We start from the raw sequence: 49066 nt of genomic DNA, 5'->3' as shown, positions 1-49066 counted from the left end.
GAGGTGCGAGTGCCATCACCGAACCGTCGTCACCGCCGAGCAGCTCGCGGGTTCCTGTTGGCCCTTTCACGCTGCGGCCTTCAAAAATCAGCAGCGAAAACAGCTCCAGGTACTGCATGATCGGTTGTGTCCATCCAGGCGATGCTGGACTCGCACGGATTGCGGGTCCGCTGCACGCAATGTGGTCAGCCGGCGATTTTGCGGGTGTCTCCCCGAGCGGGCGCGAGAGCGGGGGTGTTCGTGTTCGATCACACCGTTGACGGTCGCCGCACGTTTCATGGCGGACGTATCGTGATGCCAGAAATTCGGTTGGTCGCCAAACCACCACGCAAGCCTCGCAAAGCCAAATAGCCCCCGAGGGTTGCGACAGGTTACGATCCTCTCGCCACTGTTGTCTTGAACGTTGGCGGAATAGACGACTTCGGTTTCCGACCGCTATGATTCAGTCTTTCCTTACGAACCGCATCGTTTCCAGCAGCCGTAGAACAGCCAAACTCGATGACAGACTCCAAAGACGCGTCGATCACACTGCCCAGCCCTTCGACGGCGATGGATATTTTGGTGGGCACGATTGAGCAAATTAAATTCGCACGCGACTACACGCTGCAGCTGCTCGACAGCACGCCACTGGAACACTGGTTCACAATCCCTGATGGACTGCCGACAAACATCGCTTGGCAAGTCGGACACCTTACGGTCAGCCAATACGGGTTGTTGATGTTTCGCATCCGTGGTCGCCAACCGAGCGATCTGGATTTGATTCCTGGCAAGTTCCGTAAAGCCTACGGGCGCAGCTCCGTCCCTAGCCCGGATGGTTCAGCACAACCTACACCGGACGAATTGCTCGAACGTTTTGACCGTGTGTTCGTCGATGCACTTGGTGAACTCGACTCGGTCGATTCGGACACGCTGCTCGAACCGGTCGACATGCCCTATGCCGGTTATCCAATCAAGCTGGGCGCGATCATGTTCTGCCCGCTTCACGAACACATCCACGCCGGTCAAATCGGTTTGCTCCGGCGAGCCCTAGGTCTAGAACCGGTTCGCTAGGTAGCACTTAGCAGCCCTATTGGGTTGGCGGCGTGACCGTTCGATAGTACGAGCCCGGTGCGATTTCCAATCGGTTTGGGTCCGACAGGCCCAGCGGTACGTTGGCGAGGACTTCATCAAAAGAACGAATTGCCAAGTCCGCCCAAAGGTACAAACCATTGACGTTTAGCGAACCCGTGATCGCCAATGTCTCGCGATTGCTGGTCGCCAGAACATAGGCGTTGTTGGTGCTATAAAACACACCGCGAAAGACGGTGGAGTAGCGATCGGACAGCGTCGAATTCTGATAGCCTGCCCCATAAGGTGTCGATGACGGATTAAAGTTTGTCCCGCAAACGGCTTCATCCAACAATGGGCCGACGGCATCGAATAGTACCGGCGAATCGGTAATCAAGGCCGCGTTTTGTGATTCCCAACATATTGCGTCAGTGATCCGAATCCGCTGCGAGTTGGTGATCACGAGCGTGCCCTGTATCCGCGACGCTGCGATGGTCAACTGTGTTCCTTGGGCATCGATGTGATAGATACCTTGCTCATTGACGGGGCCATAAGGATTATCCTGTGCAGAGAGCAGCGCATGATTGATCGCACGCTCGCTATCGCGATACGGCAACATCGCCAACGGAATTTCTGTCGCTTGGGACGCAAACCAACGAACGACGTCGTGCGTCCCATCGTCTAACGCGTCTGAGTTGATAGTGCCTCGCACGGAAAGCCCGATGTCTCCGCCACAGCTTAGCCGCGGCGTCACGACCATCGCATCGCTACTTCCGATGCAATCATCGCCGACTTGGATGTCACGCTCACAGGACAGCACAGCCGAATCGATTTGCAGATCGTTCTGTATTGTGACGCCGAACTTCAAAAACCTTGCTGGCGATTGAGCCGAACGCAACCGAACACGCACCGCCGCACTTGCGTTACCCAGTTGCCCGATGCCCGTTAATAGCACTTCGTCGAACGGGTCATCAAGAAAATCGCCGTCGGGATCTTCAACGACGAATCCCGTTCGCGAATCAGCACGGCCTGAAAACACTTCCGCCGAAATCCAACCGTTAAACTGGCCCCCCAACGCGGATTCTCGCCAATACGAATCTTGCGATAGCTGCTCGACGGCACGCTGCAACTCGGATTCGGCCAAACGGAGTGCGGCTTGTCGATCGGCATCGCCGGCCAATGACTTCCAACGAGATGTACTTAGCGAAACTGCGGTCGCGATCATCCCTGCAACAACCAGTGAAGTGAACATCACTGCTATATACAGGTAACCACGTCGTGGCATCCGGGCGATGCGGCGGCGGGTTTTCCATCGATGTTGTTGAAACGATGCGTGTTCTGGTTTTGTCATGAATACTGGGTTTGTCATGAATCAAAACGCTGTTGGCCGATTGCGATGCGGCGCCACCACGTCGACTGAACTGGCATCGGGAAATTGCAATCGCAATCGCTGAAACCGCAATCGACTTTGACTCGAATCGATTGCTTGACCATCACGTGAAAGCAGACATCGATAGCGAGACAGATCTTCTGCGGTTCTTCGTACCGTGACTTCGACCAATCGCAATGGATCATCTGCGTCTCCGGTTACGAACGGCAAACTGTCGACAAGCATTGCGGGGGAAACCGTGATCGAAACCGTCCAACTGTCGTAGCGTTCCATCGCTCGACCATCGCGAAACGTCGGCGGCGATTGCGACCAGTAGTGATAGTCATCCACGTCGTCCATCGCGCGACCGACGTTTTCACCCGATTCGATTCCAAATCGCGCATCCCCGTCGGGGTCTTCGAAAGGCAGCATGCTGAGTTCGTCCAGGTAATACCCAGCCAAACGCTGTGACATTGGATCGAGCAAACGATCGTTTTGCCACGCGATCAAATTCGCCGACGAAGACATCGATACGATTAAAAGCGTTGAGACTAAGACAAGTGAAACGATCACTTCCAGCATCGATACGCCACGCCTTTGACATCGATCGATCGGTGAAACGAACTGCCTTTCCATCACCAGTTTGCCCCATTGACTTCGATCCCCAGCGAAACCCAGTCGGTCGAGTCGCCCAAGGGAACACGAAACGGCCATGGGGTTTCGTCCAAGGGTCCCGTTCGAAAGGTCGCCGCCAAAGTGCATGCGCCGTAGGTCCACGGCGAACCGGTCTCGATCACCGCTTCCGTAAATCCCGGCAATTGCGTCGTCCCACGATAAAACTGATAGCCTTGGACTGCGAAGAGATTTAAGTTCAAGGTCTCTTCGCTTATCGTGCCGGTGTTTTCGATCACCGCAGGCATCGACGCAGAATTCGAGATGTTTGCTTCGCCGTAATCGGCTCCCGCCCAACCGAACGGCCACCCAACGCGTGCGTCCTCGATTGCAATCATCACGGCGGCGACATCACCATAGGGCAGATACCCAACGGTCAGCCTTGATGGAGTGGTCGACTCCATCCGGCGAGAGTCAACGGAAAGGCCGATTGACGTCCCGGCGGTGTAATGGCTGCGCACCCAAACGGTCGAGTAAGGATAAACATCGAAGGTGTTTTTGAATCCGCAAACGAGCAACAGCAAATCGCCTTCTTGTGCGCCAGCGGGAACATCAATCGTCAATGCCGAAGCGATCGATCCGTCACTCTGTGCACTTGAAACGTCGCGGATTCTAGGTCGAGTGCGAACCGATTGGCTTTCAACGGCAGGCGTGCTATCGACATAGTTTGCGGCCGACACGATCCCCGCTGCTAGACGCTGCGTTCGTCCACCAACATTTCGGTACACACCCTCGGTGTTCCCCTGGTACTCAATCAAACGCGACACACCCTGACCATCAAGTGTCTGCAGTCGCGCGCCGGCGGGACCGGTAACCGAAAACTCGTTTGCATATCGCAAGTCCGATTGCAAACGCGCAGTAAGCAATCGCACCTGATGGTCATGACTGTTTTCTCCTGCCGCATCAACGACCTTGCTCGCGATCACGATGCTGGAAGCTAACGTCAACATCAACACTGTCGCCGCAGTCATCGCGCTGAGCAGTTCAATCAGAGTGAACGCGTTTGGCCGACGCCGCATCTCAATCCCCCCCGGTTTCACCGACCGGTGAATCGATGGCGGGGACGATGGTCACGTCGCTGCGTGACGAATTGATGACCACGTGATAGGTGATCTCGCCAATCGCAATTCGGATCGTGCCGTTGTCGAGCGGCTGACCTCCCGCCCATGGCATGCCTTCGAAATCGAACATCATCGTTGTCTGGTTGTCGAAGGAGGCGGTCATCTCGATCGACGAATCAAACCGCGTCGTCACGCATAGCTCAATCGGGACTCCGGGAGTTGCCGGATGATCCACGTCGTAACATTCCAGCGTGTTGCTGTCGGTATCAATCGAAAGCGAAATCGCCCGGCCGTCACATTGTGCGGCGTTGCGAATGTAGCGAACCAAATCTGCCACTTCTAAAGCGGCATTACGTAAGCTGCGTTGCTGCATCGAAGATGCCAGTCGTGGAGTCCCGATTGCGGCTAGCAGACCAACAATCAAGACCACGACGGTCAGTTCAAGGAAGCTGATTCCTCGTCGATGGCGCGACATGGCGAATGAGAGAAGAGAAGGAGGGAGAACCGTGACGGTTTTCCCTAACCCTAGGTCAATCTACCCCAGGGCCTTCCAAGCCATTTATCCCGTTTGACAATTTACTTGCCCGGACACCCACAACCCTGCCGGTGCAATCGGACCAATCGATACGATGCACCCTGGCTGGTCTAGCTGGACGGGGTTGGCTAGCTGGCGACCCGACTGCCGTCCCACCACGCGTCATTGCGATCCCAAACTTCGTCGGGGATGTTTTCTTCGTCGCTATTTTCGTTCCACTGTGGTTCGGAACCTGATTTGAACTCACCATTGATCCGAGCCGCGGCACGCTCGTCAGAACTGATTTGGCCGTCGGCTGGCTCTCGTTGGAACCAGGCCCATCCGATCGAGGATCGTTGTTCTTGTTGGGGGAGTTCGTCATCATCGAAGTCGTCTTCAAATGACTCTTCGTCAAGCTCGATCACAATCGGCTTTGGACGCTTTGGCTTCTCTGGCGGACGCTTTTCCACAACAGGCTTCGGTGCTGGCGGCGGCTCAGGTTTGGCCTCCACCTTTGGTTCGATCACCGGCTCCGGTTTAACGACAGGCACGGGAACGGGTTCAGGCTCAACGACTGCAACAGGTTCCGGTTCTGGCTCAGGCTCTGGTTCTTCTTCAACCAACTCGTCGGCTGGCTCATACTCGGCAACCTCTTCGTACTCCTCGGTCTCGTCTTCCATCTCGTACTCTTCGTACTCGTCTTCTTCGAGCACTTCGGGTTCCAAGATGGTCGCTCGTCCAGGTTGACCTTGAGCTGGCAACTGACGAACTTCGACGCCGATCGAATGGAAGATATCCACGATATGCGCGTGGCAGGTAAACATCATCACTTGGTGACCGAGGTCGGCAAAAGTCTGGAGCGTTTCGGCGGCATGCAATGCGCGGTCGCCATCGAAATTCACCAAGACGTCATCCAAGATCAGCGGCAGCATCACACCGCGACGTGCGTAAGCAGCAGCGAGCGATAGTCGCAGTGCGATGAACACCGCTTCCCGCGTCCCACGGCTGAGCACTTCTAGCGGCAACGCGTTGCCTTCCTTGGTGTCGATTTTCAGTTGATTCGTTCCCAGTGGGGTCCAAATCCGTGTGTACTTTCCACCGGTCAATTGAGCCAAGAACGAGGATGCTTCGCGAAGGGTTTCCGGCTGGCGTTCACGTTCGAACTTGCCGCAAACCTCTTCGACCAGGCAACTGGCGGTGGCCAGCGTTTGCCATTGGCGGGCGATCGTTTCGATTTTGCGGTGCACACAACCGAGTTCCAGTTGCACGACCGTCAATCGACTGTCGTCCGCCAAGTGCTTCATGTCCGCCGCCGACTCGCCGACTTGCGTTTGCAAGGTCGCGATTCGCTGCTGCGTTTCGGTGATCCGTGCGGACAACGCGTCCCAACGTTTTTCCAAATCGGTTGCGGTCGCACCGGCGATCTCGCGTGCGATGTCGTCGTACTGCAACGTGTTGCCGATCATCGAGCGGATCTGCTTATCGAGTGCTTGATGCTCTTCACGCAGTTCAACCAAACTCGCTTTACTGTCGACCATTGAATAGAACTGCTCAGCAGTTGCGACACCACACTTGGCCCACAAGGCGCGACGCTGTTGTTCGCCACGCTGAATCGCACGACCGTAAGCCGCATGCTGACGCTTGAGCTGCGAATCTTGTTCCTTCAATTCGCGACGGCGTTTAATCCAGTGCTGCTGGCGTGAAAGCTCTTCTTGCAGGTGGTTGAGCTGATCCAGCGGACCGGTTCGTGTCGGACGCTTGGCGACGGGAGCTGACGCGTGCTTGGACGCTGGCATGTCGTCGTCTTCGTCACGCTCGGCGGCTTCTGCTTTTTGGGCTTCGTCGCTGATTTCGAGCGATTCCAGATAGAGCTGCTCGATCCGTTTGGCCAAGGCTTGGCGTTCGTTTTCACGCTCATCACGTTCGCCTTGCAATTCTTCTAGGCGACGCAAGCTGCCCTGCAAGGTCTCGTAGCCTTCGCTCAGTTTACGTACGCTGCGTGGTGACATCGATTCGGCCAAGCCAAGCTTGCGAAGCGTTGCCGACCACTCGCGGCGTGCCGCTTTCAGTTGTTCGGCGGCTTTAACCGCTTTCGCACGGGAGGTTTCATACGACTGCTGTGCGGCCGCGTGCGCATGGTACGTCGGCACCATGTGCTCCAATTCCGCGATCAACGATTCGGCATGGCGAACTCGCAAGTCGATCGGGTGATTGCTGCTGGGCAGTTCGCTGTTGACCTCATCTTCTTCCGCTTCGAGTTCGCGGATTTGGCGGCGAAGGGTCTCGATTTGGCGATCGCATTCCTCGCGATCCATTGCCGTTGACCGTTGGCCGTTTTGTTTGCTTAAGAAATACAACGCCAACGACATCAGGCCGAAGAACAGCCACAGCATGCCAGCCGTAGGGGTTGGCTCGCCGGTCAAAAACCAAGTCACACCCAGAAGGTGCGAGAACGCAACGATCAAACAGCTTCCGCCGACGACGAAGGGCAAGCCCATCAACAACAAACGGTCGATCGGCAGGACTTCGGCAGTCGACAAATCGACGGACTCGTTTTCCAGCGAACGGTAGTGCCGCTTCAGTTTGTCGATGTGTTCGTCAAGTTGCTTGGCGCGGCGCAGCGTTGCCAGTTGAGCGTTTTCTTCACGGATCGCTTGCTGCAAATCGCTGGACCGGGTGCGGTCGAGCACCTCGGACATTTCTTCAGCCAAGTGCTCAGCGCGTTTTTTGTATTCGGCGCCTTCGGTGCGCGACTGTTTGAGCACAAATAGGTGCTCTTTGACACGCTTCGCCGGACCGGACAAGGCACTTAAGTTTTGACGCGACATGTCGGGCATTTGCGTCGAGTCGCCTTGCAACAGCGCGTCGCGATCCTCTTCGCTGATCCCAAGCTTTTCGGCGTCGGAATAGAGCTGCTGGCGAGCCTTGCTGATCTGGGAGTCGACTTTCTCGATTTGCTGTTCGAGGGCTTCGACCCAAGTCGCTTGCTCGGCGGCGGCTTCGATGCGGCCTTGCAATTCCAGCATGCGTGGGCTGACCGGCAATTGCGTGGCTTTGTCGCGCAAGCCACGCCGTTTGCTTTTCACCTCGTCCAGCTTGGCGCGTTTGTCTTCGATCATCGCGTCGATCTGGACCAGTTGGCCGGGTGCTTCATCGGGAAGCATCGTTTCGGCTTCGGTCTCGCGAATCTGCTTTTCCAGCTCGGCGCGTTCGTTCCACTTGTCCAACACGCTGACTGCGGTTTCGACGTGCTTGGTTTCGCGTTCCATGGTCCCAAGACGCGATTGCAGGTCACCGATTTCCTGCTGCTGTGACTGACGCAGGCTGGCCAGCTCGCTGTAGCGTCGGCTGTTGCCGGTCAACTTGGTGACTTCGTCGCGGAGCTGCTCACGTTTGCGCAGCAGCGACTCGAGCTTGTCAGAGTCCGCTTTGACTTTCTCGTTGCTTTCGCCGATCAGCTTCTTTCGGCCCAGACGCAGCGAGCGGATGACGTCGACCAGCGAAACACGATCCAGACCGCTGGACAGTTTGTACAACTCGTCCGCGGCAGCGGTGTCGTCGAGCGTGTTAAGTTCTTGCAGCTCGCGCATGCCGATCGCGAAGACGTTCGTAAAGATCGCCTCGTCGATTTGTCCGAGCAGCATTGTCAGGCGGTGTTGGCCTTGGACCAAACCGTCTTGTCCGGCCACCGAAAGCTGCCCCATGGCGCCTTCGTCGGTCAGCTTTGCGTGGCGACGGATGTGATAGCCGCCTCCGGGACCGGTCACACGGATGGCTCCGCCGGGGGTCCCGCCGTGAATCGGTGGCAAATATTTTTCGCGACGCTCGGGAGTGAACCCATACAGCATCGATCGCAAAAACTGCATCACGGTTGTCTTGCCGGCCTCGTTGGGGCCATAGAACAAGGTCATCCCGTCTTGCAGCGAATCGACGCTCAGCCCGGTCCATACTCCGAAACCGTCGATATGCAGGTCTTTGACTTTCATGATTGGTTCACCCAGTCTGGCTTGCCGCCGCGTAGCAGTTCGACGCCCAGCAGCGTTGCTTGGTCCAGCGTTTCTTGTTTGGTGTTTGCCGGCATCTCAGCCAACAGATTGGTGGTGGAGGTTGGCAATCCCGGATGCTCTTCGGTCATTGGCAACAGGTTGATTGCCGCCGCTTCGCCTTTGCGGTGGTCGGCGACGATGCGCAAATAGTCGCCCAAGATCGTGTCTTCGTCATACCAACTTTTGGGGTACTTTTGCGGTGGCCGAATTCGCAAGCTTGCCGACCAAGCGGCAGGTGCTCCGTGGCCATATTCGCGCTGAACCCAGTCGAGCAACGATTCGCTGTTGCCGACGCGTCCCATCAGGTCCGTGTTATCGATCCCGATGTCCCATCCGATGATCAGGTGCCGTCCGCCGGCGTCGTGCTGCAATCGCACGATCCGTTCACCGATCAGATTTTCGATCGTGCCGACGTTGGCGACATCGGCCGAATCCAGTTTGACGTTTTCGTAGCGGAACAGGTCACACGGCATGTCGCTGACACGAACGTTCTGGTCGGCGTCGACATCAATGACCGAGTAACCGTGAGGGCCGGCCTCTTTCAGACTGCGTCCCTGTGGCGTTCCGGCGAACACGGCAACAATGCCATCGCTGTCGGCCAGTTCCAGTCGGTTGTGACGTCCGCCTAAGCACCAAAAATCGAACCTCGATTCGGCAAGTGTTTCTGTCGTTGCGTCACCGTGGCCAACGCCGATAGTGAATTCCTCACTGCTCTCGGTTTGAAATCCGGGGACGTGAAGCGATGATCGCCCGTCGCTGCTGCGTCCAACTAGACGACAGATGGGACGTCCTCCACGCACCACATTGACGGCAGTCACGCGGTCGCGTGGAAACATCGTCACGTTCGGCGGGAACGCACACGCTTCTGGCCAGTTCTGTGGATCGTCCGCTGTGCCTGCGGCCCAGTAAACCGCTTTCTTGGCTTGATTGAGCTTTTCGAATTGGGCCAACAACCGATTGATGCCATAGGGCCCCGCGGCACTGGGGTTGATCAGGTCACCGGTCAGCAACAGGAAGTCGATGTTGTTTGACAACGCCGCTTCGAAAACGGCGTCCATCGCTTGGTGGGGCGCCAACGCCATTTGTTCTTTCAATGGCGGGGGCAGTTCATCCATGTCCCCCAGCGGCTTTTCCAAATGAAAGTCGCTGGCGTGGATGAATCGAAAAGATTCGCCCGGCATCGGTTCCCTCCGTTAGTGCTCGCCGACCCTGACGCGATGATTCGTTTAAATCGCGATTGACAGTGTCGTTGGCGTGTTGGCATGACTGCAAGCGATGTCCCGTGGGCCCATCTTAGTCCCACATCCTTGGCCTTCGCTTGTCCGTTTCCCGGCGGCCTGTCGACCGCGCGGTTCTGCGAGTTTAACGAAAAGTTGAAAAAAGCACCAAGCCATTTTTTCTGCGGTTGCTAGCAACTGGTTTTGTGGCTGGGCACCTCGGTCCGATCGTGAGCCCGACTTGTTGAATTGGCGCGTCGTTGAATCGCAAAGTCAACGCGGATTGTGGTTTGCCAGCCACACTCTCGATCCTGTGAAACACGTCGGGAAACCCTGATCAAACGTTCGTGCTCGCTAGCTTGGTCTTGCCCGCGATGTCATCAATGTCTTATGAACACCAGTCAAATTCGACTGGGAAAGGTGATGGAGCTGCGAAACTATCTGACGTGTTTTTGGCCGGGACTAAGCGAACTGTGGTGGCGAGGCCGATTGTCGGCCTTACCAGCGGCAGTGGCGTTTGGTGTTGGGCTGAATGCGTACTTGGTTTTGAACTATCTGTTTCCCACGTGGTTGGATCCGGTGTTGGTCCGATCCGCATTTTGGGTTGGCTTAATCGTTTGGATTTACTGGACGATTAAGAGCATCCGTGAGCTTCCGGGGATGATCGCCCCGCGTGAGGCCTCGCAGGCACCCGATCATTTCCCGCAGGCCCAAGCGGCGTACCTGCAGCGAGATTGGGAACAGGCCGAAACGCTGCTACTGGAAGTCTTGCGAGTGGAACCACGCGACCCTCCCGCGTTGCTGCTGTTGTCGAGTGTCTATCGTGAACTGGATCGCCCGGAACACTCTCTTGCCCTGCTTGGCGAAATCTCGCGACTGGAGGTCGGCGACCGTTGGCACATCGAGCTCGAAGCGGAACAAACGCGTACCGAACGTCTGATCGAGGAACACGATTTGCCAGATGAGGATGAGTCGAACGAGGATGCTGCCGAAATGACAGCGGCATGACAGTCAGGTTTACCCTACACTTCCTCAGCACACGACTTGTTTCGCGAAGGACGCGACGAGGAGCTGGCGAGAGGGTTTACGGACGTTCGACGACGGATGGTGTGGCGAATTTGGGGCAACAGATTTTTGCAACGATTTTTTTCACCCGTGTTTTCCGGGCGAATTTCTTAATCGTCCGATCATCTTTGCGTCGGACTCCTATCCCCGAGAATTTATAAAACCGATAGAATCGAAAGTAGCTGAGCGTTTGCCGGTCGAACACCCGCGGTCCATGGCCGTTCGGGAGGTCAACGGCAACGAAATTCGCTTCCAATGGCGTACGGTTTGCTCAGAAGGGATTGTCGAGGATATTCGTCGAAAGATTCGCCAACATGACAGCGGCAGCTGGAAGCTTGGTTAACTGATAACTTCGATCGACTGAACTGATCTTCTTTGATCGAACGACTGGATCAATTGCCCCACCGATGTGCTGCAATCGCAAGCACGACGTTGGGCACACTTAGGGTAACGAGACAAACATATGTACGAACGATTTACCGATCGCGCCCGTAAGGTCATGCAATTGGCCAACCAGGAGGCGCAACGATTCAACCACGAATACATCGGCACTGAGCACATCCTGCTTGGTCTGGTCAAAGAGGGCAGTGGCGTTGCGGCCAACGTTCTGAAGAATCTTGACGTCGATCTGCGAAAGATCCGACTGGAAGTCGAAAAGCTGGTCCAAAGCGGTCCCGAGATGGTGACCGTCGGCAAGCTTCCACAAACGCCACGTGCGAAGAAGGTGATCGAGTACTCGATGGAAGAGGCTCGCAACCTGAATCACAGCTACGTCGGTACCGAGCACATCCTGCTCGGACTGCTGCGTGAACAAGAAGGCGTCGCCGCACAAGTCCTGATGAACCTGGGACTGAAACTGGAAGACGTCCGCGAAGAAGTTCTGAACTTGCTCGGCCATGGCCTCGAAGGCGCAGAAGTCGGCGAGCGTGGCGGACGTTCCAGCGAAGAAGGCGGCAGCAGCGCATCCACCAAAAGCGGCAAGAGCAAGACGCCTGCACTGGACAGCTTCGGACGTGACTTGACCGAACTGGCTCGCAAAGGCGAACTTGACCCGGTCATCGGTCGCTCGCGTGAAATCGAACGCGCGATCCAAATTCTCTGCCGACGTACCAAAAACAACCCCGTGCTGCTTGGTGAAGCCGGCGTGGGGAAAACCGCGATCGTCGAAGGCTTTGCACAAAAGGTCATCGAAGGCGAAGTGCCTGAGATCCTGGCTGACAAACGCATCGTCGTCCTTGACCTCGCGATGATGGTCGCTGGTACCAAGTACCGCGGTCAGTTCGAAGAACGCATCAAAGCCGTGATGACCGAAGTTCGTCGCGTCAAAAACACGATCCTGTTCATCGACGAACTCCACACCCTGGTCGGTGCCGGTGGTGCTGAAGGCGCCATCGACGCTGCAAACGTCTTGAAGCCAGCTTTGGCTCGGGGCGAGATCCAGTGCATCGGTGCGACGACCCTGGACGAGTACCGCAAGTACATCGAAAAAGACAACGCACTGGCGCGTCGTTTCCAAGAGATCATCGTCGAACCGACCGCTAAAGAGGAAACCATCGAAATCCTCAAGGGCCTTCGCGAACGCTACGAAGAGCACCACCGCGTCCAAATCACCGACGACGCGGTCGTGTCGGCAGTCGAGATGAGCGAGCGGTACATCACCGCCCGCTGCTTGCCTGACAAGGCGATCGACGTTATTGACGAAGCAGGTGCTCGGGTCCGCCTCCGCACGATGACTCGTCCACCAGATTTGAAAGAGATCGACGAAGAAGTCGAAAAGCTGAACAAGGAAAAAGAAGACGCGGTCGCTAACCAAGACTTCGAAAAAGCAGCCAACCTGCGTGATCAAGCGGAAAAGCTTCGCAAGAAGAAAGACCAGATCACCCAAGATTGGCGTGAAAAGAGTCAGCAGACCGACGGCGTCGTCGACGAAGAAGTCATTGCGGAAGTCGTCAGCAAGATGACCGGCATTCCGTTGACCCGACTGTCGACCGAAGACAGCTTGCGTCTGATGAAGATGGAAGAGGAACTGCACAAGCGCGTCGTCAGCCAAGACCTCGCCGTCTCGGCCGTCGCCAAAGCAGTTCGCCGTAGCCGCAGCGGTCTGAAAGACCCACGGCGCCCAACCGGCTCGTTCATCTTCGCCGGTCCGACCGGTGTCGGTAAAACGTTGCTGGCCAAAGCACTCGCCGAATACATGTTCGGTGACAGCGATGCCCTCGTTCATATCGACATGAGCGAGTACATGGAAAAACACAACGTCAGCCGATTGATCGGTGCACCTCCCGGTTTCGTCGGTTACGAAGAGGGCGGCCAGCTGACCGAAAAGATCCGCCGTCGTCCTTACGCGGTCGTGCTGTTCGACGAAATCGAAAAAGCACACCCCGACGTGTTCAACATGTTGCTGCAAGTGATGGAAGAAGGACGTTTGACCGACTCGTTCGGACGTAACGTCGACTTCCGCAACACGATTTTGATCATGACCACCAACGCCGGTGCGGAAGCGATCAAGAACGAAGGCGGCTTCGGATTCCAAAAGGCTGACAGCGATGCCAGCTACGAATCGATGAAGAAACGCGTGATGGAACAGATCGAACGTGTCTTCCGTCCTGAGTTCCTCAACCGTCTCGACGACACGATCATCTTCCGTCACCTGACCCGCAACGACTTGAAAATGGTCATCGACTTCGAACTGTCGAAAGTCCGCGAGCGTTTGCTGGATCGTGGCTTGGCTCTGGAACTCGAAGACGCAGCGAAGGAATTCCTGATGCGTCAAGGGACCAACCTGGACTACGGTGCCCGTCCGCTTCGCCGCGCGATCGAACAACGCGTCGAAGATCCGCTCAGCGAAGAACTGCTGCGTGGAACCTTCGAGGGCAAAGACACCATCGTTGTGAAAGGCATCTTGGAAAACTCCGATGGCAACGCCGTCAAGCACGAAGACGTCACGATCACCGACGATGGCAAGATGATCGATCCGGACGGAAAACGCGTCAAAGCTGTTCGCCTGGAATTCCATGGTGACAGCCGCGGCAACGTCGGACCAAAAGAAGAAACCGTTAGCGCCGGCGTCAGCGAAGGCGACAAGCCCGAAGGCGAATCGCAAGGCTAACCGAGCCTGAAGCCAACCGGCGCTCACCGAACGCCGATCCCTAAACGACGAAAGGGCTAGCTGTCACCAGCTAGCCCTTTTTCGTTTCCTACGACCACTCAATCACAATCACATCAGATTTGGTGGGGACTCGTGTCGTTACCTACTGCATTAAATACGCGTACAGCCCGACCAATGTTTTCGCATCGCGGATCTTGCCTTGCTGGATCAAGCCATGGATTTCGCTTTTGGGTACCACGCGATTGACGATCGCTTCGGTCGCTTCTCGATGAGCTTCTCCGGCCACCAGACCAGTCGCTCGGTACAGCAACATCAACTCGTCGCTGATTCCTGGTGCCGAATAGAACTCGAGCATCAGTTCAAGGTTGCCAGCGGTGTACCCGGTTTCTTCGATCAACTCACGCCCCGCTGTTACGATTCCCTCTTCACCGGCTTCGCGAGTTCCGGCCGGCAATTCGAGCAGGGTTTCACCCACCGTCGCGCGGGTGTTGTCGATCATCACAACGCTGCCATCATCAAGAATCGGCAGCAAAACCACGGCTCCGGGGTGCCGTACGACTTCACGCGGGTACAACTTTCCGTCGTCGCCCTGTAGCATCAGACGTTCGACGTTGAACCGGGCACCTTTCAAAAGTGTCGTGTCGTCTGAATCAGCGGATTGGTTCATTGATAGTTCGCTCGGGTTCAATTCTTCATCGCTCTCAATTTCACACGAACACAGTCGCGTTACGTTTAAAGCATGTTCGGATTCCTGAATTGCAACAAGCCCGCCGGATTCTCGTCACGCGATTTGGTGAACGTGATCCAGAGGCGACTGCGTGGCAAGAAAGTCAAACTCGGACACTGTGGCACATTGGATCCGCTGGCCGATGGAGTCTTGGTCGTTGCCGTTGGGCCAGCATCGCGACTGGTCCCCTTCGTCCACGAAACGAGCAAGCAGTACCACGGCAGCTTTCGCTTGGCAGCCGAATCACCCACCGGCGACGTCGAATTCGAACCGACCCTTTTCGAAGACCATCCGATTCCCAGCTTGGAACAGATCGAAAGTGCTTGCCGAGAATTCACCGGCTCGATCGAGCAAATCCCTCCCGCGTACTCAGCGATCAAAATTGATGGGCGACGTGCCTATGACCTCGCCCGTGAAGGCCAACAAGTCGAAGTGCCACCGAGGACGGTGACAATCCATTCGCTCTCGGTGATCCGGTACGCTTACCCAGATTTTGAACTATCGATTACTTGCTCGACGGGTACCTACATTCGCACGCTTGGCATCGATATCGCAAAATCACTCGGCACCACTGCCGTGATGACTAATCTGTGTCGAACGCGTGTGGGAGAATTCAAACTTGCCCAGTCGCACCACATCGACATGATCCGTGAACAACCGCTTGAAGAGATGCTGTTGCCGGCGATCACAGGAGTAACTCATCTTCCAAAAATGATCGTTGACGCGGAACAATGCCAACGACTGATCAACGGCCTTTCACTCGAAGACCGACAGCATCAGCTTCCTACGGATCCAATCCCAAAGCATGCTGCCGCGGTGCGTGCCGACGGGATCCTGCAAGCGATCATCGCACCGAAACGAGGCACCTGGACCCCCAAACGCGTCTTCAAAACTTAGACGCATCAACCCGTGAATGTGTTTTACCACCACGATGCTTTGTCCGTGTTAGCGGGCCATCGCCCCGAGCAGGCGACACAGCAGTGCTAAGGGCCGAAAATTTGTCGTGAAAACGAGCCAGACCTTCGAAATCGCCCCCGTTAGAATGAGGGGCTTTGTAAGCTTGGCATACTCCAATTAGGGTAGGGGCCAGATGTTTAGGGTTGGAAGAAAAGTAACGCTCCACATTGACGATGCAGACGGTGGCTCATGTCGGGAATCGGATATCGCCCAGAAATCGATGGCCTTCGAGCCGTAGCCGTGGTTCCCGTGATTCTGTTCCACATGGGATTTGGATGGATACCGGGCGGATTTATCGGCGTTGACGTTTTTTTTGTGATCTCAGGTTTCCTGATCACCTCAATCATCAACAAAAATCTCAACGACGGAACGTTCTCGTTTCGCGACTTCTGGGCCCGTCGTGTCCGCAGAATTCTGCCGGCGATGGTCTTCGTTTCTGCCTGCACCTTGGCAGTCACCTACTTTTGCATCTTTCGCCCAGAACAACATGTCATCGGCAAGCAATCTCTCGCCGCCTTATTTTCGGTCGCGAACATTTACTTCTGGCAAAGCACTGGTGACTACTGGGGCACATCGGCTGAAGAGTCACCGTTTTTGCATGCTTGGTCACTCTCGGTCGAAGAACAATTCTATTTATTCTTCCCCGTCGGAATGTGGCTCATCTTTCGGTTGCGAACCCGCTGGCTGCAAGGTGTCATTGCCGGCGTCTCGCTGTTGAGTCTCGGTCTGTTTCTCTGGGGAGTCCAATCCCATCCGACTGCAACGTTCTATCTACTACCGACACGCGTGTGGGAACTAGGCGCGGGATGCTTGCTCGCCGTCACGATCGGCAATCAAGCTTCGAGAGAAGTTAACTACGGTGTATTCTCGCTGACCGGCCTTGGCATGATCGCCTTGTCCTACATTTTCTTCGACACGCTAGGAGGAGGACTTGGGCTGGCGGTCGCGGGCACGCTTTTGATCATCGCCTTTGGACAAGTTGGCCTTTGCAACAAGTTGCTCTCTCAATCAGCCGTCGTCCACATTGGGAAACTTTCATACTCACTGTATCTATGGCATTGGCCAATCCTAGTGCTCGCCAAGCCGGCGGGTGTTGATTGGGATGGGCCGTCTGACAAACTCGTCCTTTCCGCGTCGACCTACCTCTTTGCACTGGGCACGTACCAACTGGTGGAGAAGCCAACGCGGCGTCGAACGGGAATCGTTCCCGTGATCCTTACAAGCGGACTGCTCGTTGCAGGCCTGGGATTATGGATGACGTTGCGTCCTCGCTATTTTGATACCTCGGCGTTTGCCGAGGCTCGCTACGTCACTTTCGATTGCAATCCGAGCCAAAGAATCGACGCGCCGCGATTTGCCAGCACCATCGTTGAGAACCCCGAATTCAAACCGGACGCATTTAGCGGAGAAGGACTTCGAGTGGGCGACACTTCGGTCACGCCCGAAATTGTTGTCATCGGCGATTCTCACGGATGCATGTGGAGCGATGCCATCGCAACGGTTGCACGCAGCGAAAACCTCTCCGCATCGTTTTATTGCATGCGTGGAGAGAACCCATTCATTCGAGTCGCGAAATTCAGGGAGTTCACCTCCAAAGACGTCGTCTCACGTTTTCACCATGCGAAGCTAACGCACATCGAACAGTGGAAACCCAAAGTGGTCATCGTGGGTCGCGCGTGGACCGAAGAAGACGTCGACGATGCACCGTCGATTCTGGAATTCCTGGGTGAGCAAGGCTGTCGCGTCTTGCTCATTGAAGACCCACCGAAACTCCCATTTGGAAATATCAATGCAATGCAATGGCTGGCAAGCCAAGGCATCAAGCCTGCAGAAGGTAAGCAGGAGTTTGTGCCAAGCAAGCTACTTTCACCTACTGACGAAGGCCGCGGAATCGTCCGCACACTCGCTGACTCGTACGAGTTCGCCGAAGTGTTACCGACGTATGATTTGTACTCCGCAGACGCAGGAATCCTGGCATTGGACGGACGTGATGTTTTCTATCTTGACGATGACCACTTATTGCAAGCGGGTGCGAAAATGATCATCCCTCGGCTACGTGCCAAGATCACCGAAATCCTGGGCGATCGCTGAGGTAAATCTCGATCACAAAGCAACGACGTTTACACAACAGCAGCGTCTGCATCAGCGAGATAGCTTCGGTGCCAGTGTTCGATTTGATCGGATTCTGCGGTATCACGATGAACCAACAATCGGTAACGCAGACGCGTGGGTTGGTCCGTCGACAATGCGACGGGCGTCTGTCCCGGCCATACCGGGTTTTGCATGCTTCGCTTCGATCGCAAAATCCAAGGCTGCGGATAGCCTGCTGATTGCGGGTGCGTCAGCAGGGTGACGCTGCTTGCCTTCTCGCCATTGAAACGGCCTCGGAAAGTTAGCCACGGCGAAGCCGGTACTGTCGCGTAGGCCGGACGCTGTATTCCGTTTTGACTTTCGAACGTAAGGTCTTCGGGCATTTTGATCCGTAGGGAAAAACCGCCGTAACCCTTGTCGTCGTCCGAGCCCCCAATGCGTGTGTTCGGCTGTGTCGCGACTAGACGGATATCAAAGTCGATCTGTCGAAGGTCAGCTTGATCGGGATAAAACTTCATCGAAGTCTGTTCACGCACGACAGGAACAACGCCGTTTTGAAAGTCCTCGGACTTCCAGTCGACGGCGACATTCAAAGCCGCCGTCCCATCTGCTTGATGCAACGTTTCGGACTTCGTGACTTCCCATCGGAATCGCTCGATCATCCACCCATCACCGATCGGCGTTTCATCGACCTGCAACTGATGCCAAGCCCAGAACACACCACGATGATGAAGGTGATCGGCGGGGAAATCTTCCGTCAGCGGATTTCCACTGAAATCAAACAGAGGATGAATGTAGTTCGCACAGGGGTGCGCTCCGTCGCGAGGCGTCGTCGCCTGCTGATATTCACAAATGGGCTGGTCTCCGCTGGAGACAAACACCTTCCCCTCTTTCAGCTGCAACTGCACTGCCATTTTGCTCATCCGAGTAACTCTCCTGGTATCCTGCGAAAGCGACAAAATCTGCTCAAACGCGAAACACAATTCGCCAACCAAGGCTCTGCGGAACGCTTCGCCCCCGTAAAAGGCAAAAAGAGCGCTTAAATCGACTTTATTGTAACTTCTTAGCTAATTCCTGATGACTCTCGCGAACTAGACTCGTTCCCTTCCTTAACTAGCCCCACCCTATTTTCTGAAGGAACCGAACATGAGAGCTGGAGTAGGCATTTTAATGCTGGCGGTGCTCCCATCGATTGTCTGTGCAGGCCCGATCCTACACGACGCCAACGTGACCCCCGACCTGATTCTTGGCGCCGGTAATGCAAATGGCGGATTCACCGTCGACCGTGACAACGGAATCGAGATTGGATTGCGTGGCAAACTTCGATTTGACAGCAGCAATCAGCCGCAGAACATTTTTAACAGCAACGGCGATGGCACCTACACCTTTGAGACCGGCCAGCCCGTCGGCGGAGGATTTGGTTTTGCACCGGGCTCCAGCAGCACTGCTGTATGGAGTTTTGATTGGTCAATCAACTCGGATTTCGCGGGTTTGACCGGCAACAACCTCGACGCTTTCGAGTACTTGATGGAGATCGATTTTGACCCATCGGCAGGCGAGAACTTTCTTGCGTTTGATCCGATCAACGTTCCATCACCTGACTTTGCAGACCATGCGATCGGGACGAACGCGACCGGCAACGGCATGGGCGTCAATGCCGCCGACCGCACTGGCTACCTGAACTTGCTTGCGAACAACAACGTCGCGCAGAACTCTTGGAACATGGAGTTCTTTGACGACGCTGGTGCCGGTTTCGGTTTCAATGCAAACGTCGATGGGATCTACACCATTCGCTTGTCGGCACTTGATGGCGGCAATGTCGTAGCATCCTCGTCGATCCAAGTCATCTCGCAAACCGTTCCCGAACCATCCTCGATGGCGATCTTCGGCTTTGGCGCACTTGGCTTGCTAGTTCGAAAACGCCGACGCAGCTAACGGACGAACTGCAGTGATAAAAACCTAAGACACGCCATCGTGCACGAACACGATGGCGTGTTTTGTTTTGCCAAAACTCTAAATTCGGTCGGCCGACGAAACTAGATTTCGCTGGTTTTCATTCCCAACTGTTTCATCTTTCGATACAAGTTCGAACGATGAAGCTCCATCCGCTCGGCTGCTTCGGTCATATTGCCGCTGCAACGATCAATCGATGAGAGGATGTGATTGATTTGAAACTGTCGCGTCGCTTCGGCAAGCGAGTCGACATCGTGAGAAACGGTTCGCACAGGAAATACGACCGCGCCATTGGCCCCGCCCATCGAGCGAAGTTCCAGATCGATGGCATCAATTTCGTCGCCACTGGTCAGATAACAAACGCGTTCAATCGTGTTGCGTAGCTCGCGGACATTCCCCGGCCAGGCGTGTGACAGCATCGCGGCCTTTGCGGCATCAGTCAGTCCCGGAACCTTGCGACCGATTTCGTAGCAGAAGTGCTGCATGAAGTGCTCAGCCAACAACAGGATATCGCTCCCGCGTTTTGCCAGATCTGGCAACACCAACGACACCACGTTCAGGCGGAAGAAGAGGTCTTCGCGAAAGCGTTTTTCGGCGATTAGTTGCTCGAGTGGCTGATTGGTCGCGGCGATAACGCGAACATCGACGGGAATCGGAACGCTGCCGCCGACACGAACGACTTCGCGTTGTTCCAACACACGCAACAGTTTTGCTTGGCCGCCAGGACTCATGTCACCGACTTCGTCTAAGAACAAGGTCCCGCCGCTGGCAAGTTCGAATTTACCGATCCGGGTGCTGTTGGCATCGGTGAAGGCACCTTTTTCATGACCGAACAGTTCGCTTTCCAAAAGCGATTCGACCAGCGCCGCACAGTTCACCGCGACGAACGGTTCGCCACGTCGTTCACTTTCGTAGTGGATGTGGCGTGCAACGACTTCTTTGCCGGTCCCGTTACTCCCCAAGATCAACACGGTCAGATCCGTTCCGGCAACGCGGCTTCCTGATTGGCGAACGGAATCGATCGCGGGATGCTCGCCAATCAACGGACTGCTGTTGGCCGCATCATCGACCAAGCGATCCCGAGAAGCGGTCAAACGTTTTTGCACACGCAAGCCTTCGATCGCACCGGCGGCATGAAGCGCCAGATCATTGAGCAACATAATGTGTGCGTCTTCGAAGTTGTTTTCACGATGATTGATCGCTTCAAAAACGCCGATCGTTTCTCCCCGCTGTCCGATCAGCGGCACCGCCACCAGTGACGTCGTTTGGAAATCAAGCGATTGGTCAACGGAGCGATTGACGCGTGACTCGTCGTCATCGCCGCCGTTCCATATTTGCGCTTCGCCGGTGGCCAAGACTTCGCCGACGATCCCGGCGTCATCCGAAATCACGAGTGGTGCTTCGATACCGACACTGGGTTTACCGACCAACTTTTTGCGTCGTTTGTCCCACAAAAAAATGCTGACGCGTTGGCAGTTGAGGAGCGTGATCGCGGTTTCTGCGATCTCTTTCAACAACGAATCTTCGTCGCTAGACGGCTGCAGCTGGTTGCGTTGCCACTTTGCCGACGCACGCAAGACCTGACTCAGTTGCTGAATCCGTTCACGCTGGCGTTCGCACTGTTCGGCCATCGCGGTGTGAGAAAGGAAAACACTGCAGACTCGCGTCAGCCCGGCGCGATCGGTTGCATCGGCAACGTTGACGATCAGGCAACTGTGACGCTCGGCGTTCTCAGTCGGCTGAGAAAAACTGCCGTTGGATGGGATCGCGACCCAAGCTTGGCGGACTTCGGGCGAACCACTGTCAATCGCACTGGCGATCAAATCCATTGGCAACTGTGGACCTGCCTGGCCATCCTGTGTTGGCGTTGAATTACCAAAACGTGTCGCATCGCCATTGGAAACCTCACGTCCCGAATTGCCAGTTGATCCTGACCACGCGTCGACTTTCCATCCCCCCCGACGTTGGGTCACAATGGCGGCGCTGTTGAGATTCAAAACACGGACGAGCTCGGGAAGGGACCGTTTCAAGAACGCGGTACGACTTCTTACCTGCGTTGCCGTTTCGGTCAGCTCACGAAAAAAAGAATACGAGTCCACGGGAAAGACAGAGTCTCTGGGGCGAGTGGGTGTGATTGAGTGAGTCATATCTGGCGTTCGCCGGCAACCATGATTCAAGGGATTCGGGGCGTGCGGCGAGGCTTGCAGCCAATGGGTTCCTGCAAACGCGCGCCGCCGCAATCGAGATGGGGCTCCTACTCTTTCCGGAAAAGACGCCAAATAGACGACATCACCCTGTTCACGCTATCTTGTGCAGGCCCCGTCCGGTGGCGTTTAATCAGCACGTGCAAGTTACTTTTCTAGTAGGACAACAAATCGAGATGCAATTTCAGGGAAAAAAGGGGCTGATTTTAGGAGTCGCCAACGAAAACTCGATCGCTTGGGCCATCGCTCAGGAGATCATGAACGCAGGAGGGGTATGTGGTTTCACCCACCTTCCTGACCGCCCCGATGACGAACGAAAACGCAACCGTCGGCGAGTTTCCCAGTTAACCGACAAGTACGAAAACGCCGCATTCCTGCTGCCAATGGACGCGCAAAAGGACGAAGACATCCGCAGCGTTTTTGAAGCGACGGAAGAAAAATTTGGGAAAATCGATTTCCTGTTGCACTCGATGGCCTTTGCCGATCGCGACGACTTGGGCAAAGACACGATCTACACCAGCCGGGCGGGCTTCGCACTCGCGATGGACGTGAGCGTCTATACACTGCTGGCATGCTGTGCGGCCGCCAAGCCGATCATGAACCCGGGCGGGTCGATCGCCACAATGACTTACTTCGGCGGCGAAAAGTGCGTCCCCGGTTACAACGTCATGGGTGTTTGCAAAGCAGCCCTGGAAGCGGCAATGCGTTACGCCGCCTACGACTTGGGGCCAAGTGGTATTCGCGTCAACGCGTTGTCCGCAGGCCCGGTCCGCACTTTGGCCGGACGCGCCGCCGGTGTTGAAGAGATGCTTAAACTGTACGACCGCATGGCTCCCCTGGGTCGCAACATCACTCACGAAGAAGTCGGCAAAACCGGAGCGTTCTTGCTGAGTGATCTCAGCAACGGCATCACCGGCGAAATCCTGCACATCGATGGTGGCTATAACGCAATGGGCAGCCCCGGACGATTGCTCGAAGATCTAAAAGACTAAGATCGCGCCGAACCACGCGAGTCATCGAGCGGCAACTGCGACAACGCAGTTCGCCGCGTTCCTACAATGACCGTGATTCATCGCAGTTGCCGTCGTCGACCATACGGTGCCACAGGAAATTCCTATCGGCGCCGATCGGAAGACGGCCTCCCCACCGAAGACTCCCCCAAAAACAGATTCGACCATGGTACGTACCGCAAGCACGATGTTGCCGCTTGGCACTCAAGCCCCCGATTTTTCGCTACAAGAATGCGATGGCGGCACGGTCAGCTTGGCCGATTTCGCTGGCAAGAAAGCGTTGTTGGTGATGTTTGTCTGCAACCATTGCCCTTACGTCAAACACGTCGCCGACCAATTGAAAGTGTTGGCCGATGACTATCTGGCAAAAGACGTCGCGGTCGTCGCGATCAGCAGCAACGACGCGGATGCCTATCCCGACGATTCGCCCGAAAAGATGAGCGAAGAAAAGAAGGCCCGCGGATACGCGTTCCCCTACCTGTTTGACGGCGATCAAAAAGTCGCACAGGCATATGCCGCTGCATGCACGCCCGACTTTTTCTTGTTCGACGGCGATCAAAAACTTGCCTACCGCGGCCAACTCGACTCGTCCCGCCCAAAGACTGAAATTCCGGTCACCGGCGAAGACTTGCGTGCCGCAATCGACGCCGTCTTGGCTGGCGAATCACCAAGTGAAACACAGCGTCCTTCGCTAGGGTGCAACATCAAATGGAAGGAAGGCAACGAGCCCGCGTACTTTAACTCCGCTGGCGTTAGCTGAGTGCTTTCCTATCTGCAAACGTTGACGCTCCGGCTCGCCGCCGGAGCGTCACAAATCGATCCACAAACGCGCCGATTACATGGCGACTGGCTTGCCAGTCAACAGCGTGCCGATGGCGGATTCGCTGGCCGTGAAGGCGAAAGCGACCCGTACTACACCGCGTTTGCGTTGCGTGCGTTGTGGATCCTTGATGCACTCGACGAAAACATTGGTGGCCGCGCGGCAGCGTTTCTGCGCTCTCGGCTGAATCGTCGCGAAGGCATCGTGGATTTGATTTCTTTAATCTTCGCCGCCGCAATCTGTGAGATGTCCGTCGGGGCTCAAGTGGTCGATGACAACGACCCGACCTGGGCGGACAACGTTGCCAACCTGCTGGAATCGCTCCGGACGGATGACGGGGGTTTCGCAAAGTCGCCTGAAGGTCGCGCGGGCAGCACCTACCAAACATTCCTATCGGTGCTCTGCTTGGAATTGCTCGGACGCCAGCCCCACAATTCCAATGCCGTCTGTGGCTTCATCGATTCACAAGCTCATGCCGATGGCGGGTACCTGGAAATCCGAGCCGCCAAACGGCCTGGTGTGAACCCCACCGCCGCAGCGATTGGGACACTCAAAACACTCGGCACCTTGGACTCGATCGACACCGAAGCGACGATCGATTTCTTATCCGAAATGCAATCCGATGAAGGCGGCTTTACCGCAAACACACGCATCCCGTTTGCGGACCTACTCAGCAGCTGCACCGCGATGATCACACTGGATGACCTGGGCGCGATCGAATCAATTGATCGGAACGCCGTTCGGCGTTATGCGGAATCGATGCAAATGCCCGGCGGCGGCTTTGCCGGATTCCAATTGGACCAAACGGCCGACGTCGAATACACGTTCTACGGGTTATCGGCGCTTGCGATGTGCGAATCGGTCTAGCGACACGTGAAGCGAGGTAGGCGACGATCACGCAATTTGCATACAATGCGTTCACGGACCCAACACGTCAAAACAGCACGGATCATGAGCGAGTCTTCCACCGCGATCATGGAGAATCAAAGGACATTGGCAGCCTCAACGGACCGATTCGACGAACGAGCCGGTGCAGGACTGGCCACACGCCTGATCTTAGTCGGGTTGGTCGTCTTTTTGATTGTCGGAAGCATCCTGTTTGTCCGCGTGATGCTGCACCGCGGCCCGGACACGATCGAATCACCCTCGAGTGCCCCGATCCCGGCTCGCTATGACGCCGATCGAGCGATGGGGTACCTGCAAAAGCTTTGCGATTTCGGACCACGTCCTTCGGGTAGCGAAGCGATGGTTCGCCAGCAGCGCTATTTGGAAAGCTTTTTTCTAGAACGCGGTGCCGAGGTTCGACGTCAGGAATTCGAAACACGAAATCCCAATGACGGGTCCGCAATGACGATGACGAACCTGATCGCTTCTTGGCACCCCGAACGTCCGCTTCGATTCCTGTTTTGTGCACACTACGACACGCGTCCTTATCCGGACCGTGATCGACAGAACCGCAAAGGGACATTCATCGGCGCTAACGATGGTGCCAGCGGTACCGCAGGATTGATGGAATTATCCAACCAACTCGACGACCTACCGGACGACGTCGGCATCGACCTTGTCATGTTCGACGGCGAAGAGTTCATCTGGCAAGAAGACCGTGACCGGTATTTCCTCGGGTCAACGTACTTCGCGCAAACCTACGTCGATACGCCGCCAGAAAACGCCTACCGTGCCGGTGTTCTGTTCGACATGATCGGCGATCGCGAACTGCGGCTGTATTACGAAATGAATAGCATCCGCTACGCCAAACCGGTCGCACAATCGTTTTGGCAAGTCGCCAAGCGACTGCGTGTCGATGCGTTCGTCCCACGCACACGCCATGACCTTCGCGATGACCACCTGCCGCTCAATCAGATCGCCAAGATCCCAACCATTGACGTGATCGATTTCGACTATCCCCGCCCGGGGATCGGCAGCCCCTCGTACTGGCACACCGAACAGGACATCCCCAAGAACTGCAGCGGCGAATCGATCGCGGCGGTTGTCTGGGTCGCCCACCAGTGGATTACAGCCCAGGGTCGTTCGGAGCAGAGTCGTTCTATCAAAACGCCGAACCGCTAGAGGACAACGCGATGACTGCAGGCGGATTACTGCTTGGCGCAACCTTGTTGTTCTTTGCCGGCTGGCTGCAATGGACCGAGCACAATGGTTGGCCGTACGATCACTTCGACTCCGACGAAGACGCCGACTATCGCTCGCGACGAAGGAAGTCCCGATCGAAGGTCAACGCATTGATTGGCACCTGCGGTGCACTCGTTTTAGCAGCGACTTTAGCGAATAGTCGCCTGGTCTTCGTGGCCGCCTGGACGGCAGTCACGTTCATTCTGTTGGTGATCATCGTCCTGGCAATGTTGGATGCATTCCGAACCCATCGTTACCATCAAGACAAGATGCGACGAATTCGGGAGCAAGCACTGAAGGATTAACGCGGCTTGTGAATTTTTTAAACGGCACCCTCTTGATTGCCATCACGGCGATCGGAATCCCGATCGCACTGCACTTGATCGCGCGGAAGGAACCACGCAAAGTCCTGTTTCCTTCGGTTCGATTGTTGTCACAGCGATTCGAGTCCAATCGCAGCAAGATGCGAGTCCGACGCTGGTGGCTGTTGGCATTACGGATCGCTGCGATTGCATCCGTCGCATTGGCATTGGCCCGCCCTGTCTCCAGTATCGGGCTGAGCGTGACTTGGCTGACGATCGGCATCATCGCTGCATTGGGCGTGGTGTTGCTTGTGATGGCGACTGTTTCGGCGTCAGGTCGTGGCAAACGCTCACTCACAATCCCGCTACTCGCGGCAGCCGGCTTGCTGGTGCTTGTCGCGATGGGGTGGGGCGTGTTCACGGTGGCCAGTACCGAGCCACCAATGATCGACGATCAGCGGCCCGTCGCATTGGCGATCATCGTGGACAACTCCATCGAAACAAGTTGGACGACCACCGAAGACACTCGTATCAATGCGATCCGCGAAGCTGCCAAAGCGGCGGCCTTGGCAGCGGGTAAAAACAGTCGAGTGGTCGCGATCGATCGTTCCGCGACACCGGCAACGTTCTCTGCGGATGTTGCTGGCTCGATTGCAAAAATCGAAGCGTTTCAGCCATCCGAAGTGGTGCAACCGCTGGCAACGCGAATTGAAGCGGCCGCCCGTGTGCTCTCGACCAGCGAGATCCCGACTCGCCAAATCATTGTCATCAGTGGCATGACCGCAGCATCATTTCCACCCGATGCCACGACAGGCCCCATTCGCGAGTTCCTCGACCAACAACAGATCGACTTCACCGTCTGGGACATGGGGGCCTACCAAGGTTTCAATCGACAGCTTTCACGGATATCGACAGCGACGCCAGCCCCAGCGCCACAGTCGCCCATTACCTTGACCGCAGAACTCCGTCGACAGGATTCAAACGGGTCCGAGCTAGCTGAGACTTCCGCTGAAATCGAAGTCACCCTTGAGTGTGTGGTTTACGAAAACCAACCTGGGCTGCCTGTGGTTCGCGACGGCAAAATCGTTCGTCCCGACGCTAAACCGGTCGACAGGCTGAGCGTGACCTTGCAACGTGACCGCGATGTCGAAGTCCAATTGACGCTGCCGCCCCTCGATGCCGGCCTCCATCACGGCGCCGTGCGGCTGATTGGAATCGATGCGTTGGCGATCGATGACGCCAGCTACTTTACGATTGAAATCTTGCCGCCAAGTCGATTGCTGATCGCCAGTGACCAACCGGCCGAAGCAAACGAATTCGCTGATTTGGTATCCGCCGAAGCCAATGCCGCACCATCGCAGTACAGCATTGAGATTTCGACTCACGATGACTTGCCAAACTTGCAACTCAGCGACTTTGACGGGATCGTCCTGCTTGATCCGCCGCTGAGCGTTTTGAGCGGACAGGGCTTGGAGTCATACTTTGACTCCGGACGTCGCACATTTGTCGCCGCAGGACCATCGCTGGCCGCCGACTCTGGTGCGTTCCAGGACTTGGAGTTTGAACGTCGCTGGCGAGTCAACGATCCCGGTACGTTTCTCGAAATCTCTGCCGAGTCACACCCGGCACTCTCACCCCTTACCGAATTGCCGGGCGGCGTACCGTTTCAAGACTTGCGTGTTTTTCAATATTGGAAAACGACGGCCAAAACAAATTGGTCGACGCTGATGCGATATGCGGGAACCCAACATGCTGCGCTATTGGAAAACAACAAACGCGGTGTGCTGTTGATGACCACGCCGATTCCTGATTTGGTTTCGCGTCGACCGTGGAATGAGCTATTTCGGGCAGACAACCTTTGGCCCATGTTCGCGACGACGCGTGAATTGACACGCTATGTCGCGCGACGCGACGTCGGTCACTGGTCTGTCGCGGTCGGTGCACAAGTCGCTTTACCGGCCAAGTTCTTGATCGATGATCAAACTGCCGAAGCGGTCAAGCGACTACAGTGGTTTCCGGCTGGCAACAACGCTCCGGTTCCGATCGAAATCTCAAACCCCGACCTTGCGATCACCCCCGACGAATTGGTCGCCATCGGAACCGCCAATCACAGCGGAACACACTGGATTCGTGGCAGTCAAACGGGCCTCGGTTTTTCCGTAAACCTGCCTCGCGACCGAATCAATTTGTCACGAATCATGCCTGAGCAATTGTCAGAACAGTTTGGGGATTCGTCGAGCGTGATCACCTCGGCTGAACAGATCGAATGGTCTGCGGGCGATGGGAAAGACATGCTGCCGCTCTGGTCACCTTTGATGCTGATCGCGCTGGCAGTTTTCCTGCTGGAACAAATCTTGGCCAATCGTTTCTATGGACAACGTCCCGCGTCGCGCTCCACGGCGGACGCGACCGCAGGAGCGACGGCATGACCCAGTTTTCGATCGAACCGATCTACGCGTCGACTTGGCTGGTCGTCTTTGCCGCAGTCGCAATTGTCGGAGTCATCGCGTGGGTTGCCCCGCCAACCACCGATCCTCGCAAACGCCGTTGGCTGATTTTATTGCGTTCGATCGCGGCGCTGGTTCTGTTGCTCGCTGCGGTTCGCCCAACGATTATCCGTACCGACCAACGCCCCTCGCCGGCCACGTTGGTGATCGCGATTGATGATTCAAAAAGCATGTCGCTGCCCGATGGCGATGGGGCTAGCCGCTGGGACACACAGCGTGAGGCAGTCCAGCAACTTTTGGACGGACTCGGCAACTTCGATGAAGCGATGGACATCGAACTGATCCGCTATGACGAAACCTCCCAGTCGATCGGACAAGCGACCTCTGTCGATCAAGTCGCATCGCTGAAACAATCGCTGTCGTCACAAAATCCTTCAGGAAACACCACTGACCTCGGGATGGCGTTTTCCGGTGCGATTGACCTGACCGCGTCCAAGACACTGGCCGGTGTGGTGCTGATTGGTGACGGCATGCAAACGAGTCGGCAAGCCGGCCCCGCCGCGGGATCCAGCGGTACGTCGAGTCCCAGCAACGATTCCGCCGGACCACTCAATGCCCGCTACGGTGCACAGGTCCTCGATGCATTAGGCGTCCCGCTTTGGACGATCCCGGTTGGTCCTCCCAATACCGGCGCAGCTTCGCGTGATGTCGCTGTGAGCAATTTGCCCGACAGTATGCAACTGTTCTCGGGAAACCAGTTCGAGCTTTCGTTCACAGTCGAAACGCTCGGACTGTCTGGCCTTCAAGTTCCAATTCAAGTCACTTGGATCGATGAAGCCGGCGGACGAGAAGTTTCCCGCACACGGACACTTGATCCGAGCTCGGCTCGCGAATCGATGGCCTTAGACATCCCAATGGTCGCCCCCAAGCCCGGCGTCTATCGGTTGGAAGTCGAAGCTGAACGACAGGACGGAGAATGGGTCACAAGCAACAACGTACAAACCGCATTCGTCGAAGTCCGTGAAGGCGGCGGCCGAATTTTGATTTTAGAAGGTCCCGGTCGCCCCGAACTCGCGTTTTTGCGACGCTCGCTCCGTGGCTTTCCCGATCTGGATTTACAGTTCGCTACGATTCGCGGTGACCAGTCATGGCCCGTGCAACTGGAGGCGGCACTTCAACCGAAACGCTTCGACGTTCTGGTGATCGGAGACGTCGATTCGTCGGCATTTGGCGATGCACAATTGAAGCTCATCGCCGACCGTGTTTCCGAAGGCACAGGACTGATCACGCTCGGCGGCTTGTCCAGCTACTCCGTGGGCGGATATGCCGGCGGTCCGCTCGATCCTGTCTTACCCGTGAAGCTTGATTCTTCGCGTCGGCGACAGCCACCCGCACGGCAATGTCGCCTGCCGAAAGGCAAGCCAGACTGCAAAACCAGTTGACCGGACCGATCAAAATTAAGGTCGCTAAAAACCATCCAATCGTCAACCTTGGCGGACCTGAATCTGAATCCGTCTGGTCACAATTGCCAGCGCTCACGGGTGCGAACCGGTTTGACCAAGCCAAACCAATTTCAGGTGTCCAAACTTTGTTGGAATCTGAAAACGACCAACCGTTGCTGGTGATCGGAAACTACGGCAAGGGGCGTGTCGCGTCCTTGGCGATTGACGAAACGTATCGCTGGTGGCGAATCGGCAAGAGCGAAGTCCATCGTCGGTTCTGGCGGCAACTGATGCTATGGGTCATGTCACGAGAGGACGATAGCGGGGACTCGGTAATCGCCGACTTGGATCATCGACGATTCGAAAGCGATCAGGCTCCGGCATTCCAAGCTCGCGTGCAATTGCTTTCCGAACATGAATCGACAATCCGATTGACCGCATCGGTAGTCGACGAAAATGGTGAAACAACAGAGTTAAAAGTCACCGAAAATGCTGACTCGTTGCCGCGGATTAGTGGCCAAATTCCTGATCTCGGGCCGGGCTTTTACAAGCTGCGTGTCGAGGCAAGTGATCCGTCGATCAAGGAGGACGAAGTCGCGTTCCAAGTCGTCGAGACTAGCCGCGAACTTACCAACCCGATGGCAGACTATGTTTACATGCAACAACTCGCCGACCTGACCGAGCAACATGGTGGCGCGTCGTTTGATGCGACGCGACTGGAACCGCTGATCGAAACAATCGTCTCCAAACGCCGACGCGCGGAAACAACAGTGATCGAGAAAGCAACCCTTGGCGACGGACCGATCAGCGGTTGGATCGTGTTTCTGCTGTTCGCAACCGCATTGTCAGTCGAATGGTGGCTACGCCGCCAGTGGCAGATGGCGTAACGATAGCGAAAGTTAATAAACGATCGCAGACTCGACGCGATACGGATCTAGCTTGGATTCGCCACTGAGTGCCGCCAAGTGGATCAAGAATGAACAGTCAACAATCTCGGCCGAGCATCGCTCGATCAAGCGGCAGCAAGCTTGCATCGTGCCACCGGTTGCCAACAAATCATCCACCAGGACGACGCGCTGGCCAGGTTTGACACCGTCAATGTGGACGTGCAATTCATCGGTGCCGTATTCCAACTCATACGCATGCGAGTGCGTTTCGAATGGCAGCTTGCCTGGTTTGCGGATTGGAACAAACCCGGCTCCAAGCTGCATCGCCATGGGGACGGCAAAGATAAATCCGCGTGCTTCGGCCGCAGCGATGATGTCAACCTTTTCATTGGCGAACGGTGCCGCCATCGCTTCCGTCGCTGCCTTCAGCGCTCCCGGATCAGCCAACAAGGGAGCGATGTCGCGATACAAAATTCCTGGTTTCGGGAAGTCTGGGATTTCGCGAATGAACGTTTCTAGATCGGCTGTCATGACCAGATTTCGAAGTTGGCAGAGACTGCGGAAAGGGAATTACAAAATGGAGTGATCGTTATTGTGAATTCATCACAGCTGCGAGCTGCTCGTAAGTCCGTCCGCTGTCTTCATCGCTTCCACGATTGTCCAGGGCGATCTGGTATAGGTGCTGGCCACACTCGGTCGGATACTTTCCAGTCACGCAGGCTTGGCAAAGGCGTTCCTCTGGCAAATCGATTGCACGTGCGATCGCTTCGACCGGCAGGTAACGCAGCGAATCCGCGCCAAGGTCATCCGCCAAACGCTGTTGGGCTTCCGGGGTGAGCACTCCGTCGGTACCGAAATACTTCGGCGCGATCAACTGGTCGACGGTGCTCATGTCGATCCCGTAGAAACAGGGCGCGACGATCGGTGGGCACGCAACACGCACGTGAATTTCCTTCGCGCCGCCAACTTCACGAATCCGATCCAGCAAGACGTTCATCGTCGTACTACGAACGATCGAGTCCTCAACCAGGATGACGCGTTTGCCTTCCAAAACGTCTCGCAGTGGCGTGTACTTGGTTGCCGCTTTCGCTTTTCGTGCTCGGCCGCCTTCGATAAACGTCCGGCCGGCGTAGCGGTTTCGGATCAGGCCCTCACGACACGGGATTGAAAGCTGGTATGCCATCGCATCAGCAGCCGCTTTACTGGTGTCCGGCACCGGCACGATGATCGTGTCGGGATCGTCCAGCGGAATGCGACCGTCGGCTTGCTCGGATCGGGCAAGCTCTTCGCCCAAACGCGTCCGCGTCAGGTAAACACTGCGATCGTCCAACGTGCTGGCGACATTGGCGAAGTAAATCCACTCAAAGAAACAGTGCGAGCTGCCTTTGCTTTCGGCAAATTGCTCGATCCGCACACCGGTTTCCGGATTGACCACGATGGCGTGTCCGGGGGCGAGCGATTTAATTTGGTTGGTTTCAAAGCCGAGGTTTAATAGCGCGACGCTTTCGCTGGCCGCGGCAAACAGAGGTCCTTCGTGCACATAGCACATCGGCTTGATCCCCAGCGGATCACGTGCGACCAGCATCTCGCCTTCGGCGGTGAGCAATGCGAGCGAGTACGCACCGTCAAAGTCGCCTGCGATTTGACGCAGCACGTCGATCCATTCGACGCGTTCGGTCGACTGACTGAGCACGCGTCCGATCTCGTGCATCAAAATTTCGGTATCGGTATCAAGTACCAAGTGGTGATCGCCGTCAGCCAACAAGCGTTCTTTCAGGAGGCTGTAGTTCGCCAGTTGACCGTTGAAACAGAAACTGAACCACTTCCGTTTGTGGATGTGCTCGCGTTCGAAGGGCTGGGCATAATTGCGGTCGTCTTGGCCGCAGGTCGCGTAGCGACGTGCCCGATCGATGCCATTCCGGCAAGCCCTTGCATGATCGATTCGCACTTCGCCCGATGGTTAAGCCGGAAGACTTCCGTGACCGTTCCGACGTCCTTGCGAGTCATCAGCAACTGTGGCTGATCGGGGTTGTACGTCGTCATCCCGGCGGCGAGTTGGCCTCGGTTTTGAATGTCGAGCAACATTCGCGGCAGCAACCGAGAGATCTGGCGAGGCCCCTGCTCGGGGCAAACGGGACTGCGACCGCGGCCGGACAAATGGTAAATCGCCGCGACGCCGCACTCGTGATTGATCTCACTCATTGAATGGACTTGCTCGTCAATCAAATCTGGGAAACAGGCGAACCTGTAAAAACGGATGTCGAAAACGTTTCGGAAACCCCGCTTAACCTGACACGCGTTTGGTGTTTTTGCACCGAAGACTAGACAGGCATCTATCGTGGGCTTTCGAAGCCCCATTGTCCTGAAGCTACCGCGTTTGTTGAACCGCCCGCATGTGGGAAGTCGCGTTTTTTCAAAAACTTCTGCCCCACACTGTCGGATGGTCGATTTACGCCGCAGGGATTATTTTGTCGGAACTTTGAATTCCCCCCACTCTCGATCTTGCCCCCCAGCAAACGTGTCCATCGAATCCTTCGATCAACGGCAAAACGCCATCCAGTCCGCCGAAAGTGTTGTTGTAAAAGTCGGCACCCGAGTGCTAACCGACAGCAACGGAAAACTTGACCTCCATCGCATCGAGTGCCTTTCCAGAGGCCTTTGCAGAATTGCCGAGTCTGGTCGACAAACCATTATCGTCAGTAGCGGTGCAGTTGGCGCCGGAATGGGTAAATTAGGACTCGACCATCGCCCTACCGACCTGGGGCAACTTCAGGCCGTGGCGGCTATCGGTCAAGCCGATTTGATCCAAGCCTACGAAGGCGCCATTTCTCAGCGTGGACGCCACGCCGCCCAGGTATTGCTAACACGCAACGATTTACAGTCACGCGAAGGCTACCTCAACGTTCGCAACGCGCTTAATTGGATCGATGAACTCGGCGCGATCGCCATCGTCAACGAAAACGACTCCGTGGCGGTCGCGGAATTAATGACGACATTCGGCGACAATGACCGCCTTGCCGCACAAGTCGCTGGACTTCTGGAAACGTCTCTGCTTGTCATCCTGTCGGACGTGGACGGATTGTTTGATGGCCCTCCAGACGCTGAGGGCAGCAAAAAAATCGACATCGTCGAAACGCTCGATGATGACATCATGGCATTCGCCAAAGACAAAAAAAGCTCACTCAGCAAAGGCGGCATGTCCAGCAAATTACTTGCCGCACAACTGGCGACTTCGCATGGGCATTCGGTCATCATCGGCCCCGGACGCGACGACGATGTCCTCGAAAAAGTCCTTGAGGGTGAAAACATCGGGACCCTGTTTTTGCCGTGCCGCAAGACGCTCCGCGGACGCCGACGCTGGATTAGCGCTTCCGCCGAAGTCGAAGGCCGTCTCGTGATCGATGACGGTGCCGCCGAAGCACTCCGCCACGATGGTGGAAGCTTGCTGGCGATCGGCATCACCGAGGTGGTTGGCGAATTCGACGAAGGCACCGTCGTGATCATCACTGACAAGTCTGGCGAGGAAGTCGCGCGCGGATTGTCGAATTACCCGTCCGGTGAAATCCGCAAAATTCAAGGCAAGATCAGCGATATGATCGGCGGCATCCTAGGACACAGCCCGCACGAATCGGTCGTCCACCGTGACAACCTGACATTGGCCCAAGGTGCTGATCGCTCTTAAGCGAACGCTATGACTCGTCGGTCCGGTTGACTTGCAACTGGACCACTTTGACGTTGTCTGCGCCAGCCGAGTGCGACGCACCCGCTGGCGCATCCTTGTCGGGGTCACGATAGTTGGACACATCAAAGTGCCGCGTGTAGGTCCCGAAATCGTTGAAGGCGTACTTCTTGGCCCAGCGATAAACAAAGCTTCGTTCTGGGATCTCGTCGCCCGGTTGGAATTGACTTCGCCGCGGCGTCACGTGGTCGAGTTCCCGCATTACCTCATTGCGAATCGTGGTGTCACGGGCGCCATGCTTTTCGGCGAGTTCGACCAACAAATCGGGCCGCTCCATGATCACGCAACCACGCGTGTGTTGTGCGGTCAGTTCGCGGAAGTCTTTCAAAAACGCCGAGTTGTTAAACGTTTCTGCCAACGGTCGATCGTCATGAATTGACTCGGTCGCCAACTGGATCACTGGGCATGGTTCGATATCGCCTTTCGGTCCGATATGGTGCGTGAATCCAGTCGCCGCAGGGCAAAGTGCGTTTCCCGCGTCGTCATGATACGCGTCAATCACGATGATGGGCTTGGTCGCACGGGTGTCGACGACGAATTGACGAACACGCTTTTGCTCTTCACTACTGAGTGCCAATTGCGGGTTCGGTTCCGGCCCAACAGGCCGATAGATATGGAACCAGCAGTACATCACGCCCATTTCGATCAATCGATCGACCCAGGCGTCGTTGACGAGATCATCGATGTTGGTCTTGCAAACGCTCGTACACACGCCAACCAGCAAATTGTGCTTCAGCGCCGTTTCCAAACCTTTCATCGTCTGGTTGTAAACGCCACCACGGCCGCGACGTTCATCGCTGATAATCTCCGTCCCCTCGACGCTAATCAACGGTGTGACGTTCCCGCATTCTTTCAATCGCGACGCAACATCGTCGGTGATAAAGTGCCCATTGGTGAAGACCTGAAAGTAAACGTCGCGGTTCTGCTCAAAAATCTCGAGCAAGTCTTTGTGCATGAACGGCTCGCCGCCCAAGATGCCAAAGAAGCTATTGCCCATCGCCTTGGCTTGACGAATCGTTTCGTTGGCGGCGTCCAATTCGATCTTGTGCTGCTTTGCCGACACATCGACCCAGCAACCCTGACAACGCAAGTTGCAACTGTTGATCACCGACATGTACAGAAACGGCGGGAAGAATTCCCCGCGTTTCAATCGCCGTTTGTGCTTGTGGACGCTCAACAACCCCTTCACCCCGAGCGTCCAGACTGCCTTGGCAAGCAATCGTTTGTCGGTCTCGAAAAGAAATCGTGACGCAAGGCGAAGGTACATTTGCGAGCTGATGGTTGAATGTTCGAATTTGAAACAGCGTTTGGGCTTTCGATCACCCTGCCCCATTATGGCCGGCAATCGGATCTGTTGCAGTGCAAAAACGCAATTGCGAAGTCTCCGTCCGTGCGAAATCTGCGTAGACCCCGTTGAGTGTCGCTGCCCGGGTGGGGACCAAAAACAGAGACCCGACTCCGGAATTCCCAGCTTCGATCCGCCCAAACGTTTGATTCACGCCTGAACTCTGATCCATGCCGATCGCTTCCGCCCCCATGATGGTGGCCATCTCTAATACCCGGATTGGATCCAAGTCTTGCCGCCGATTTAGCAAAAATCGCAACTCCTCCCAAAGACTCAGGTCAGGGTTGCTGGCTCTTGAATCGGTCCCCAACGCGACGCGAACCCCAGATCGTAACAACCGATCAACCGGGTGTACGTCGTAGCCGAAAAACGCATGTGTTCGTGGACAATACACCACACTGATCGACGGATTTTGTGCCAAAAAATCGATCTCGTCGGCTCTGAAATCATTTCCATGGACCGCAAGTGATCGCGGCGCGGATGCCAAGATTCGCAGATATTCCAGTATCGGTTCCGTCGCTGATACTGGAAACAAGCCGTCACGCCAAAGCCCAGCGTTCTTCAACACCTCGGCAAATCGTCCGGTGCCGTTTGCCAATAGCTCTCGCTCCTCCGGCGACTCGGCAAGATGCATCGCCACCAGCATTCCGTCGGCGGAATGCGAGGCCAACTCGACGCCGCGCCGCACCAAGTCGATCGGTGTCGAATAGGGCGCATGGGGACTGATCGCCGGTTGGCACCGATCGCCCTGACGATCGAGCGAATCACAATGCCGGACCGCCGATTGAAATCGTTCGTCACCCCGCTCGGACGAAAGCCCCAGTATTTCGGCAAACGAGACGATGCGAACCGGATTTCCCTGCACCGCGAAATCCTCAAGCGGCGGGTAAGTTGACGGCGTGGTCGCGATATCGGCAATCAACCCGACTCCGCCCGCGACCGATTCGGCCAGACCTTTGGCAATGTTTGCTTGTCGCGCGGCCAAGTCCGTCTGCCCACGAGCACGCATGACTTCGCCGATCCAATCCGCCAGCGCGATCCCCGGCGTGCCAATGGGGGACTCGCAATCGGAAAACTCCAGGTGCGTGTGCGCGTTAACCAGCTTTGGCAATACCGCGACATCCCCCAAGTCGATCGCCTGCACCGGATCGGTACCAGCCGGTTTAATTTCGACTATCGTTCCCTCGACAAACGTGATCAACGCGTTTTCAATCGGCGGGCTGACCATTGGAAACAACCAACGTGCCCGATACGTTTGTGGTTTAGAACCTTGTGTTTTGAAATTCATCAACCTGTTGTCTGCCAGCGTGATTGCATCGATGACGTTTCCGATCGATCAAGCCAAACGCCTGCCTCCGGCGTTTTATCAAAATCACACCGCCAACGTTGCGCAAGACTTAATCGGCAAAGCGATTGCGCACCGCGTGCGGCAAACGTGGGTCGGCGGGGTCATCGTCGAAACGGAAGCCTATCTTCATTCGGGTGATCCGGCCAGTCACTCCGCCCGTGGCAAGACCGCCAGCAACGCGTCGATGTTTGATCGTCCCGGCGTGATGTATGTCTACCCCATCCATGCGAAGCATTGTTTGAACGCAGTCACCGAAGACACTGGCATCGGTGCGGCCGTGCTGATCCGTGCCATCGAACCGCTGTGGGGGCTCGAAATGATGTGCGAACGACGTGGGCTGATGGGAGAACTGCGTGGGCACACCGAACGACGCCGGTTAACCACCGGCCCTGCGATGCTGTGCCAAGCTCTGGGGATCGATCGACGCGATGACGGACGCTGCTTCGTCACCGACCCGGACTTGGGATTCTTCGATTTGGGGCCACCGCAAAAAAGGCGTATTGTCGCAACGCCGCGAATTGGCATCAGCAAAGCCCAACATCGAAAGCTTCGTTTCATCGATGCCGATTCGAAATTTCTCAGTCGGCCTTATCGTGACTAAACGGCTAACGTTCAGTCGTTGGCGTATGCTGCTTGGTTGCCTTTCCCAATCCGGTCGACCAGTGCCGCAGCGTCAATTCACGGACGTCCGACGGATCGGTTCCCATCGTCGGATCCACATCCAATCCGACTGCCCCGAAAAAGTCGTCGGTTGCGAACGGACGCGCGGCGGCAAACGGTTCTGCCGCGGCGACGCCGGCGATCGAACCCGCCATGACCGCTGCCGCACGAACCCGGTCTTCGATCTGTCGCTTGTGATCGAACTGGCTTCCGTAGCAACGGATTGACGCAAGCTTTCGTTCCAACGTATCGCTGATGTCGATCAAAGTATGGTACGGGTTGCCGGCGATATTCATCGGCTCGAGCGCAAGCCGAAAATACAGCTGCCGACTGATAACGTGTGGCGGATAATGATCGAATTGCTCGTCCCATTTGGACAAGCGACTGTAGAACACCGCCGCATCGGTCAACAACATCGCTTGATGATGGTCGGGCGAAGCCATCGGTGACTTGTCGCCGAAACCGATCACGACTCGTGGACGGGTCATGCGAAAGATTTTTGCCAGTTCGACGCGTGCTTCAAAACAATCAAACAACTGTCGGTTGGGCAAATCCATTTGGATTCGGTAGCAGACGCCCAATGCTTTCGCCGCCTGCGTCGCTTCCAGAAACCGCGACTCGGGGCCTTTCGAAAACGGCGTCGGTTCCCCATCCGTCAGGTCGATAATTCCAACCCGATAACCTTGGCCAGCCAACTTTGCCAGCGTCCCTCCACACGCGACCTCAACATCATCCGGGTGCGCCCCCACGGCAACCACATCCAGCGGTGGAGGCAATTCAGGTTCTTTACTCATTTGTACTGTCGATCGGAATCGGTTGTAATTTGCCGCTTGCAATGGCCACTGAATCGTGGACTTCGGACGAGTCGTTGGCATCAGCGGTTTGCAGGTAACTTATCCACAAACGTATCGCTTAGGCAACGAACCCGGTCGGCAACAACATTCGCGGATCGAGATGGCTATCATAAGAAGCTCCTTCCTTATTCCTACTTATTCCCACCAAGGAGCCACCGAGATGAGACTCACCGGTCTTGCCTTCTTACTTCTCGCCGCGTTCGCTTCGCAATGTTCCGCGGAAATACGCACCAGCGCCGTGTTTGGCGATTCCATGGTGCTGCAACGAAACAAACCCATCCACGTCTGGGGCTGGGCCGATGCAGGTTCTTCGGTCGAAGTCAAACTAGCCGATGCGACAGCCAACACGAAAACTGACGAGAGCGGCCGCTTTGACGTCGAACTTCCCAAGCTGCCCGCTGGCGGTCCATTCGAATTGACCATCAACGCCGGCGACGACAGTGTCACGTACAGCGATGTTTTGATCGGGGAAGTTTGGGTCTGTAGCGGTCAGTCCAATATGGGCTGGTCGGTTCAGCAATCAAACGATGCTGACCTCGAATCGCTTTCCGCAAACTATCCGAACATCCGTTTAATCTCCGTCCCTCAAGTCGGCGTCCAAGAACCTCAACAAAGCTTCGATGGCCGATGGCAAGCCTGCACACCAGAGACAGTCAAGCAGTTTTCCGGCGTCGGATACTTCTTTGGTCGCCAACTACACCAAACACTTGATGTCCCCGTAGGCCTGATCGACAACGCCTGGGGCGGGTCATCAGCCGAGGCGTGGGTCAAACGTGACCTGTTGGAAGCCAACGACAACTTCGACGAATTGATGGCACGATGGGAACACACCGAAGCGACTTACGACCATGACGCCGAGGTCAAAAAGTTCCAAGAGAATTTGGCCAAGTGGCGTGATCAAAAAAACGGCCCTCGCCCCAACAATCCACGTAACCCGCTGACCGGTCAACATCGTCCGGCCAACCTGTACAACGGCGTGCTGTATCCGATCATCGGCTACACGATCGAAGGCGTCGTTTGGTACCAAGGTGAATCCAACGCGGGCCGCGCCTATCAATACCGTGAGCTCTTCCCTTTGATGATCCAGCACTGGCGTGACGAATGGAAACAGGACGATTTCTCGTTCTATTGGGTCCAACTCGCCGATTTTATGGCCGAACGGGATGAGCCCACCAACAGTGCTTGGGCGGAACTTCGTGAAGCACAAACGATGACGATGGACAAACTGGAAAACACTGGTGAAGCGGTCATCATCGAGCTTGGCGAAGCGTCTGACATTCACCCCAAAAACAAACAAGACGTCGGCAAACGACTGGCACGATGGGCGCTCGCGAAAAACTACGGGTACGACATTCCCTACCGCAGTCCGACGTACGAATCGATGTCCGTCGACGGTGATCAAGTGACTTTAAAGTTTGACCATGTCGGCGGTGGACTCGATACCTTCGATGTGCGCGATGTCATCGGTTTCACGATCGCAGGCGAAGACAAGTCCTTCGTGCAAGCCGAAGCCAAGATCACCGGAAAAGACACCGTGGTGGTCTCCAGCGACAAAGTCTCGGCACCTGCTGCGGTCCGCTATGCTTGGGCCGACAACCCGATCTGCAACGTACAAAGTCAAGAAGGCTTGCCAATGACTCCGTTCCGTACCGACGACTGGAAAGGCGTCACTGCCGACGCCAAGTAACCACGGCGTCTTCGCGCTTTGTGCTGTTCGCACGTGCCAGGGTGTCACGCCTCGTGACACCCTGGACTCGTACACCCTCGCTGATCCAAACTCCGCACCAGCGACACAGCCACTACGACCGTTGCAGTACTCGTAGACTACGGGCGCAAAGTGAACCACAGCATTGGCGTTTCAATCCTCGTGCTACTGAACGGCTAGAATTGAACGGCGGTTTCGCCGCCGTTTTTTATCTAGTCAGCACGTCAAAACGCCATGCCTTCGCAACCCTCTCGCAAGACTTCGTCCTCTGGCAGAGTCGCCAAGGGAACGAAAAAGAAGAAAGCCCCCTCGAAGAAAGCCACGCCTTCGCGTTCTCGCCGCCTCGCAAACGATGGCGACGTTGCCCCGACGCTTACCGCTGATGGCGTACAGTCACACGTCGTCAATGAAGCGACCAAGGCGGCCCAAGAAAGCAAGATTTCTGCGGTCCGTGACATCATCGATAAAACGCCGCCGCATGATGTCCATACTTTGGCAAGGACCCTGGAGACGATCATCGATGGTGCTTCGCCAGAAGACGCCGCGGTGCTGCGTGGCGCCTTGCTGAAACATTCCACCGGCAAACGGGCCCGCGGCAAAATCAGTGCCGATGATCAGCTCTCCGAAGGTTGGCGTGACGGAGCTTATCCGTACCGCAACTTGATGTCGCGCAAGAACTATGAAAAGCAAAAGTACCTGCTTCAAGTCGAACTGCTGAAGCTCCAGGCCTGGGTCAAAGAGAATGGCGAGAAAGTCATTCTGCTTTTCGAAGGCCGAGATGCGGCCGGGAAAGGTGGTACCATCAAGCGGTTCATGGAACATCTCAACCCCCGTGGTGCTCGGGTCGTCGCTCTGGAAAAACCCAGCGAAACCGAACGTGGACAGTGGTATTTCCAACGTTACGTCGAACACCTTCCGACCGCGGGCGAAATCGTGATGTTCGACCGCAGTTGGTACAACCGTGCCGGCGTCGAACGTGTCATGGGCTTCTGCAGCGACGAAGAATATGAAGAGTTCATGCGGCAGGTGCCCGACTTTGAACGCAACCTCGTCCGCAGCGGAATTCGACTCATCAAGTTCTGGTTCTCTGTTAGCCAGAAAGAGCAACGGCGTCGTTTCAAAGAACGCGAGGTCCACCCGCTCAAACAATGGAAACTCTCGCCCGTCGACATGGCTTCGCTGGATAAATGGGACGAGTACACGCGTGCCAAGGAAGCGATGTTCTTTTACTCCGACACGTACGATGCACCCTGGACAGTGGTCAAGTCCGATTGCAAGAAACGTGCACGTTTGAACGCGATGCGATTTGTGCTTGGGTCGATTCCATACAAAAATCGTGACATGGCCAGGATTGGAATGGTCGATCCACTCTTGGTCGGCCGGGCGAATTTGGTGCAATCTTCGCGTTCTTCCGAAAACGAATGACAAAAATGTCCGCATCGTCGGCCTTGTCGTATCCTGGCAGGACTTGGCCGCCCGTCTTTTACCACTCACACACCAAATCGCATGTCATCCTCCAACCCTTTTGACGCCCCCACTTCGTCCTATCAAACCACCTCTGCTACCAGCAGCAGTTCGATTGTCCTGCGAAAGGTCGACATCATGTCAGTCGGAATGATTTTCGGCGTCATGTATGCAATCATCGGATTGCTCGCTGGTATGGTCATGGCACTCTTCGCAATCGCTGGTGCGGTCAGCAGCGGTGACACCGCGATGGGATTTGTCGGTGGCGCATTCGCTGCGATCATCATGCCAATCGCTTATGGTGTCGGGGGCTTGATCGGTGGGATCGTCCTGGGACTGATCTACAACGTTTGCGCTGCGATGGTCGGCGGCATCCGCTTCGAAATCGATAGCTGATCGGGAAGCGGAATCGATTAGATGGGTGCCTCCCACCCCGCCCCTTCGATTCCCACCGGATTGCGATGAACTCCTCCCAGACGCCCCTTCTCTCTCGCACGATCAAACGGATCTTTGTTGTCACGACAGCAGTTGCGTTGACAGTCGGCAGACCGGCTAGCGTCGAAGCACAAGACGCCCCCCAGCAACCTCCGCGGTCCGTTGACTTGGTGATCTACGGCGGGACGTCCTCGGGAATTGCGGCTGCCGTCGCCGCCAAACGTCTGGGGCTGTCGGTAATCGTGATCGAACCGAGCGATCGTGTCGGCGGACTGACCACCGGAGGGCTTGGTCAAACCGATATCGGGAATAAATCAGCCATCGGTGGGATCGCCCGCGAGTTCTATGAGGACATCGCCACTTATTACCAATCCCCCAACACACATGGGACTGGCAGCGCCCTGACCAGTACCGCAGCGGTGGCCAATCCACGACTGCCAGCGGCGAATCGGCGATGTGGACTTTCGAGCCAAGTGCCGCGTCGACGGTCTACCAACAGTGGATCGAACGCGATCAGATACCAGTGGTCTATGGCAAACGCCTCGACCGCTCTGCCGTGACGATGACTCGCAGTAAGCCCGCCAAGATTTTGGCGATCCGGATGGAAACCGGGGAAATCTATCGCGGCAAAATGTTTCTCGATGCGACATACGAAGGTGACTTGATGGCCACCGCTGGGGTCAGCTTCACAATCGGACGCGAGGCGAATACCACGTATGGCGAAACACTCAACGGCGTGCAAACACGACACGCCCGATCTCATCAGCTCTATCCCGGAATCGATCCCTACGTCTCGCCGGGAGATCCGTCCAGCGGTTTGCTTCCCCACATCGATCCCACCGGCCCCGGTGCAGATGGCGAGGCGGACGAACGCATACAGGCTTACTGTTTTCGCATGTGCCTGACCGATCACCCGGAGAACCGCATCCCGTTCCAAAAGCCTGACAGCTACAACGAGAAGTGGTACGAATTACTGCTCCGCAACTTTGAAGCGGGTGAAAAAAGTGTTCCCTGGATCAACTCCGCGATGCCGAATCGCAAAACGGACACCAACAATCGCACTGGTTTTTCGACAGACTTTATTGGCCAAAACTATGATTACCCCGAAGCCAGCTATCAACGTCGCCAGGAAATCATTGACGAACATCGCCGATACCAACAAGGGTTGATGTGGACGCTGGCTAACCATCCACGCGTCCCTGCAAACATTCGCCGCGAAGTCTCGCGTTGGGGAACCTGCAAAGACGAGTTCACCGACGGCGAAGGCTGGCAGGACCAACTCTATATCCGTGAAGCCAGGCGGATGGTCAGCGACTACGTGATGACGCAAAAGAACTGTCAAGGTGAAGCGGTCGACGACCCGGTCGGCTTGGCTGCCTACACCATGGATTCACACAATCAACAACGGTACGTTGACGACGAAGGTCACGTTCGCAACGAAGGTGACGTGCAGGTCGGCGGCTTTCCACCGTACGGAATCAGCTATCGCTCGATCGTCCCCCGGCGTGACCAAGTGAGTAACTTGCTCGTCCCCGTCTGCCTTTCCGCATCGCACATCGCGTTCGGTTCAATCCGAATGGAACCGGTTTTTATGGTGCTCGGCCAATCTGCCGCGACGGCAGCGGCACAAGCCATCGAAAAAGGCGTTGCCGTCCAAGTAATCGACTATCAAGCCCTTGCACAACAGCTGGCAGCGGACAAACAGGTCCTCCACTACACCGGGCCGCCGAAGTCACTCGGCATCGATGCCAAAGACCTGCAAGGGATCGTCGTCGACAACTCCGATTGCGAAACGACCGGTACTTGGGTCAGCAGCAATTCATCGTCACCGCGTGTTGGGTATGACTACTTGCATGACAACAACGAACAACAAGGCGATTGCGTTGCGACCTACACGGTCGAGTTACCGAAGCCTGGAGAATATGAAGTGTTCTTGCGTTGGCCGCCGTTCCCCAATCGCTCGACGCGAACCCCAGTCACCATCACCGACCGAGACGGTATCGTCCAACAACAATTGGTCAATCAGCGTGCCTCTAAATCAAAGGGCGTGCAATCGCTGGGCGTCTATGCTTTTGAGCAATCGGCGGTCGTCCAGATCAGCAACGCCAACGCGGATGGCTATGTTGTCGCCGACGCGATACAGTTCATCCCGCAATCACCCTGACCGAGACAATGCCTGAATCCGAACGCCATTTTTACAGCCGACGTGAACTGCTCGCTTGGCTGGCCGGCGTTCCGATTGCAGGTTTGGTCGGCTGTGGTTGGTCGCCCCGGCAAATCGATGGGCGGTTGCTGAATCCTGATTTTTCGGTGATTCACCGGCTCCGCGACGGCTGGCGTCCGCCCGAACCGACACGCAATCCGTCACGGCACCGCGTCGTGATCGTCGGCGGTGGCATCGCCGGACTTTCGGCCGCATGGCAACTGAAACGCCATGGCATCGATGACTTCGTCATTCTAGAACTCGACAAGACAATCGGCGGCACGGCACGATCGGGCAGGTTCGGTGACTTTCGTTTTCCCTGGGCTGCCCACTATGTGCCAGTCCCGATGCCGGAAAATGATCGACTGATCGATCTGTTCCGCGAAATGGGCGTCGTCGTCGGAAGCGCCGAAGAAGGCGAGCCGATTGTGTCCGAGACGGCACTCTGTCGTGACCCACATGAACGCGTTTTCGTTGACAATCCAGCTGACGGAAACGGTCGCTGGATCTATGGCTTGCTCCCTGACCCTATCCCGTCAGCCGAAACCCGTCAGCAACTGGCACGATTCCAAACCCAGATGCGTGACTTCGCTTTTGGGAAAGATCGACAGGGCCGTCGCCTGTTTGCGATTCCGATGTCACAAGGCTCGGATGACGAACAAGTTCGCGCACTCGATCGCATCTCAATGGCCGAGTGGATGAACTCCCAAGGCTACAACGCCCCCGCGTTGCGTTGGCTGGTCGATTACGGTTGCCGCGACGACTATGGACTAACCGCCGAGCAAACGAGCGCTTGGGCAGGCGTGTTTTATTTTGCCTCGCGATGGCGACAGGGCGAAACAGAGACTCAAGCCGTGATCACATGGCCTGAAGGAAATGGCCACATCGTCGATCATCTCGCCAAATCACTGCAAGCACAAATCAAATGCGAGCAAGTGGTCACCAAGATTGAACTCACGTCCCGGCAAGAGCTGTTAACAACAGCCTTCGGTGCGTCGACCGAGCAAACGCAACAGTTTCTTGCTGACGACGTTATCTTTGCCGCACCTCAGTTTCTGGCCCGACGTTTGATCGCACCATTCGAACAGAGCCAACGGGATGTCTCGTCATTTCGCTACGGTGGCTGGGTCGTCGCGAATGTCTTGCTAAGCGATCGCCCTCGAGAATCGAATGTCGCGATGTGCTGGGACAATGTGATTTCCGGCGGGGCATCGCTCGGGTATGTCACGTCGACACATCAAAGTGGAATCGACCACGGCCCAACGGTGATCACTTGGTATCGTCCGCTGACCGATGACGACCCGCGGGTCTCCCGCCAAGAACTCATGCGACTCACTTGGGACGATTGGGCGCAGGTCGTTACATCCGACTTATTGCGAGCCCATCCGGACATTGCGGCACTGATCGAGCGGATTGACGTGATGCGTTGGGGGCATGCGATGATCCAGCCTCGCACGGGGTTTATCTGGGGAGGTGCTCGTCAACAGGCTGCGCAGTCGCTAGGCAGAATCCATTTCGCCGCCAGTGACTTGAGTGGCGTGGCCTTGATGGAAGAAGCCTTTGATCGTGGGACACGTGCCGCCGATCAAGTCATTCGACGCGACCGTTCGCCAAAGGTCTAATGACACGCACAATCGTCCCAGAACGCGCGATCAACGTTTTTGCTAAAGCCAATTCTGCACAAACGCAGATAAGGTGAGTGCATCGTCAGACCGACGGATCCGGACGTTTTGACGAAACAACGCTCCACTCCCTACACCTGCTGGATGGTCGACCGATGGATAGCCGCTTGATTCTGATGCGACATGCTAAGAGCTCGCACGGTGATCCGTCTTTGTCGGATCACCAGCGGCCATTGAACCCACGCGGACAACGTGATTCGCCACGCATGGCCAGGTGGCTGGTTGAAAATGATTTGCAACCCGAAATCGTACTCAGTTCGACGAGCCAACGCACCCGCGAAACGCTCGACTTGATGTTGCCGGAGCTTGGAGAGGCACCCGAAATTCACTTTCTCGACAGCTTGTACCTTAGCAATGTCGAGTCGATTCTGTGGACCATCAGCAGCGAGCATCGTTCATACAAGCAAGTCATGGTGCTTGGGCACAATCCGGGAATCAGCATCGTGGCGTCGGTTTTGTCGGGGCAAGTGATTCAGATGCCGACCGCCGCGATCGCGGTCATCGCGGCGGAAACCGATGCCCTCGAAAGTGATTCGCGAGCGCATTGGTTAGAAGAACTCGACCCCCATACACCTTGCCGACTGACAACGTTTGTGACTCCCAAAGGGTTGGATAGCCACCAATGAGTGGACTGTGGAATGACGTACTGCTGTTGCTGATCCTTGTCGGGCATGGCGGTCTGCATATCGCGATTTACAATCGCGTCAACTCACTCGGCTGGCAGCGAAAGACGATCAAAACCTGGGTCAAAGTCTTTTTCATCAATACGTTTCTGCTGCCCACCCTGATTCTGCTGACGCAACACCAAGCACTCAACGCGATCATTCGCGGCGAAGACCGCTGGTCTGACCTGTCGTCTTGGACATTGGCGTACTTCGGGATGTGCTTGGCAACGTGGTTTCTGTTTGGCGTCCCCTGGTTAATTTGGCGACCGATTTTTGGAATCGAATGGGCCAAGGCGACGCGGCGGCGAAAAGTCATCAACGTTGCGAGTGCCGTCAAAACGCCTCTGCTGCTAACCTCCAAGGCGCAGTTCGAAGCCAAACTGCCACTCAATCAATTGCTGGAACTATCAATCGAACAGATCGAGCTTCCGGTGCCGGGACTTCCCAAGAAACTCGACGGATACCGGATCGCACATCTCAGTGACATCCACTTGACCGGCGAAATCCATGCCGACTATGCCCGGTATGTGGTCCAGGCGGCGACTCGCGAGCGTCCCGATCTGTTTGCGATCACCGGCGACATCATCGATTCCCAACCCTGCATTGATTGGCTCTTCGATATTTTTTCACCCGCACAAGCTCCCGACGGTTGCTTCTTCATCCTAGGCAACCATGACACTCGCGTTGTCGATTCGTGGGAGACTCGCCAAGCGATGGACCGGGCGGGATGGATCGATCTGGGATCACAAACGACACAGCGAAAACTTCGGGGTGTCCCTTCATTGGTGATCGGCAACGAGTATCCCTGGTTCGAGCGTCCGGTCGTGCCCGACTGTGACGTGGAATTCAAACTGCTCCTCAGCCACAGTCCCGACCAAATCTCATGGGCCAGACGCAACGGAGTTCATCTGATGCTTGCCGGACACACCCATGGCGGACAGGGGCGATTGCCGATCGTGGGACCGATTCTGAGCCCCAGTCTGCACGGCAGCCGATTCGCCTCGGGTAGTTTTTACAAACGCCCAACCACGCTTCAGGTCTCGCGCGGTCTCGGCGGCGTTCACCTCGTCAGGATCAATTGCCGTCCGGAGCTTTCGATCCTGACTCTTCGATCGGTTTAGCCCGCGAGCATCGCGGTACGAGAATCCCGGCGCGAGCAGGGACCGTTCGTCGTCTGCTCGCGGGTTGGTTATTCGCGAGACAATCAGTGATCTCGCGCAAGCGATCGACCTCTGTTCCCTTGAGATCGAATACACGATCACCTGCGTGGGCCTGCCGTACGTGCGAAACGTCCGATCAGACAGCCGATCCGACAGCGCATTGGCGGGGCCTAGCGTCAATTAAACCGCCCAAAACAGCCACAAAAACGGCCAGTTCGACATGGACACTTAGTTTCTTCATCATCAGGCTGCGCCAAAGTGAAAAAAAGTGTCTTCGCGGGTCCGTTCCAGCCGCAGATCGCCGGCGGCCGCTCTTGGGAGAAGCCCGCAATGGGCTGCGGTTTGGTGAAACTTGGTGTTTCACGGGTTTTGCGTGGGAAAACAGGGCTCGGATGGTCCATCAGCTGAACATTTGCAAATTAAATCAGCCGCGATCTAACCCCGTAAATCGCGAGAGAAAACGCAAAACAGGGCCTCGCATTCACGTCTCGCGAACAATTAATTCACACATTTCCTTCATCAGCCGTTGACCACCGGCCGATCCTCAGCAACAATCCCGCTCATCGTTCGAGAGACGTCGCCGACAACCAGTCACGACGACTTGATGAGCGAAACCGATCATTGACAATTTGGTGGTGAAACTTCTGTTGAGTTCAGATATTGAGATCGCTTTTGAGCGATCAGAGCTTGTCTCTGGTCAATCAAAACAATGGCGAATTGTGGGCCGGCTAACCGACCG

Annotated in this window: 37 protein-coding genes and 1 pseudogene; 24 read left to right on the top strand and 14 right to left on the bottom strand. The window is 56.0% G+C overall.

From position 1 onward, the window contains the following. Positions 1–141 precede the first annotated feature (141 nt). Entirely contained in the window at positions 142–351 is a 210-nt protein-coding gene (locus CGZ80_RS28505; protein ID WP_233148252.1) for a hypothetical protein, read from the top strand. A gap of 147 nt (positions 352–498) precedes the next feature. Next, the gene (locus tag CGZ80_RS05805) at positions 499–1050 is read left to right on the top strand and encodes a DinB family protein (protein WP_094412305.1); all 552 of its coding nucleotides are present in this window, start codon (positions 499–501) and stop codon (positions 1048–1050) included. Positions 1051–1066: 16 nt separating this feature from the next. On the opposite strand, the gene CGZ80_RS05800 is transcribed toward CGZ80_RS05805, so the two are convergent. From CGZ80_RS05800 to CGZ80_RS05775, 6 genes are all read right to left on the bottom strand, one after another. After that, a complete protein-coding gene (locus CGZ80_RS05800) occupies positions 1067–2299 on the bottom strand; it encodes a hypothetical protein (RefSeq protein ID WP_233148251.1) in 1233 nt (410 codons plus the stop codon). A gap of 120 nt (positions 2300–2419) precedes the next feature. Then, complete coding sequence (locus CGZ80_RS05795) at positions 2420–2944, bottom strand: hypothetical protein (protein ID WP_143543763.1); 525 nt, start codon at positions 2942–2944, stop codon at positions 2420–2422. Positions 2945–3051: 107 nt separating this feature from the next. Then, positions 3052–4107, bottom strand: coding sequence for a type II secretion system protein J (locus CGZ80_RS05790; RefSeq protein ID WP_094412299.1), 1056 nt, complete (start codon positions 4105–4107; stop codon positions 3052–3054). Between the two features lies 1 nt (position 4108). Beyond that, positions 4109–4624, bottom strand: coding sequence for a Tfp pilus assembly protein FimT/FimU (locus CGZ80_RS05785; protein WP_094412297.1), 516 nt, complete (start codon positions 4622–4624; stop codon positions 4109–4111). Between the two features lie 188 nt (positions 4625–4812). Then, complete coding sequence (locus CGZ80_RS05780; RefSeq protein ID WP_094412295.1) at positions 4813–8649, bottom strand: ATP-binding protein; 3837 nt, start codon at positions 8647–8649, stop codon at positions 4813–4815. Then, positions 8646–9890 (bottom strand): exonuclease SbcCD subunit D, encoded by a 1245-nt coding sequence (locus tag CGZ80_RS05775; protein ID WP_094412294.1) that lies wholly within the window; start codon positions 9888–9890, stop codon positions 8646–8648. The genes CGZ80_RS05780 and CGZ80_RS05775 overlap by 4 nt, the downstream gene beginning before the upstream one ends. A 426-nt stretch (positions 9891–10316) precedes the next feature. Between CGZ80_RS05775 and CGZ80_RS05770 the strand changes: the two genes are divergently transcribed. Beyond that, positions 10317–10934 carry a tetratricopeptide repeat protein gene (locus tag CGZ80_RS05770; protein WP_094412292.1) on the top strand — a complete coding sequence of 206 codons (618 nt, stop codon included), beginning with the start codon at positions 10317–10319 and terminating at the stop codon, positions 10932–10934. Positions 10935–11454: 520 nt separating this feature from the next. Continuing rightward, complete coding sequence (locus tag CGZ80_RS05760) at positions 11455–14100, top strand: ATP-dependent Clp protease ATP-binding subunit (protein WP_094412288.1); 2646 nt, start codon at positions 11455–11457, stop codon at positions 14098–14100. Positions 14101–14242: 142 nt separating this feature from the next. On the opposite strand, the gene CGZ80_RS05755 is transcribed toward CGZ80_RS05760, so the two are convergent. Further along, complete coding sequence (locus CGZ80_RS05755; protein WP_094412286.1) at positions 14243–14767, bottom strand: NUDIX hydrolase; 525 nt, start codon at positions 14765–14767, stop codon at positions 14243–14245. Between the two features lie 72 nt (positions 14768–14839). On the opposite strand from CGZ80_RS05755, the gene truB reads away from it, so the two are divergent. After that, positions 14840–15724: a tRNA pseudouridine(55) synthase TruB gene (gene truB, locus CGZ80_RS05750; RefSeq protein ID WP_094412284.1), complete on the top strand. Its 885-nt coding sequence runs from the start codon at positions 14840–14842 to the stop codon at positions 15722–15724. Between the two features lie 249 nt (positions 15725–15973). Then, positions 15974–17875: an acyltransferase family protein gene (locus CGZ80_RS05745; protein WP_094412282.1), complete on the top strand. Its 1902-nt coding sequence runs from the start codon at positions 15974–15976 to the stop codon at positions 17873–17875. Between the two features lie 29 nt (positions 17876–17904). Here CGZ80_RS05745 and CGZ80_RS05740 read toward each other — a convergent pair whose 3' ends face one another. Then, a complete protein-coding gene (locus CGZ80_RS05740) occupies positions 17905–18798 on the bottom strand; it encodes a DUF6807 family protein (RefSeq protein WP_094412280.1) in 894 nt (297 codons plus the stop codon). 223 nt (positions 18799–19021) lie between these two features. Here CGZ80_RS05740 and CGZ80_RS05735 point away from each other — a divergent pair, with 223 nt between their 5' ends. Beyond that, positions 19022–19810 (top strand): PEP-CTERM sorting domain-containing protein, encoded by a 789-nt coding sequence (locus CGZ80_RS05735; RefSeq protein WP_094412278.1) that lies wholly within the window; start codon positions 19022–19024, stop codon positions 19808–19810. Between the two features lie 101 nt (positions 19811–19911). Here the strand turns inward: CGZ80_RS05735 and CGZ80_RS05730 are convergent, their stop codons facing one another. Further along, positions 19912–21927, bottom strand: a complete 2016-nt coding sequence (locus CGZ80_RS05730) for a sigma-54-dependent Fis family transcriptional regulator (protein WP_233148250.1) — start codon at positions 21925–21927, stop codon at positions 19912–19914. A 281-nt stretch (positions 21928–22208) separates the two neighbouring features. On the opposite strand from CGZ80_RS05730, the gene CGZ80_RS05725 reads away from it, so the two are divergent. From CGZ80_RS05725 to CGZ80_RS05695, 8 genes are all read left to right on the top strand, one after another. Continuing rightward, positions 22209–23024, top strand: coding sequence for an enoyl-ACP reductase (locus tag CGZ80_RS05725; protein WP_094412276.1), 816 nt, complete (start codon positions 22209–22211; stop codon positions 23022–23024). Positions 23025–23208: 184 nt separating this feature from the next. Further along, positions 23209–23802 carry a thioredoxin family protein gene (locus CGZ80_RS05720; RefSeq protein WP_094412274.1) on the top strand — a complete coding sequence of 198 codons (594 nt, stop codon included), beginning with the start codon at positions 23209–23211 and terminating at the stop codon, positions 23800–23802. Beyond that, positions 23803–24729: a prenyltransferase/squalene oxidase repeat-containing protein gene (locus CGZ80_RS05715; protein WP_094412272.1), complete on the top strand. Its 927-nt coding sequence runs from the start codon at positions 23803–23805 to the stop codon at positions 24727–24729. It begins immediately after the preceding gene. A gap of 84 nt (positions 24730–24813) precedes the next feature. Further along, a complete protein-coding gene (locus CGZ80_RS05710; RefSeq protein WP_233148249.1) occupies positions 24814–25929 on the top strand; it encodes a M28 family peptidase in 1116 nt (371 codons plus the stop codon). Positions 25930–25940: 11 nt separating this feature from the next. Beyond that, a complete protein-coding gene (locus tag CGZ80_RS27850) occupies positions 25941–26294 on the top strand; it encodes a hypothetical protein (protein WP_158222570.1) in 354 nt (117 codons plus the stop codon). 8 nt (positions 26295–26302) lie between these two features. Beyond that, a complete protein-coding gene (locus tag CGZ80_RS05705; protein WP_233148248.1) occupies positions 26303–28720 on the top strand; it encodes a BatA domain-containing protein in 2418 nt (805 codons plus the stop codon). After that, a complete protein-coding gene (locus CGZ80_RS05700; protein ID WP_158222568.1) occupies positions 28717–30180 on the top strand; it encodes a vWA domain-containing protein in 1464 nt (487 codons plus the stop codon). Before CGZ80_RS05705 ends, CGZ80_RS05700 begins: the two co-directional genes overlap by 4 nt. Further along, entirely contained in the window at positions 30138–31067 is a 930-nt protein-coding gene (locus CGZ80_RS05695; protein WP_094412266.1) for a glutamine amidotransferase, read from the top strand. Before CGZ80_RS05700 ends, CGZ80_RS05695 begins: the two co-directional genes overlap by 43 nt. Before the next feature lie 12 nt (positions 31068–31079). On the opposite strand, the gene CGZ80_RS05690 is transcribed toward CGZ80_RS05695, so the two are convergent. Both CGZ80_RS05690 and CGZ80_RS05685 read right to left on the bottom strand, forming a co-directional pair. Further along, positions 31080–31598, bottom strand: a complete 519-nt coding sequence (locus CGZ80_RS05690) for an adenine phosphoribosyltransferase (RefSeq protein ID WP_094412264.1) — start codon at positions 31596–31598, stop codon at positions 31080–31082. A gap of 58 nt (positions 31599–31656) precedes the next feature. Further along, positions 31657–33015: an amidophosphoribosyltransferase gene (locus tag CGZ80_RS05685; protein WP_233148247.1), complete on the bottom strand. Its 1359-nt coding sequence runs from the start codon at positions 33013–33015 to the stop codon at positions 31657–31659. Between the two features lie 570 nt (positions 33016–33585). On the opposite strand from CGZ80_RS05685, the gene proB reads away from it, so the two are divergent. Beyond that, a complete protein-coding gene (proB, locus tag CGZ80_RS05680; RefSeq protein ID WP_233148246.1) occupies positions 33586–34749 on the top strand; it encodes a glutamate 5-kinase in 1164 nt (387 codons plus the stop codon). 7 nt (positions 34750–34756) lie between these two features. Here the strand turns inward: proB and CGZ80_RS05675 are convergent, their stop codons facing one another. Both CGZ80_RS05675 and CGZ80_RS05670 read right to left on the bottom strand, forming a co-directional pair. Then, entirely contained in the window at positions 34757–36073 is a 1317-nt protein-coding gene (locus CGZ80_RS05675) for a radical SAM protein (RefSeq protein WP_094412313.1), read from the bottom strand. 52 nt (positions 36074–36125) lie between these two features. Then, the gene (locus CGZ80_RS05670) at positions 36126–37439 is read right to left on the bottom strand and encodes an amidohydrolase family protein (protein WP_233148245.1); all 1314 of its coding nucleotides are present in this window, start codon (positions 37437–37439) and stop codon (positions 36126–36128) included. Here CGZ80_RS05670 and CGZ80_RS05665 point away from each other — a divergent pair. Next, positions 37429–38100, top strand: coding sequence for a DNA-3-methyladenine glycosylase (locus CGZ80_RS05665; RefSeq protein WP_158222567.1), 672 nt, complete (start codon positions 37429–37431; stop codon positions 38098–38100). The genes CGZ80_RS05670 and CGZ80_RS05665 overlap by 11 nt on opposite strands. Before the next feature lie 4 nt (positions 38101–38104). On the opposite strand, the gene CGZ80_RS05660 is transcribed toward CGZ80_RS05665, so the two are convergent. Next, on the bottom strand, positions 38105–38953 hold the full coding sequence (locus CGZ80_RS05660; protein WP_094412307.1) for a PIG-L family deacetylase: 849 nt from the start codon (positions 38951–38953) through the stop codon (positions 38105–38107). Positions 38954–39173: 220 nt separating this feature from the next. On the opposite strand from CGZ80_RS05660, the gene CGZ80_RS05655 reads away from it, so the two are divergent. The 7 genes and pseudogenes from CGZ80_RS05655 to CGZ80_RS05625 all read left to right on the top strand — a co-directional run bounded on the left by CGZ80_RS05655 (position 39174) and on the right by CGZ80_RS05625 (position 48288). After that, entirely contained in the window at positions 39174–40700 is a 1527-nt protein-coding gene (locus CGZ80_RS05655) for a sialate O-acetylesterase (RefSeq protein ID WP_094412260.1), read from the top strand. A gap of 252 nt (positions 40701–40952) precedes the next feature. Then, entirely contained in the window at positions 40953–42143 is a 1191-nt protein-coding gene (gene ppk2 / locus CGZ80_RS28500; protein WP_094412258.1) for a polyphosphate kinase 2, read from the top strand. An 81-nt stretch (positions 42144–42224) separates the two neighbouring features. Beyond that, positions 42225–42578, top strand: coding sequence for a hypothetical protein (locus tag CGZ80_RS05645; protein ID WP_103296748.1), 354 nt, complete (start codon positions 42225–42227; stop codon positions 42576–42578). A 65-nt stretch (positions 42579–42643) separates the two neighbouring features. Further along, positions 42644–44781 (top strand): annotated as a pseudogene (locus CGZ80_RS05640) (FAD-dependent oxidoreductase). A gap of 8 nt (positions 44782–44789) precedes the next feature. Next, positions 44790–46442, top strand: coding sequence for a flavin monoamine oxidase family protein (locus tag CGZ80_RS05635; RefSeq protein ID WP_094412254.1), 1653 nt, complete (start codon positions 44790–44792; stop codon positions 46440–46442). A 77-nt stretch (positions 46443–46519) separates the two neighbouring features. Beyond that, positions 46520–47128 carry a SixA phosphatase family protein gene (locus CGZ80_RS05630; protein WP_094412252.1) on the top strand — a complete coding sequence of 203 codons (609 nt, stop codon included), beginning with the start codon at positions 46520–46522 and terminating at the stop codon, positions 47126–47128. After that, a complete protein-coding gene (locus CGZ80_RS05625; protein ID WP_094412250.1) occupies positions 47125–48288 on the top strand; it encodes a metallophosphoesterase in 1164 nt (387 codons plus the stop codon). Before CGZ80_RS05630 ends, CGZ80_RS05625 begins: the two co-directional genes overlap by 4 nt. Positions 48289–49066 lie beyond the last annotated feature (778 nt).

Origin of the sequence: Rhodopirellula sp. MGV, from assembly GCF_002251265.1 — a bacterium.
GTDB classification, from domain to species: Bacteria; Planctomycetota; Planctomycetia; order Pirellulales; family Pirellulaceae; genus Stieleria; species Stieleria baltica_A.
Note: the sequence above shows the minus strand (reverse complement) of the source record. Positions and strands in the feature narration are given on the sequence as shown.

Coding starts and splice junctions, on each gene's coding strand:
- CGZ80_RS28505 (WP_233148252.1), top strand. CDS start 142: ATGCTGGACTCGCACGGATTGCGGGTCCGCTGCACGCAATGTGGTCAG.
- CGZ80_RS05805 (WP_094412305.1), top strand. CDS start 499: ATGACAGACTCCAAAGACGCGTCGATCACACTGCCCAGCCCTTCGACG.
- CGZ80_RS05800 (WP_233148251.1), bottom strand. CDS start 2,299: ATGTTCACTTCACTGGTTGTTGCAGGGATGATCGCGACCGCAGTTTCG.
- CGZ80_RS05795 (WP_143543763.1), bottom strand. CDS start 2,944: ATGTCTTCGTCGGCGAATTTGATCGCGTGGCAAAACGATCGTTTGCTC.
- CGZ80_RS05790 (WP_094412299.1), bottom strand. CDS start 4,107: ATGCGGCGTCGGCCAAACGCGTTCACTCTGATTGAACTGCTCAGCGCG.
- CGZ80_RS05785 (WP_094412297.1), bottom strand. CDS start 4,624: ATGTCGCGCCATCGACGAGGAATCAGCTTCCTTGAACTGACCGTCGTG.
- CGZ80_RS05780 (WP_094412295.1), bottom strand. CDS start 8,649: ATGAAAGTCAAAGACCTGCATATCGACGGTTTCGGAGTATGGACCGGG.
- CGZ80_RS05775 (WP_094412294.1), bottom strand. CDS start 9,890: ATGCCGGGCGAATCTTTTCGATTCATCCACGCCAGCGACTTTCATTTG.
- CGZ80_RS05770 (WP_094412292.1), top strand. CDS start 10,317: ATGAACACCAGTCAAATTCGACTGGGAAAGGTGATGGAGCTGCGAAAC.
- CGZ80_RS05760 (WP_094412288.1), top strand. CDS start 11,455: ATGTACGAACGATTTACCGATCGCGCCCGTAAGGTCATGCAATTGGCC.
- CGZ80_RS05755 (WP_094412286.1), bottom strand. CDS start 14,767: ATGAACCAATCCGCTGATTCAGACGACACGACACTTTTGAAAGGTGCC.
- truB (WP_094412284.1), top strand. CDS start 14,840: ATGTTCGGATTCCTGAATTGCAACAAGCCCGCCGGATTCTCGTCACGC.
- CGZ80_RS05745 (WP_094412282.1), top strand. CDS start 15,974: ATGTCGGGAATCGGATATCGCCCAGAAATCGATGGCCTTCGAGCCGTA.
- CGZ80_RS05740 (WP_094412280.1), bottom strand. CDS start 18,798: ATGAGCAAAATGGCAGTGCAGTTGCAGCTGAAAGAGGGGAAGGTGTTT.
- CGZ80_RS05735 (WP_094412278.1), top strand. CDS start 19,022: ATGAGAGCTGGAGTAGGCATTTTAATGCTGGCGGTGCTCCCATCGATT.
- CGZ80_RS05725 (WP_094412276.1), top strand. CDS start 22,209: ATGCAATTTCAGGGAAAAAAGGGGCTGATTTTAGGAGTCGCCAACGAA.
- CGZ80_RS05720 (WP_094412274.1), top strand. CDS start 23,209: ATGGTACGTACCGCAAGCACGATGTTGCCGCTTGGCACTCAAGCCCCC.
- CGZ80_RS05710 (WP_233148249.1), top strand. CDS start 24,814: ATGAGCGAGTCTTCCACCGCGATCATGGAGAATCAAAGGACATTGGCA.
- CGZ80_RS27850 (WP_158222570.1), top strand. CDS start 25,941: ATGACTGCAGGCGGATTACTGCTTGGCGCAACCTTGTTGTTCTTTGCC.
- CGZ80_RS05700 (WP_158222568.1), top strand. CDS start 28,717: ATGACCCAGTTTTCGATCGAACCGATCTACGCGTCGACTTGGCTGGTC.
- CGZ80_RS05695 (WP_094412266.1), top strand. CDS start 30,138: ATGTCGCCTGCCGAAAGGCAAGCCAGACTGCAAAACCAGTTGACCGGA.
- CGZ80_RS05690 (WP_094412264.1), bottom strand. CDS start 31,598: ATGACAGCCGATCTAGAAACGTTCATTCGCGAAATCCCAGACTTCCCG.
- CGZ80_RS05675 (WP_094412313.1), bottom strand. CDS start 36,073: ATGTACCTTCGCCTTGCGTCACGATTTCTTTTCGAGACCGACAAACGA.
- CGZ80_RS05670 (WP_233148245.1), bottom strand. CDS start 37,439: ATGAATTTCAAAACACAAGGTTCTAAACCACAAACGTATCGGGCACGT.
- CGZ80_RS05660 (WP_094412307.1), bottom strand. CDS start 38,953: ATGAGTAAAGAACCTGAATTGCCTCCACCGCTGGATGTGGTTGCCGTG.
- CGZ80_RS05655 (WP_094412260.1), top strand. CDS start 39,174: ATGAGACTCACCGGTCTTGCCTTCTTACTTCTCGCCGCGTTCGCTTCG.
- ppk2 (WP_094412258.1), top strand. CDS start 40,953: ATGCCTTCGCAACCCTCTCGCAAGACTTCGTCCTCTGGCAGAGTCGCC.
- CGZ80_RS05645 (WP_103296748.1), top strand. CDS start 42,225: ATGTCATCCTCCAACCCTTTTGACGCCCCCACTTCGTCCTATCAAACC.
- CGZ80_RS05635 (WP_094412254.1), top strand. CDS start 44,790: ATGCCTGAATCCGAACGCCATTTTTACAGCCGACGTGAACTGCTCGCT.
- CGZ80_RS05625 (WP_094412250.1), top strand. CDS start 47,125: ATGAGTGGACTGTGGAATGACGTACTGCTGTTGCTGATCCTTGTCGGG.